General features: G+C 35.9%; 47 protein-coding genes. 27 read left to right on the top strand and 20 right to left on the bottom strand.

Going from position 1 to position 47,801, the window contains the following annotated elements; translation table 11 throughout:
- Positions 1-223: 223 nt before the first annotated feature.
- The gene (rho, locus tag DD829_RS09315; RefSeq protein WP_108410435.1) at positions 224-2,056 is read right to left on the bottom strand and encodes a transcription termination factor Rho; all 1,833 of its coding nucleotides are present in this window, start codon (positions 2,054-2,056) and stop codon (positions 224-226) included.
- Positions 2,057-2,202: 146 nt separating this feature from the next.
- Here rho and DD829_RS09310 point away from each other — a divergent pair, with 146 nt between their 5' ends.
- The 3 genes from DD829_RS09310 to DD829_RS09300 all read left to right on the top strand — a co-directional run bounded on the left by DD829_RS09310 (position 2,203) and on the right by DD829_RS09300 (position 5,682).
- Positions 2,203-2,592 carry a DUF4293 family protein gene (locus DD829_RS09310; RefSeq protein WP_108410436.1) on the top strand — a complete coding sequence of 130 codons (390 nt, stop codon included), beginning with the start codon at positions 2,203-2,205 and terminating at the stop codon, positions 2,590-2,592.
- Positions 2,593-2,766: 174 nt separating this feature from the next.
- Positions 2,767-3,687: a M28 family peptidase gene (locus DD829_RS09305; RefSeq protein ID WP_108410437.1), complete on the top strand. Its 921-nt coding sequence runs from the start codon at positions 2,767-2,769 to the stop codon at positions 3,685-3,687.
- 156 nt (positions 3,688-3,843) lie between these two features.
- Positions 3,844-5,682: an ABC transporter ATP-binding protein gene (locus tag DD829_RS09300; protein ID WP_108410438.1), complete on the top strand. Its 1,839-nt coding sequence runs from the start codon at positions 3,844-3,846 to the stop codon at positions 5,680-5,682.
- Between the two features lie 500 nt (positions 5,683-6,182).
- Here DD829_RS09300 and DD829_RS09295 read toward each other — a convergent pair whose 3' ends face one another.
- From DD829_RS09295 to DD829_RS23525, 3 genes are all read right to left on the bottom strand, one after another.
- Entirely contained in the window at positions 6,183-7,979 is a 1,797-nt protein-coding gene (locus DD829_RS09295) for a hypothetical protein (RefSeq protein WP_108409814.1), read from the bottom strand.
- A gap of 188 nt (positions 7,980-8,167) precedes the next feature.
- Complete coding sequence (locus tag DD829_RS09290; RefSeq protein WP_116547693.1) at positions 8,168-9,148, bottom strand: helix-turn-helix transcriptional regulator; 981 nt, start codon at positions 9,146-9,148, stop codon at positions 8,168-8,170.
- A 384-nt stretch (positions 9,149-9,532) separates the two neighbouring features.
- Positions 9,533-9,871 carry a helix-turn-helix domain-containing protein gene (locus DD829_RS23525; RefSeq protein ID WP_123912231.1) on the bottom strand — a complete coding sequence of 113 codons (339 nt, stop codon included), beginning with the start codon at positions 9,869-9,871 and terminating at the stop codon, positions 9,533-9,535.
- Between the two features lie 1,580 nt (positions 9,872-11,451).
- Here DD829_RS23525 and DD829_RS09280 point away from each other — a divergent pair.
- A complete protein-coding gene (locus DD829_RS09280) occupies positions 11,452-11,805 on the top strand; it encodes a winged helix-turn-helix transcriptional regulator (RefSeq protein WP_108409244.1) in 354 nt (117 codons plus the stop codon).
- A 100-nt stretch (positions 11,806-11,905) separates the two neighbouring features.
- Here the strand turns inward: DD829_RS09280 and DD829_RS09275 are convergent, their stop codons facing one another.
- From DD829_RS09275 to rsfS, 6 genes are all read right to left on the bottom strand, one after another.
- Positions 11,906-13,462, bottom strand: a complete 1,557-nt coding sequence (locus tag DD829_RS09275; protein ID WP_108409245.1) for a hypothetical protein — start codon at positions 13,460-13,462, stop codon at positions 11,906-11,908.
- Between the two features lie 331 nt (positions 13,463-13,793).
- Complete coding sequence (locus DD829_RS09270) at positions 13,794-14,450, bottom strand: phosphatidylserine decarboxylase family protein (protein WP_108409246.1); 657 nt, start codon at positions 14,448-14,450, stop codon at positions 13,794-13,796.
- A gap of 4 nt (positions 14,451-14,454) precedes the next feature.
- Positions 14,455-15,327 (bottom strand): phosphatidate cytidylyltransferase, encoded by an 873-nt coding sequence (locus DD829_RS09265; protein WP_108409247.1) that lies wholly within the window; start codon positions 15,325-15,327, stop codon positions 14,455-14,457.
- A gap of 25 nt (positions 15,328-15,352) precedes the next feature.
- Complete coding sequence (locus DD829_RS09260) at positions 15,353-15,934, bottom strand: LUD domain-containing protein (protein ID WP_185140313.1); 582 nt, start codon at positions 15,932-15,934, stop codon at positions 15,353-15,355.
- A 136-nt stretch (positions 15,935-16,070) separates the two neighbouring features.
- Positions 16,071-18,083, bottom strand: coding sequence for an ATP-dependent zinc metalloprotease FtsH (gene ftsH / locus DD829_RS09255; RefSeq protein WP_108409249.1), 2,013 nt, complete (start codon positions 18,081-18,083; stop codon positions 16,071-16,073).
- A 23-nt stretch (positions 18,084-18,106) separates the two neighbouring features.
- The gene (rsfS, locus tag DD829_RS09250) at positions 18,107-18,469 is read right to left on the bottom strand and encodes a ribosome silencing factor (RefSeq protein ID WP_076391563.1); all 363 of its coding nucleotides are present in this window, start codon (positions 18,467-18,469) and stop codon (positions 18,107-18,109) included.
- A gap of 86 nt (positions 18,470-18,555) precedes the next feature.
- Here rsfS and DD829_RS09245 point away from each other — a divergent pair, with 86 nt between their 5' ends.
- Positions 18,556-19,269, top strand: a complete 714-nt coding sequence (locus tag DD829_RS09245; RefSeq protein ID WP_108409250.1) for a biotin--[acetyl-CoA-carboxylase] ligase — start codon at positions 18,556-18,558, stop codon at positions 19,267-19,269.
- Here DD829_RS09245 and DD829_RS09240 read toward each other — a convergent pair.
- Genes DD829_RS09240 through DD829_RS09225 form a run of 4 tightly spaced genes read right to left on the bottom strand, consistent with a single transcriptional unit; the run spans position 19,263 to position 22,628 of the window.
- Entirely contained in the window at positions 19,263-20,375 is a 1,113-nt protein-coding gene (locus DD829_RS09240) for an LptF/LptG family permease (protein ID WP_108409251.1), read from the bottom strand. The two genes, DD829_RS09245 and DD829_RS09240, sit on opposite strands and share 7 nt — an antisense overlap.
- Before the next feature lie 22 nt (positions 20,376-20,397).
- Complete coding sequence (tgt, locus tag DD829_RS09235) at positions 20,398-21,531, bottom strand: tRNA guanosine(34) transglycosylase Tgt (protein ID WP_076391557.1); 1,134 nt, start codon at positions 21,529-21,531, stop codon at positions 20,398-20,400.
- A 6-nt stretch (positions 21,532-21,537) separates the two neighbouring features.
- Positions 21,538-21,915, bottom strand: coding sequence for a DUF4296 domain-containing protein (locus DD829_RS09230; protein WP_087708625.1), 378 nt, complete (start codon positions 21,913-21,915; stop codon positions 21,538-21,540).
- On the bottom strand, positions 21,912-22,628 hold the full coding sequence (locus DD829_RS09225; protein ID WP_087708623.1) for a polyprenol monophosphomannose synthase: 717 nt from the start codon (positions 22,626-22,628) through the stop codon (positions 21,912-21,914). The genes DD829_RS09230 and DD829_RS09225 overlap by 4 nt, the downstream gene beginning before the upstream one ends.
- A gap of 75 nt (positions 22,629-22,703) precedes the next feature.
- Here DD829_RS09225 and DD829_RS09220 point away from each other — a divergent pair, with 75 nt between their 5' ends.
- The 15 genes from DD829_RS09220 to fabF all read left to right on the top strand — a co-directional run bounded on the left by DD829_RS09220 (position 22,704) and on the right by fabF (position 37,496).
- A complete protein-coding gene (locus tag DD829_RS09220) occupies positions 22,704-23,372 on the top strand; it encodes a DUF4271 domain-containing protein (protein WP_084196384.1) in 669 nt (222 codons plus the stop codon).
- Positions 23,373-23,384: 12 nt separating this feature from the next.
- Entirely contained in the window at positions 23,385-24,125 is a 741-nt protein-coding gene (locus DD829_RS09215) for a uroporphyrinogen-III synthase (protein WP_108411599.1), read from the top strand.
- Positions 24,126-24,213: 88 nt separating this feature from the next.
- Positions 24,214-26,259 carry a S9 family peptidase gene (locus DD829_RS09210; protein WP_108411597.1) on the top strand — a complete coding sequence of 682 codons (2,046 nt, stop codon included), beginning with the start codon at positions 24,214-24,216 and terminating at the stop codon, positions 26,257-26,259.
- A gap of 9 nt (positions 26,260-26,268) precedes the next feature.
- Complete coding sequence (locus DD829_RS09205; protein WP_116547691.1) at positions 26,269-26,466, top strand: hypothetical protein; 198 nt, start codon at positions 26,269-26,271, stop codon at positions 26,464-26,466.
- Positions 26,467-26,476: 10 nt separating this feature from the next.
- On the top strand, positions 26,477-26,821 hold the full coding sequence (locus DD829_RS09200) for a hypothetical protein (protein ID WP_076391546.1): 345 nt from the start codon (positions 26,477-26,479) through the stop codon (positions 26,819-26,821).
- Between the two features lie 207 nt (positions 26,822-27,028).
- Positions 27,029-28,576 carry a sensor histidine kinase gene (locus DD829_RS09195; RefSeq protein ID WP_108410434.1) on the top strand — a complete coding sequence of 516 codons (1,548 nt, stop codon included), beginning with the start codon at positions 27,029-27,031 and terminating at the stop codon, positions 28,574-28,576.
- A gap of 85 nt (positions 28,577-28,661) precedes the next feature.
- Complete coding sequence (locus DD829_RS09190; RefSeq protein ID WP_027380477.1) at positions 28,662-29,348, top strand: response regulator transcription factor; 687 nt, start codon at positions 28,662-28,664, stop codon at positions 29,346-29,348.
- Between the two features lie 68 nt (positions 29,349-29,416).
- Positions 29,417-30,064 (top strand): hypothetical protein, encoded by a 648-nt coding sequence (locus tag DD829_RS09185; protein WP_108410433.1) that lies wholly within the window; start codon positions 29,417-29,419, stop codon positions 30,062-30,064.
- A 58-nt stretch (positions 30,065-30,122) separates the two neighbouring features.
- Positions 30,123-30,455 carry a hypothetical protein gene (locus tag DD829_RS09180; RefSeq protein ID WP_228408156.1) on the top strand — a complete coding sequence of 111 codons (333 nt, stop codon included), beginning with the start codon at positions 30,123-30,125 and terminating at the stop codon, positions 30,453-30,455.
- Between the two features lie 110 nt (positions 30,456-30,565).
- Entirely contained in the window at positions 30,566-33,253 is a 2,688-nt protein-coding gene (locus tag DD829_RS09175; RefSeq protein ID WP_108410431.1) for a TonB-dependent receptor domain-containing protein, read from the top strand.
- 309 nt (positions 33,254-33,562) lie between these two features.
- Positions 33,563-34,429, top strand: coding sequence for a helix-turn-helix domain-containing protein (locus DD829_RS09170; RefSeq protein WP_116547690.1), 867 nt, complete (start codon positions 33,563-33,565; stop codon positions 34,427-34,429).
- Positions 34,430-34,508: 79 nt separating this feature from the next.
- Positions 34,509-34,928 carry an OsmC family protein gene (locus tag DD829_RS09165; RefSeq protein WP_076391534.1) on the top strand — a complete coding sequence of 140 codons (420 nt, stop codon included), beginning with the start codon at positions 34,509-34,511 and terminating at the stop codon, positions 34,926-34,928.
- Between the two features lie 289 nt (positions 34,929-35,217).
- Positions 35,218-35,823, top strand: a complete 606-nt coding sequence (locus tag DD829_RS09160; RefSeq protein ID WP_108409114.1) for a TetR/AcrR family transcriptional regulator — start codon at positions 35,218-35,220, stop codon at positions 35,821-35,823.
- 5 nt (positions 35,824-35,828) lie between these two features.
- Positions 35,829-36,254 (top strand): PaaI family thioesterase, encoded by a 426-nt coding sequence (locus tag DD829_RS09155; protein WP_076391530.1) that lies wholly within the window; start codon positions 35,829-35,831, stop codon positions 36,252-36,254.
- Positions 36,255-37,496 (top strand): beta-ketoacyl-ACP synthase II, encoded by a 1,242-nt coding sequence (gene fabF / locus DD829_RS09150; protein ID WP_108409115.1) that lies wholly within the window; start codon positions 36,255-36,257, stop codon positions 37,494-37,496. It begins immediately after the preceding gene.
- Positions 37,497-37,671: 175 nt separating this feature from the next.
- On the opposite strand, the gene DD829_RS09145 is transcribed toward fabF, so the two are convergent.
- From DD829_RS09145 to msrB, 3 genes are all read right to left on the bottom strand, one after another.
- Positions 37,672-38,430: a murein L,D-transpeptidase catalytic domain family protein gene (locus DD829_RS09145; protein ID WP_108409116.1), complete on the bottom strand. Its 759-nt coding sequence runs from the start codon at positions 38,428-38,430 to the stop codon at positions 37,672-37,674.
- Between the two features lie 105 nt (positions 38,431-38,535).
- Positions 38,536-38,934, bottom strand: coding sequence for a hypothetical protein (locus tag DD829_RS09140; protein ID WP_108409117.1), 399 nt, complete (start codon positions 38,932-38,934; stop codon positions 38,536-38,538).
- A gap of 14 nt (positions 38,935-38,948) precedes the next feature.
- Positions 38,949-39,392 carry a peptide-methionine (R)-S-oxide reductase MsrB gene (gene msrB, locus DD829_RS09135; protein ID WP_108409118.1) on the bottom strand — a complete coding sequence of 148 codons (444 nt, stop codon included), beginning with the start codon at positions 39,390-39,392 and terminating at the stop codon, positions 38,949-38,951.
- 141 nt (positions 39,393-39,533) lie between these two features.
- Between msrB and DD829_RS09130 the strand changes: the two genes are divergently transcribed.
- From DD829_RS09130 to DD829_RS09120, 3 genes are all read left to right on the top strand, one after another.
- Positions 39,534-40,778 carry a DUF445 domain-containing protein gene (locus tag DD829_RS09130; protein ID WP_108409119.1) on the top strand — a complete coding sequence of 415 codons (1,245 nt, stop codon included), beginning with the start codon at positions 39,534-39,536 and terminating at the stop codon, positions 40,776-40,778.
- A gap of 28 nt (positions 40,779-40,806) precedes the next feature.
- On the top strand, positions 40,807-41,085 hold the full coding sequence (locus tag DD829_RS09125; protein ID WP_116547689.1) for a hypothetical protein: 279 nt from the start codon (positions 40,807-40,809) through the stop codon (positions 41,083-41,085).
- Positions 41,086-41,160: 75 nt separating this feature from the next.
- On the top strand, positions 41,161-41,535 hold the full coding sequence (locus DD829_RS09120; RefSeq protein ID WP_116547688.1) for a hypothetical protein: 375 nt from the start codon (positions 41,161-41,163) through the stop codon (positions 41,533-41,535).
- Positions 41,536-41,622: 87 nt separating this feature from the next.
- Here the strand turns inward: DD829_RS09120 and DD829_RS09115 are convergent, their stop codons facing one another.
- Together DD829_RS09115 and DD829_RS09110 are read right to left on the bottom strand one after the other, a co-directional pair.
- The gene (locus DD829_RS09115; protein WP_108411756.1) at positions 41,623-42,660 is read right to left on the bottom strand and encodes a quinone-dependent dihydroorotate dehydrogenase; all 1,038 of its coding nucleotides are present in this window, start codon (positions 42,658-42,660) and stop codon (positions 41,623-41,625) included.
- Between the two features lie 277 nt (positions 42,661-42,937).
- Positions 42,938-43,633, bottom strand: a complete 696-nt coding sequence (locus DD829_RS09110) for a pseudouridine synthase (RefSeq protein ID WP_108411757.1) — start codon at positions 43,631-43,633, stop codon at positions 42,938-42,940.
- 119 nt (positions 43,634-43,752) lie between these two features.
- Here DD829_RS09110 and DD829_RS09105 point away from each other — a divergent pair, with 119 nt between their 5' ends.
- The 3 genes from DD829_RS09105 (at position 43,753) to DD829_RS09095 (ending at position 46,635) form a co-directional block, all read left to right on the top strand.
- The gene (locus DD829_RS09105) at positions 43,753-44,250 is read left to right on the top strand and encodes an RNA polymerase sigma factor (protein ID WP_108411758.1); all 498 of its coding nucleotides are present in this window, start codon (positions 43,753-43,755) and stop codon (positions 44,248-44,250) included.
- The gene (locus tag DD829_RS09100) at positions 44,234-44,824 is read left to right on the top strand and encodes a hypothetical protein (RefSeq protein ID WP_116547687.1); all 591 of its coding nucleotides are present in this window, start codon (positions 44,234-44,236) and stop codon (positions 44,822-44,824) included. Before DD829_RS09105 ends, DD829_RS09100 begins: the two co-directional genes overlap by 17 nt.
- Positions 44,825-45,093: 269 nt before the next feature.
- Positions 45,094-46,635 (top strand): glycine--tRNA ligase, encoded by a 1,542-nt coding sequence (locus tag DD829_RS09095; protein ID WP_108410323.1) that lies wholly within the window; start codon positions 45,094-45,096, stop codon positions 46,633-46,635.
- A gap of 230 nt (positions 46,636-46,865) precedes the next feature.
- On the opposite strand, the gene DD829_RS09090 is transcribed toward DD829_RS09095, so the two are convergent.
- Complete coding sequence (locus tag DD829_RS09090; RefSeq protein WP_116547686.1) at positions 46,866-47,243, bottom strand: helix-turn-helix domain-containing protein; 378 nt, start codon at positions 47,241-47,243, stop codon at positions 46,866-46,868.
- 174 nt (positions 47,244-47,417) lie between these two features.
- Here DD829_RS09090 and DD829_RS09085 point away from each other — a divergent pair.
- The coding region (locus DD829_RS09085; RefSeq protein ID WP_194294693.1) for a hypothetical protein at positions 47,418-47,801 on the top strand (384 nt) is incomplete at its 3' end.

The raw sequence follows: 47,801 nt of genomic DNA, 5'->3' as shown, positions 1-47,801 counted from the left end.
GACAAAGTTTTCAAAACATAAAAGAGGTCGGATTTCTTCCGACCATGACTAGCAAAGCCGCCGCCGAAATCCTAAAATAGCGAGTGCGGAAAGCGAGATAAAGCTTCAAAAGAATAATTATTTTCAAAAAAACAGCCATTAAAAACGTCCCGCTTCTAACCAAAAACTAAAAAAGCACGAACATTAAACGTCCGTGCTTTCTATTTAACAAATTAAATTCAATTTATTTATTCATCGACATCAGGAATTCTTCGTTATTCAAAGTTCCTTTGATGTTTTTATCTACAAATTCCATTGCTTCGATTGGATTCATTTCAGAAAGATATTTTCTTAAGATCCACATTCTCTGGGAAGTTACCTCATCCAGAAGCAGGTCGTCTCTACGGGTACTTGAAGAAACGAGATCGATAGCAGGATAAATTCTTCTGTTGGCAATTTTTCTGTCCAGTTGAAGTTCCATGTTTCCTGTTCCTTTAAATTCTTCAAAGATCACCTCATCCATTTTAGAACCAGTGTCAATAAGAGCCGTTGCGATAATTGTTAAAGATCCTCCTCCTTCAATCTTTCTTGCAGCTCCGAAGAATCTTTTCGGTTTGTGAAGCGCATTGGCATCAACACCTCCCGATAAAACTTTTCCCGATGCAGGCGTTACGGTATTGTAAGCTCTTGCCAATCTTGTGATGGAGTCTAATAAAATCACAACATCATGACCACATTCTACCATTCTCTGCGCTTTCGCCAGAACAAGGTTAGCCACTTTTACGTGCTTTTCTGCTGCTTCATCAAAGGTAGATGCAATAACTTCTGCATTTACGCTTCTTTCCATATCGGTAACCTCTTCCGGACGTTCGTCGATCAGAAGAACCATCATATAAACTTCAGGATGATTGGCTGCGATAGAATTGGCAATATCTTTCAGCAACATGGTTTTACCGGTTTTCGGCTGTGCAACGATCATTGCTCTCTGTCCTTTCCCGATGGGTGCGAAAAGATCCACCACTCTTGTAGAAATAGTAGAGCCTTTTCCGGCAAGATTGAATTTTTCCTGTGGGAAAAGCGGCGTTAAATATTCAAAAGCCACACGATCTTTAATGAAAGCAAGATCACGCCCGTTAACTTCTGTGGGTCTTAATAAGGAAAAATACTTTTCTCCTTCTTTCGGTAATCTTACAATCCCTTTTACGGTATCTCCTGTTTTCAGACTGTAATTTCTGATCTGTGCCGTAGAAACGTATACGTCATCCGGTGAAGAGATATAACTGAAGTCTGAAGAACGTAAAAATCCGTAATTGTCCGGTAAAATTTCCAAAACCCCTTCAATGCTTACCATTCCGTCGAAACTGAACTCCTTTTTAGGCTGTTCGTGCTGTTCCTCCGTTTTCTCAGAATGCTGCTGTTGCTGCTTATTCTGATGCTGATTTTGGTTATGGTTTTGATTTCTATGCTGGTTTCCGTTGTTGTTCGGATTGTTGTTTTGTCCTTTTTGGGATCTAGCCTGATGTTGAGGGGTATTATTCGGCTTTTCTTCTGCTGGAGCAGATTCTTGGTATTCTGTGTTTTTGGGAGCTTCTGTTTTTTCCTGAGGCGCTTCTGCGTTGGTTGTATTGGCAGGAGAAACTCTTTTCCTCTTTTTCTTAGCCTGTCCTGTTGCCGTCTGTTCTTCTGTTGCTGGGGCAGGTTCTGCTTTGGTTTCTTCGGGTTTAGGTTCTTCAGAAACGGTTTCTTTTACTTCTGCTTCAGCTTTTTCCTCTGCTTTAGGATTTGTTTCTTCAGCCGGTTTTGCTTCAGCTTTTGTTTTAGCTGTTGTTTTTTTCGGAGCAGCTTTTCTGGCAGGAGCCTTCGCAGGTTTTTCTGCCGGTTTTTCCTCAGTATTCATACTGGTTTCAGTAGCGTTGAAATATTCTTTTGCTACTTTTGGATTGGAAGCCTGAAAGTCAAGAATTGCAAAGATTTTGTCATTTTCAGTGCTGTTTCTTGCAACTTTAACGCCTAAATCCTTTAAGATTTTAGTCAGTTCCGTTACGGATTTTGACCTTAACGTTTCAATGTTAAACATATTTAGTGTAAAAAATGTAATTAATTGTGAATAAGAAAAGTAAGTCAGGTGACTGTTGTTTTCAAGTACATTCGTATAATGCAAATCTACACTTATTTTTGAATTGTGCAAAATTTATATTACTTTTGCGTAGAATTTAATATTCAATGCTACAAAGAATACAGACTATATGGACTTTTTTAGCAGTGTTGGCTGCTGTGTTTCTGTTCATTACAGGAGAAGATGTTGTTATTTCAGACAGCTTTCCTGTGATTAATATCGGATGTATTATCCTTGTTTTGGTGGGAGTACTCAGTATTTTCAGCTTTAAAAACAGAAAAAGACAAATATTGCTGAACAACATCAGCATTATTATAAACGCTTTGTTGATTGGTGTATTGATGTACTGGTTACTAAAATTATCCGGAGGAATAGATTTTCCTGAGAAGGGTATTGAGCCGGTTTTCTCATTAATTGCGGTGATCTGTCTGCTTATTGCAAACATTTACATCAAAAAAGATGAGAGGCTCGTAAAATCTGTGGACAGACTTCGATAACCTTACAACGATTTTTTGAGTGAGAACAGCTTCTTTCAGGAGCTGTTTTTTATTTTGTGTATTTTCAGAATTATTCGTGTGTAAGAGATTTTTTTCCTATTATTTTTCAATTAAATATATTTGTATGCAACATTTCCGTTTATACTGCGACAGATTGTTTATAAATTATTAAAAATGAAAAAACTCACCTATCTTACCTTTACGCTGTTTTCAATATTTTCTTTTGCGCAGGAAGTCTCTTCAGAAAGAGTACGGAATGTACTTTCAACACTGGCTTCAGATGAAATGAAAGGCAGAGAAATCGGAACTGTGGAAAATGATAATGCCGCCAATTATATTGCAAAGCTTTTTAAAGAAAACAATTTAGATTTCTGCACCGGAAATTCTTATCTGGTTCCTTTTATATACAAAGAAAAAACCGTTTATAATGTTTGCGGAGTAAAAAAAGGAAAAACGGATAAATTCTTAGGCTTTTCCGGACATTTTGATCATATCGGAACCAGCAATAACCCCAAAGACAATATTTACAACGGAGCCGACGATGACGCAAGCGGAATTACCACTCTGGTAGGAATTGCAGATTATTTCAAAAATAAAAAACCTGAGTTTTCTCTGGTGTTCATGGCATTTAACGGAGAAGAAAAAGGAATGCTCGGTTCAAGAGCTATTTCAAAAGACAAAAATTTAAATCAAATTTATGATCATATGGCTGCTCTTTTCAATTTTGAAATGGTGGCTACAGAATCTGCCTTCGGAAAGAACGCTTTGTTTATGACGGGCGATGAATTTTCGGATCTTGATGAATTGTTTAATAAAAATGCAGCAAACGGCTTAAAAATAAATCCTGATCCTTATGCTTCGGAACAGCTTTTCTACCGATCAGACAACGTAAGCTTTGTAAAAAAGAAAATTATTGCCCATTCTTTTTCCACGGTAGACATGACGAAAGCGACGCATTATCATCATGAAAATGATGATGTAAATGTTGTGGATTTCGAGAATTTAACCACCATCATCAATAATTTCGGAAAAACTTTAGACAAACTTTCACCAAAGAATTTTGAACCGAAGTATAACGATAAAGTGAAATTTTAAAATTCGATATCTAAAGTTACCTTTCTTCGGGTGGCTTTGTTTTTTCTGAAAAGTGTAACAAAATAAAGGCTGCATCAACTTATTATAAAGTAAAAGGCGATTAAAAACGTCTTATCATTTAAATTACGTAATTTTGCTATCCAATTTTTTCATTGAATGAACGAATATAAAAAAATATTAAAATTCGCAAAACCACACCAGAAATACATTTTCGGAAGTTTATTTTTCAATCTCTTATATTCTGTATTTCAGATTGCTTCATTAGGAACGATTCTTCCTGTTTTGGGAATGCTTTTCGGAACTATTAAACGGGAAGATTTTGAATCTGCTCCTGTATATTCCGGAAATCTTACAGATTTATTTCCGTACCTGAAAAACTATTCCAATTACTATATCCAGACTTTAGTGGATGATTATGGTACGCTGAATGTTTTAGCATGGCTCTGCGTCATCACAGCATTTATGTTTTTATTGAGGAACCTTTTCAGATATTTAGGGTCTTTCCTGTTGATTAATTATCGTGTAGGCGTTACGAAAGATCTGCGCGGAGAAATGTACCGTAAGGTTTTAGCTTTGCCGGTTTCATTTTTTACAGAGAGCAGAAAAGGAGATATGATGTCGCGTATGTCTAATGACGTAGGCGAAGTGGAAGGCAGTATTTTAGGAAGTTTAGTGGAGCTGATTAACGCTCCGTTTATGCTTGTGAGTACCTTAATAAGTCTGTTCCTGCTAAGTTCTGAATTAACGCTTTTTTCTCTGTTGGTTTTACCGGTGATGGGAACTTTAATCGCATTAATAGGGAAGAGCCTTAAAAAAGATTCTCACGAAGCCCAGAACGAAATGGGAACCATCTTCTCTATTGTGGATGAAACTTTGAAATCTTCAAAAGTAATTAAGATTTTCAGTGCAGAAAAGATCATGGACAGCCGTTTTATGGGCTCTATGCAAAGATGGATCAACAGCTCAATACGATTGGGAAGAAAAAAAGAACTGGCATCGCCGATCAGTGAATTCCTTGGTTCTGTTACTTTCTTAATTATTGCATGGTATGGCGGAAAGCAGATTGTTGTGGAACACAGCATTGCGCCACAGGATTTTTTAGTTTTTTTAGGAATGTTCTTCCAGATTTTACCTCCGGTAAAAAGTTTATCGCAGTCGATTTCCAACGTACAGAAAGGAGAAGCTTCTTTGCACAGGGTTTTGGAAATTCTTGAAGCTGATGTGAAAATTGAGGAAGTTGCCAATCCGGTAAGTATTTCGACACTTAATAAAGCCATTGAATTTAAAAATATCGGTTTTTATTATGATAAAGAGCACGCTATTCTTAAAAATTTCTCTTTAAGCATTCCTAAAGGAAAAACGGTAGCTCTTGTCGGACAAAGCGGAAGCGGAAAAACAACGATTGCGAATCTTCTGGCAAGGTTTTACGATGTTTCCGAAGGTGAAATTCTGATTGATGGTGTAAATATTAAAAACTTAAGGTTAAAAGAATACCGTAAGCTTCTCGGAATGGTTACTCAGGAATCTGTATTATTTAATGATACGGTGTACAATAATATTCTGATGGGGAAACCTGAAGCCACCAGAGAAGAGGTAATTGCTGCTGCCAAAATTGCCAATGCAGACAACTTTATTACGAATCTTCCTGACGGATATGATTCTAACATCGGAGATGACGGAGGAAAGCTTTCCGGAGGTCAGAAACAGAGAGTTTCCATTGCAAGAGCTGTATTGAAAAATCCACCGATTATGATTCTGGATGAAGCAACTTCTGCTCTGGACACGGAGTCGGAAAGATTTGTTCAGGATGCACTGGAAAAAATGATGGAAAACAGAACGTCTTTGGTTATTGCCCACAGACTTTCCACCATTCAGAAAGCAGACTGGATTGTAGTGATGGAAAAAGGAGACATCGTGGAACAGGGAACCCATCACGATCTCATTGCGAAAAAAGGAGTTTACCATAAACTTGTAGAATTGCAGAATTTCGATTAGTTCTGTTTACAATAAAATTAAGAAAGAGTATTACGAAAGGATTTTAAAAACTTTAGGAATACTCTTTTTTTGTTAAACGGATTCAATTTCAATGCAAGATTTAAAAACTTTTAAATAAGTCTGTTTAAACTTCTTATTTAACCACAAAAGTCACAAAGATCAACTAAACTTTTATTTAAATTTGGTGATTATCAATGAAAAAGATCACAATAGTCTTAAAAATCTCTGATTTTTATTCTTTTGGGAACTTTGATTATTCTGGAAATTCACTTTATCATTATCTTTTTTGCCTTTTGTGGTTAATTCTAAGATTAGTTTAAACTAGTTTAATGTTAACTTTTAAAATTCAAAAGGGCTTTTTAATCAGTATTTTTCTGAATCAAATTTTCAAACTTTGATTTATGGCTGCATTTATTATTGTTACTGCTACATAACAAAAGCTCCCGCAACACGAATGATGCAGAAGCTATCTTTAAAAACTATGTAATTGTGATTATTTGTTACGGCGTATTAATACCATTGGTTTCTGCCTGTTTTATAGCCCAAGCTAACGCATTGGCAAAGATGATAGAATTCTGAACCTGCATACTTCCTGCCGCATATCCATTTCCTGCATATCCGTATGTCGATTTTTCTACCGGAAAATACCCTCCAGAACTTGGCGCCACAAAAGGCTCTATTGTATTACTTGTATATTGATTTCCGTTGGCATTTTCATTGCTTAAAAATCCTCCGTCTCCAAACCAGATAAAGTTCAGCGAGCTGTGTCTTAAACCTGTAATTCCGGTTCTGGAAGTGGTGCTGTTAATAGGCTGTGCATAACTGAACGGAATAAAGCCGCTGGTCAGTCCCGTTACATTAATAGTTCCTGATGCATCTTCTCCCCAATTCTTTCCTCTTACATCTCCAAATGGTCCGTTAAGAATTGGATCATTTGTATTGGTAAGGGCATATACAGAACCGGCTCCGGCTCCGGCGTTTGCAGAAATTGTAGGATCCGAGAAAATTGCTCTCATCATATTCTGCGAAGATGATGCCTCGTCCTGAAAAGCAATTACCACTCCTTTTTTGTTTAAATAATTTGCAATGTAAGATGCCTCTAAAGCAGTGGGTGTATAGCTGTATCCTATGATTACCAGATCGGGCTTATTATTCAAAGCGGCTAATAGCGCTGCACTTGTAGGAGACGCTCCCAAAGAAGTGTGTGTGTATCCTCCTGACTTTACTACACTTGAAGCAGTAGTCCCAAAGTTTGTCTGCGAATCCATTAAACTTCTGGATGGTCCTGTAAAAGCGCTGTATCCATATACCGTTTCATTCCCGATATGTAAAACTTTTTTTACCGGTATTGTCATTACAACGGTAACGTTGCAGGTAGAAGCTCCGTCTGCACTGTTGGAAGTAATTGTCATTACTTTATCAGCCGTTGAAGTTGGTATTCCTGTTCCGGATAGGGTTACGTTCTGATTTCCTGTAGAAGTGAAGGTTCCTGAACCACTGAAAGAGATTCCGTCTACTGTATTTGTTGTTATGGAATAACTTCCCAAAGCAGTTACTGTAACAGGCAATGTTATTGTATTGCCTGCTCCAAGAGCGACGCCTTTTGTATAAACACCATTTACAGTTGCGCTTCCACAAGAAATTGAGTAGTTTCCCGCAGCGCTCAGTACATTAACGGTTACAGCAGGAGTACAAGATACACTTACTCCATTAGCAAACAACTGTACGGTATCAGACTGAACCACAGAGGGAGTTCCCTGTCCCTGAACCTGCACGGTTTGTACCCCTGTGCTTAAAAATACGCCTGTCCCATAAAAATTGTATCCGTTAGAGGTTGTCCCTGTAATGGTATAATTTCCCTTTTTGGTCACATTTACGGTAACGGTAAGATAATGCGAAGTGTTCAAAGTCTTTCCCTCAACATAAGTCCCGTTCGCTTTTGTATTGGCACAGTCTATTGTAAATACAGATTTCCCTATCTGTCCGCAGACGCTTTTCCATTCATTGTCTGCGAGGCTCCAGTAGTTCAGGCAGTCTTCCGTGGTATTGTAAACCGTAAGACCATCATCGGTTGCCGAGTTTATGACTATGGCATTTCTCTGGTTTTCCGTAAGGCGCGGAATAAGGATTCCTTTATTTTTATTTCCTGAAACAATATCCAGAACAGAATTGGAATTGGGCGAAGAAGTATTAATCCCTACTGCCCCATTGTATTGCGAAAAAAAATTTTCAAAAGCAAAGAAGAGAGCAATCAATAATAATCTTGCTATACATTTGGTCGATTTTGTATTCATCATTTTCTATTTTTTTGGATTAAAATTTTAAGTAAAAGATTATAATCTCTGCAAAATTAGCCTCTGTAAAAATGATATTGCAAAATTTTAATACGCAATACTACTCACGCGTAGTAAAACTCACAGGTTGTTAATGCTTTAACTGAAATTCACTGCACAGGCTGATAAAAATCTGAAATTACATTGTGGCTCTATATCCTTAGAAGAAAGCTGTTGATGTTGGTATCAGAAGGAATATTCAGTTTTTTCCGTATTCTGTATTTTTTACTCTCTACCGCTCTTATGCTGTTATTGGTACACTGTGCAATTTTTTTCGTATCGAAATCCAGCTTCATTAATGCACAAAAATAGAGTTCAGAATGAATCAGATTAGGATTAATCTTCAAAATAGCAGGGATGAAACCCGGAAAGAAGATTTGAAATTTCTCAAAAAACAAAGATGAATTTTTTTCTGCCAATCTGAAGATTTCATCAATGTTTTCATCCGTAAGATGATTTACCAACATCTGGTTTTTCATGAGCTGAGTGTTGGTTTTCATAAGATCTTCAATAGTTGAGTCTTTAATTTTTGTATTTTTTATTAATCCGTTTATCAGTTCATCTTTCTTGCTTATGAATACCATATCAATTAAGAAAGAAACAATGGAAAATATAATATTGAACAGCTTTATGGTAATATAATCCTTTGTTTCTAAAAATTTACTTCTCGGTAAAAAGTTAAAATCATAGTAGAGACAGGCTATAAAATTAAAGCTTATGAAAAAAGCCAAAAAATAGATTTCAGTTTTGTCTTTGCGATAATTGAAGAAAAAAGGAATTGCGAAAAGAATACTGAAATAAAAATACTCCATCCCTACCATTTTTGAAGTGTAGATATTAAAAAAGCTTACGATGAGAGTAAGCATCACAAGAATACTTACCACGCTTATTTTGAGATTTTTATGAAACTTTTTCACCTTATCTTCTATTGAAATCATCAATATCCAGAATAAGGTAATTAGTGTAAGAAAAACAGAAGCAATAATATCTCTGTAAAAAGTAATAATAAATATGGAATAGAATAAGAATATAAAAAAGAGAAAAAGCAAATAACGATTAAGTAAATGATTGTAATCATTTTCAAAATTATTATTACCTCTTTCCTTTTTATCGAAGAAAAGTTTGTAAATCATTGCGTGTGTGTTTTTTTTAGAATCGAATTTAACTGATTAATCTCTTTAAATTCGACATTGCAAATATACTTAAAATATGATTAAAGCATTTTTATCTTAACTTATACATCTTAAACCCCTGAATTTCGATTGGAAGAATAAATTTTAAGACAAGCAAAATGAAGATGATTTCAAATGCTGTTATGCATAATGTATCATCATCTGGAAAAATAGTATTTAACCAAATTTAGCTAAAACTATACGGTACAAATTTCAGGTAAAATTAGCAAATGAGGATTCTTCTCACACATACTCATCCCCTTAATTATACGCATGAGTAGTAAAACGCACTATTTTGGAACTTTTCTAAGGGTTTCTAGGATTAAAATTTATGTTACTGATATTTCAGCTGTTTATATCTTTCAGATATTCTCTGGGAGATTTGCCCATAATTTTTTTGAAAGCTCTGTTGAACTGGGATTGATGTACGAAACCCGCACTTGTGTAGATGACCTTTAAGGTATACTTTTTATGAATGTCCTTTTGAAATTCCTGTATTACAAAATTTATTCTGTAGGAATTTATAAAATCATTAAAATTGGTTTTCCCTTTTTGGTTTAAAGCTGCTGAAATATAGGTTCTGTTTGTATTTAAAGATTGGGTTAAATCATAAATACTGGCATTAGAATTAAGATAAAATTTATTCTTTTCGGTATACTCGATGATTCGTCTGTATAAAATCATCAATTTATCTTCTTTTATTTCGGTGTCGGATAGCAATGAGGGTTCTGGCTCTACGGTTTCATTTTTCTGTTCAAAGTTGTTCTGTATTCTTACGCTTTTAAATTCTATGGCATAATATATATGAAACGTTAACAAAAAAAGGAAAAAGAAGAAGTGAAAGTATAGGGAAAATAAATTGTAGATCCACAGGAAAAAGACGGTATTAACATCTTTACTTTTCCAGCTGGGAAAACTGTTCCACTCGAAACCGCTGTAAACGAATAAAAATATAACGAAAAAAAATGCGGAATAAAGAAAAGTTTGTTTAAAATTATTTACATAAGAAAAAGATATAGGGAATAATATTAAATAAATTAGAGTAATCGGGAAATCCGGAAATTTAGATACCGAATTGTACACAATTAATAATAACTGAACACAATTATTAAAATTTACGAGATGCTTAAATTTAAAATTATCTAAAAAATCTATTTTCCACAATAAAATTAAAGATGATAAAAAACTTACCACGGCAAGTATCGTATTGTATCTGGTAATAATGCCGTAGAAATAATAATCTAATATTTTTATCAATATAATTACTAAATCTAAGAACAATTTAATCCACAAATACTGTCTGATGAATACCTTACGTTTTTTATACAGCATTTCATTATTATAATTCATAATTATAAGTGTCTCTATACCTTATTAAATAAACAGAAAACTTAATCATAAATATCGTGAAATGGAGTTCTTAAAAATATCTATCAGTATGACTGATGAAAGTATTTATTCTGCTGTTTTGAATCAATAACTTATCTGCAATCCTCTTTGGTTTACAAATGATTTTCTACAGATCATTACGAGTAAATTTATCGGCTCCCGATGCAAGTTCTGCCCATCTACCAACTGCTGTTGTCTGTGATATTTCGATCAGAATCCTTTTTAAAACTGACATCGTTTTTGTTTTTCGAATTAAAAGTATTAATACTTACTTGGGCAACAATATATATTAATGATATAACAATAAGGAGAATCACCTTTCTTTTCATTACAGTTTTTCGAGTAAAGTTTCAATAAGCTTTAAAAATTATATCTAAAAAAATAATTAAAGCAAAAATAACAGTTTTAAAATTATCTCAAAAAATTGAACTTTTTTCAGCCGGATAAAATAAGCTAATTAGTAAAAAATGCAGAATTAAAATGCTGTTATAACAAAAAACATACACTTAAAAAACACTACTAATCAATACATTAAACAATAAAATAAACTTATACATCAATACGATATTTATTTTTACTTTTTAGTTTCTATTTGTATTTACTTTTACAAAAAAATTTAGAAAACAAGATTAACGCTGATATATTTATAATGTTAATGTAAAATATTACCATTGAATAATCATCACAACTTACATCCATATATTGTTAAAACTACAATCGTATTTTAACATACTCATTGAGTCTTTAATGTAAGAATATCAATTTTACAGAACAGAATACAAACAGGATTTTAGATTAATTTGTCAGTATTCTTCATAATTTTTTCTTCGGAATACGTTTGAAGCATTTACCTGACTTTATACTGACCGCGAATAATGAGCAAAAGCATTGAAATAAATGGTAAAGTCTATCCTTCCACGATAAGTCTAGCAATGGATCTGGTGGGAGGTAAATGGAAGGCTATGATTTTATACCATTTAAAAGATGGTGAAAAACGCTATACTGAACTAAAAAATGAGATGTCTTTTATTACCGATATGTCATTAAGCTTATATTTAAAACAGTTACGAGACGATAATCTTATTTCCAGAAAATCTTACGGACGAAAACCTCCGTTAAAAGTTATTTACAGTTTAACGGATCTGGGTAAAACCCTTATTCCGATATTAGAAGCTGTGGATCATTGGGGAAGTTTTATATTAGAGCAACAAAACGAAAATACCAGATAAACTTTTACATTTTATTAAGCATAAAAATAAAAAAGCTCTTAAAACAATCTTTAAGAGCTCATTTTTTTTCAAAATTTATGTTTTTATTTTAAAATAATCTCTAAGGAGAACTAATCTGTTCTATTTTTAGATATCCTTTTGTACTAAGACAAGTACCATTTGGGCAACTTGTGGGATTTAAATAATTTACATTATTATCATTGGTAAAGAAACAGGTTAACACATAAACGATTTTGGCGTTATCTAGTGTAGACCAAACATATGTTCTATATTCAGGTAAACTGCTATCATAAAAGTTTGCAAGCCCCCAAGCGGCAGTTGCATCAGCCGTAAAAGGTCCTGAAAAACTTTGCCCATTCCCTCCGTTCCATATTCCTTGGGCAGTAAATACATTATCATTGTAAGCAACTGATGCTGGTCCGCTGTAGCGCTGGGTTGAACCATTCCATACTATATGCGGAGTTCCAACATTACTTCTTATTTGTAATCTTATACTAGGTATAAAAACATCAGGCTCTACAAACATTCTAACCGAAAATTTTCCATCGGGTGAAGTAATGTATTTGTGATATCCTGCAATCGGATCATTTGTTGAAAACAAAGGTCCCAAAGTGATCGACTGACTGGATTCAGCGGCAACCTGATCGCCTACTGAAGCACTACAATTTTGACCATTGGTAAGAAACGACACTAAACCATTACCGGAACTTCCCTGTACAGGAAAAGTAATTACTGTAGGAGAGCTAACCGTAGGCGTTCCCCAGACTGAAAAAGAAAGCTGCCCACTGCCTGTTGCAAGCTCTCCCGGAAGCAGTTTTATATTTAATCCATTTACGGTAACCGTAGTTCCTTCCTGATAAAGACCGCCATTCCCATCTGTATACGGGATTTTTAAAATCCCGCTATAAGCAGTACCACTTGTATAATTTCCCGGAGATATCGTGGCAGAATTACAGATTAAAGAAGTAACAGTGGGTGCTTTTGTAGATTGATTATTAATTGTTCTCCATTCGGTTCCATTCCAAAAAACAAATCCTTTATAAGTCAAAGCTGCTGATCCGTTATTATAGACTAACATACTGGTTAATGGATTAGGGATGGTAACAATATCTGTGCTACTTGTAAGAGCAACTCTGGGAATTAAAATACCTTTATCTGAGGCTGTTAAATCTAATAATGCTGATGTATTCGGAGTCTCAGTTCCAATCCCCAGATTTCCGTTATCTTTTATAACAAATGCTTTATTGGCAGGTCTTGCAGTCGATCCATCAGATTGGGTTGCAAGTTTCACCATCTGGTTGGTATTGTCGTTGATGAATGCATCGTTTGTTAAATCTCCTGCAGTCCCGCTTCCACCCAAACCGACCCATGAAGAAATTCCATCCCAATAGTAAAATCCTTTATTATAAGAGCCGGAATTGGCTATTAAATATACTAACTGCCCATTCACAGTTCCGTTTACATTTAGTGCTGTAACTCTTGGAACAAGAATCCCGTCTGCAGCATCTACAACTCCGGGAACTGCGACTCCTAAAGTCCCTGTATCATTCTTTCCTCTAATATCAAGGCTTGCCTGAGGAGAGGAGGTATGTATTCCAACCTGAGCAAAAGATGAGCAACTTAGCCCGATTAGGTAAAAAATATAAATATTTCTCATTTCGTAGTGTTTTAAGTTAGGGTTATTAAATTATCAGAAATATTTACAGCCGATTGTATAAATATAACTTGTGATGGAATTAAAAACTGGGCACGCAAAACATACCAAATCCATTATCCCATTGATTGTCTTACTCTTACTACGAAGCAAAATTATAGCATATTTAAATCTCTAACAATACCTATCATTTTTGATAGGTTAAAATAATTGAAACTTTTTTTAATTTTAAACTTCAAAAAAATTTAGAAATCCCTTTAGATGTTGATTTTTGAAAAACAAAAAGAGAGGCTAAAAAACCTCTCTCTGTATCTTTATAATTTTGTATTAATTTTTATTCTTCCTTCATTCTCGCGATCACATCCAAACCTCCTTTGGTAATGTCCCCGATCTTACAGACAATTTCCGTATCTAAAGGTAGAAAAACGTCCATTCTGGAGCCGAACTTAATAAATCCGAACTCATGTCCCGCTTTTGCAGTATCGCCTTCATTACAGTAGAAAACGATTCTTCTCGCAACATATCCCGCAATCTGTCTGAAAACCACTTTATGATTCGTTAAACTTTCCACTGCAACGGTTGTTCTTTCGTTTTCCGTAGAAGACTTTTCGTGCCAAGCTACAAGATATTTTCCCGGATGGTATTTTTTATAAATTACATTTCCTGAAACCGGATATCGGCAGATATGAACATTCAGCGGAGACATAAAAATAGAAACCTGAATCGCTTTCCCTTTGATAAATTCATCCTCTTCAACTTCTTTAATCATTACCACTTTTCCGTCTACCGGAGCAATCACATTTTCTTTGTGATCGAGAATTTCACGATTCGGAACTCTGAAGAACCAAAATACTAAACTGTAGATTACCAGTAATGGCAGAATGATCACCAACGACCACATTTCAAGAAAATAAATCGCCAATGCGCCCAAAATGATGAACAGAATGGTGGCAACGGTAATGGTTCCTTTTGATTCTCTGTGTAATTTCATGAGATTAAATAAATTTTTCTAAAATAAAGTACAAATATACGACAGGAACACAAATAATGAAACTATCCAGCCTGTCTAATACACCTCCATGTCCCGGAATGATGTTTCCGCTGTCTTTCACGGCGAAATTTCTTTTCAGTTGGCTTTCCACCAAATCCCCGATCGGCGCGAAGGCAGCAACCAGAAAACCTACCACCATCCAGTTTCCGCGAAGATCCGGATGATAATGTTCTACAAAGTAAGAAAGGATTAAAGTAAGAACAACACCGCCAATATAACCTTCCCATGTTTTTTTAGGAGAAATTTTAGGCGCCATTTTATGTTTTCCGAAGAATTTTCCGGTTAAATAAGCAAAGGTATCGCTGCTCCAGATCAGGATGAACAGAAACAGAACTTCTAAAGAAAAACTGTCGTCATAGCTTGTAAATTTAGGAAGTCCCAAAGCAAAGCTGAAAGGCAGTGCGACATAAATTACGGTGAAAATAAGCTTTCCGCTGTCAAAATATAATTCGTTCGGGAATTTAAATAACGTAACGGCAGCAATCACAATAAGAACCATTGCAAGGATTTCACTCAGTCTGAAATCGAAAAAGAAATCAAAATTGAAATACCTTTTCGAGAAGACATAAAAAATAAAAATCACCAAAGGAAAAACAACAAACTGTTCATAGCCTTTCCCGAATTTCATGATTTTAAAACATTCCCAAGAACCGACTCCCATTAAAAGAGTGATTAATCCGTAATACAGATACTGCTGCTTCACAAGATCCGGCGAAATACTGTTGATTAAATGAGCTCCAAGCGGAGTGGTACAAAGAATAATAACTGCTACGTAAACAATTCCTGATAAGGTTCTTTGAATGAGATTTTTGTCCAAGATGTTAAAATTTTAAATCTGATGCTTAATCTTCAAGCAACAATAAAAACAGTTTTGTGTTGGTATGGGAAGAAGTATCCATTTTCGACTGTCCGCCGCTGATGGAAGTAAGATTTTTAATATTCCCGTTTCTCTTGATTTTTCCCATGGCATCATTCAGGTTGTTCACAATCTGTGAAATATTCGCCATAATGATAATTTTATCCGGCAGTCTGGAAGAATGATAATGAAGGATATTATTGTGAGAAAGCATAATTCTTCCGTCGTACGCAATAAGATATTCGCAGGTAATGAAACTTGCATCATTATTGCTCTGAAGTTCAGAAGTATACGGCGTTTTCACCACATTAAGGAAATTCTGAAGGTCTTTATCCCAACAGAATATATTGTGAATTCCTTCAATTTTAATAATCTGGTTCAAAGTCTGTAACGCCTCCGCTTCATCAGCACAGTAGTTAAAAAAACCTCCGGAATGCGTAAACAGTTGGGCAAACTTATAGTCGAGATCCGCATTTTTCAGGGAATCTCCTAACTTTTCCAGACTCTGCTTTTCTTCCTGCTCAGACTGGTTGGTAAGTTTGCTTACAATCTTCTTAAATAAATTCAATTTGATCTATTTTTAGTCAACTTTATACAAAAATATAAATTAATCATATAGAAATCCAAAAACATACCGAGAAATATAAAAAAACCCGACAATTTTGGAACTGTCAGGTTTTGTGCTATTTAAATTCTACGAAATTTTAAAGCTGTGTAGGGCTTTCAGGAGCCTGAATTTCGCTGTCTCCTTCTTTTTCTTTGATAAGAATCTCTTCTTGCGGTTCTTTGTCATCCGGAATCGTATTGGTAACAGGTTTCTCTGTTAATTCGGGATCCCATGCTCTTTTTCCGAAAATTTCTTCAAGATCTTCACGGAAGATTACTTCTTTTTCTAACAGCTTACTTGCCAAAGCATCAAGCTTGTCTTTATTTTCAGTTAAAATCTGAACTGCTCTGTCATACTGATTTTCGATAATTCCTTTGATCTCAATATCAATTTTCTTCGCTGTTTCTTCAGAATAAGGTTTCCCGAAAGAATATTCAGACTGCCCTGAACTGTCATAGTAAGAGATATTCCCGATATTCGGACTCAAACCGTAGATGGTTACCATTGCCTGAGCTCTTTTGGTTACACTTTCAAGATCAGAAAGCGCTCCTGTGGAAATATTATTGAATATTACCTGCTCTGCTGCTCTACCTCCCAATGTTGCACACATTTCGTCCAGCATTTGCTCTGTAGTCGTCAACTGTCTTTCTTCCGGAAGATACCAAGCTGCACCCAAAGAACGTCCTCTCGGAACAATCGTTACTTTCAATAGCGGTGAAGCGTGTTCTACCAACCATGAAATCGTAGCGTGTCCCGCTTCGTGATAAGCAACTCTTCTTTTTTCAGAAGGTTTAATGGCTTTGTTTTTCTTTTCAAGACCACCGATGATTCTATCTACTGCATCAAGGAAATCCTGTTTCGTTACCGAAGTATGGTTATTTCTTGCGGCAATTAACGCTGCTTCATTACAAACATTCGCAATATCTGCTCCACTGAATCCCGGCGTTTGTTTTGCCAAAAATTCTCTGTCTACATTATCATCAAGTTTGATTTTCTTTAAATGAACATCAAATATCTGTCTTCTTTCGTGCAATTCCGGAAGGTCTACATAAATGGAACGGTCAAAACGTCCGGCTCTCATTAAAGCTTTATCCAGAATATCTGCTCTGTTGGTTGCAGCCATTACGATAACGTTCGTATCGGTTCCGAAACCATCCATTTCAGTTAGCAGCTGGTTCAGTGTGTTTTCTCTTTCGTCATTTCCGCCTGAGAAATTATTTTTTCCTCTTGCACGTCCAATTGCGTCGATCTCATCAATAAAGATAATCGCAGGAGATTTTGCTTTAGCCTGAGCAAAAAGGTCTCTTACTCTTGAAGCTCCTACCCCAACAAACATTTCCACAAAATCTGAACCTGAAAGCGAGAAGAAAGGAACTTTCGCCTCTCCGGCTACTGCTTTTGCCAATAATGTTTTACCGGTTCCCGGAGGACCTACCAAAAGAACTCCTTTCGGAATTTTACCTCCCAGTTTGGTATATTTTTCTGAGTTTTTAAGGAAATCCACCACTTCCTGAACCTCTTCTTTAGCACCTTCAAGACCTGCAACATCTTTAAATGTTACCTGAATTCTTTCTTTTTCGTCAAAAAGTTTTGCTTTAGACTTTCCGATGGAGAAAATTTGTCCGCCGGGTCCGCCTCCGCTTCCCATTTTTCTGAAAAGAAGGAAATAGAAAATTCCTAAAATCGCAATCCAGATTAATGCCTGAATTAAAAAGCTCGTTAACGGACTTTCGCCTTCCGCATAATCTTTAGACGTTTTTATTGCCGGATTTTGCATTCTGATGGCATCAAATTTTTCAAGAAAAAGTCTAAGATCTCCATATTTAAGCGAGTAATCTGCCTTTGGAGCCATCATAAGCCCCGAAAAAGGATTAGATTTATCGTCTTTTTTTACGGTAGCTGTTTTGGCAGCCTGCGTTAAAAATACATCAGCTTTCTGAGCCTGTTTGTCAATTAAAACTCTCTGGATTTTTCCTGCCTGCATTTCTCTGAAGAAACCGTCTTCATCGATTGTCTTACCACTGCTGTCGCCCATAGAATTGGCTACAAAGAACAGCACAAGTGCTACAATCATGATAGGAAAAAACCAGTTAAATCCTTTATTGTTCATTTATACTTTTTAAAATTTAATAATTAATTTTCGATTTTCGTAATCACAGCATCTCCCCAAAGTTCTTCAATATCATAATATTCTCTTACTTCTTTCTGGAAAATGTGGACTACTACGGAAACGTAATCTACCAAAACCCACATAGAGTTTTCGGTACCTTCTACGTGCCACGGTCTGTCTTTAAGGTCGTTTCTTACTTTTTTCTCTACACTTCCCGCTAACGCCGAAACCTGTGTATTTGAGTTTCCGCTGCAAATGATGAACGTTTCTGCTACTGAATTTTCGATATTGGAAAGATCAAAGATCATGATATCTTCACCTTTTACATCCTGGATAGCCTCTACAATTTTATCTATTAGCGCTTGTTTTTCTACTGTTTTATTCATTAAAAAATACTATAATCTGCAAATTTATTGTTTTTCTTTTACTTTAGCCTTATTTTTAGCCTTTTAAAGTCTTAAAGTTTTCTTAAATGAGTGCACTGTTTTATCTGAAAGAATGTTCTTCTACTAATGACGAAATATCTAAGTTTTTACTTTACGGAGATTCAGATTTTATTGCAGTTCATACATTCAATCAGACGAAAGGTCGCGGACAGTACGGAAATACATGGTCTTCAACGGCTGAAAAAAATTTGGCGTATACTCTTGCTGTAAAGGCTGAAAACTTTACAGTCTCGGATTTTATGTTCAATTATTATACCGCAATTGCAATACGGGATTTCCTTGCCAATTTGACTGACTGTGACGTGAAGATAAAATGGCCGAATGATATGATTCTTAAAAATAAAAAAATCGTCGGAATTCTTATTGAAAAGAAAAAAAACAACCAGAATAATTATTTCCTCATCGGAGCCGGATTCAATATTTTGCAGGAAAAATTTGAAATTTCCAATGCAGGATCGCTTTTAACGCAGACCGGAAGAAATTTTAACCTGAATGATTTTACGTTGGAACTTCATGATTTTTTAACCGAAAAACTGAAAAATATTCCTTCGGAAGAGGAAATCCTCAAGCTTTTCAATGCAAACCTGTTCCGCAAAGACGAAATATCTGTTTTCGAAATTGAAAAAACACGCCAAAATGGCATCATCAAAAAGGCTGACGAAAAAGGTGAACTCTGGATTGATCTTGAAAATGACGGACTACAGTCTTTCTATCACAAAGAGGTAAAATTACTTTACTGATTGGCTCTTTTAATGTAAAGAAAAGCAGCAAGCGGTAAAAAGATCATATTGGGAAGCCACATCGCCAAAGCCGGCGAAATACTTTTATTTTCCGAAACCACTTTTAAAGCTTCAAAGGAAAATACGAAAACAAAGGCTAAAGAAATCCCTAAAGCTAAGTTAATCCCCAATCCGCCTCGTTTTTTCTGTGAAGAAAGCGACAGTGCTAAAAAGGTAAGAATAACAATAGAAAAAGGCATTGAGGTTCTCTGATGAAGCTCATTTAAGTGCGCATTTAAGTTGCTGTTTCCCTTTTCGATTTCTCTTTTAATAAATTTTATCAGTTCCGGTGTTGTTTTATTCTGCCCTAAAAGTTCATTCGGGAAAAGTTCTTCCGGATCATGACCGTATTTTTTCTTCAGATCGAAACCGCTGGATAATTTCTCTGTATCGTCTTTATTGATGGTTTTTTCCGTATAGGAATTCAGGACAAATTCTTTTTTATCTTTATCCCACGAAACATCAGAAGCCTTTAATTCGTACGTCATTCTTCTGTCCTTATCAAACTTCTGATAGACGAATCCTGAACCTCTTTTGTCTCTTTTGTTCCAGGAATTGATAAAGATATATTCGGTTTTGCTTAATTGCGCAGAAACCGGAGCCGTTCCTAAAACTTTCTCTTTATTGGTTGCATTATAAGTATAGGCTTCAAGCTGGTTTTTCTGAATATTCGCCCACGGAAGCAGAAAGTGATTGATTCCCAACGATAAAACAGCAATAAACAACGACGTAAGCAAATAAGGTCTTGCAAACCTGTGAAAGCTCGCTCCACTACTGATAACGGCAACAATCTCGGTATTGTTTGCCATTCTTGAGGTAAAATAAATTACCGAAATAAAGACGAGAATAGAAAGAAACGTCATCACCAGATTCACGATCCAGAAAGGATAAAAGTGAATCAGGAAATAGGTAACGTTAAGTTTTGGGTCTAATGCCGTTGCATTTTCGATTCTTGGAATTTTCTGCTGAACATCGATCACCAAAACAACAATAGACAGCAATATCAGCATGAAACTGAATGTTCCAAGGTATTTTCTAACGATATATCGGTCTATTATTTTAAGCATTTTACTGCGTTTTTATTTTTAATTATAATCTCTGACGAAGAATTGGAACCACCGAATTTTTCCACTGATAGAAATCTCCTGCCATAATATGTTCTCTTGCCACTTTTACCAGATCCAGATAAAAGGCTAAATTATGAATGGAAGCAATCTGTTTTGCCAGATATTCTTTAGAAACAAACAAATGTCTTACATACGCTTTAGAATATTCTCTGTCTACGAAACTTGTTCCAAATTCGTCCAGAGGCGAAAAATCTTTCTTCCACTTTTCGTTTTTCATATTCATTACCCCTTTCCATGTGAAAAGCATTGCGTTTCTGGCATTTCTTGTCGGCATCACACAGTCCATCATATCGATTCCCAAACCGATGGATTCCAGGATATTCCACGGAGTTCCCACTCCCATTAAATATCTCGGTTTTTCTTTTGGCAGAATATCGGTAACCTCATCCGTAATTCTGTACATTTCCTCTTCAGGTTCGCCTACGGAAAGACCGCCGATTGCGTTTCCTTCAGCTCCGGCTTCCGCAATGACTTCTGCGGAAATTTTTCTTAAATCTGAAAAAGTAGATCCCTGAACAATGGGGAAAAGTCTTTGCTTGTGGCCGTACAACTCAGGATTGTTTTCCGTCCATTCAATACATCTTTTTAACCAACGGTGTGTAAGTTCCATTGAAGTTTTTGCCTGATTGTATTCGCATGGATACGCCACACATTCATCAAAAGCCATAAAAATATCGGCTCCGATCTGTCTCTGGATCTCCATGGATTTTTCCGGAGAAAACATATGGTAACTTCCGTCGATATGAGATTTGAATCGGGCTCCTTCTTCAGACATTTTTCTGCTGCTTGCCAGTGAAAATACCTGAAAGCCTCCCGAATCCGTAAGAATCGGCAGATCCCAGTTCATGAATTTATGCAAACCTCCTGCTTCCTGCATGACTTCCATTCCCGGACGAAGGTATAAATGATAGGTATTCCCCAGAATAATCTGGGCTTTGATATCTTCTTTTAATTCTCTCTGATGAACTGTTTTTACACTTGCAACGGTTCCTACAGGCATAAAAATAGGCGTCTGAATTGTCCCGTGATCTGTGGTAAGTTCTCCGGCTCTCGCCTTCCCCTCAGAGGTTTTTTCTATATTAAAAAACTTTTGCATCTTAAATTATCTCGATAAAGCAGGAGGATTCTGAAGATTTCCTGTTTTATTTTTTTTATCCTTTACATACTGATCCGCTTTCGGATCTTTCTCTAATATTATTTTCTGGGCATCATCTGCGATACCGCTCATCTGTTCCTTTACTACATAATATTTGAAGCTTTCCACAAAATCCTGAGATTTTACATTGTGCGTTTTCAGAATATATCTTGTTCCTGCCTCCAGATTCGTGTTTGGATACATGAAAGTTGCCTGATCGTTAATGGAAAGATCAGCCATAATTTCTGCCATCTGATCTTTCGGGATCAGATTTTTAGGCTTATCGATGTAGTCTCCGCATGAAAACAGACACATCAGAACGAAAATGAAGATCAGCTTTTTCATAATCTGTTGATGATTGATTTCCATTTTAAATTTAAAACTCCAAAAACCGCTTCATGAATGATGCCGCCATTCATTTTGCTTTCTCCTAGAATTCTGTTTGTAAAAATAATAGGAACTTCTACAATTCTGAATCCTTTTTTAAAAGCTCTGAATTTCATTTCGATCTGAAATCCATATCCTTTTAATTTTACGTTATCCAAACCAATTTCTTCCAGAACCTTTCTTGAAAAGCAGACAAAACCTGCCGTGGTATCATGAATCGGAAGTCCTAAAACAAACCGCACATATTTTGAAGCGAAATAAGACAGCAAAACACGTCCCATTGGCCAGTTTACCACATTTACTCCTTTGGAATACCTGGAACCGATTGCCATATCTGCGTTTAAACAAGCTTCATACAGTTTAGGAAGATCATTCGGGTTGTGCGAAAAATCGGCATCCATTTCGAAAATATAGTCATACTTGTTTTCGATTGCCCATTTAAAACCGTGAATGTATGCTTTTCCCAAACCATCTTTTACCTTTCGTACCGAAAGATGAAGATAGTGCGGGAATTTTTTCTGTAAATCCTTCACCAGATCCGCCGTTCCATCAGGAGACGAGTCATCCACTACCAAAATATGAAAGTCATCTTCCAATGCAAAAACTGCGGAAATAATATTTTCAATATTTTCCTTTTCGTTGTAAGTCGGAATTATGACCAGTTTTTTCATTTCAGTTTGCAAAGATAGTTTATTTAACCTTTTTATTTTATACAAAATAATCTATAATTTTGCAAAAAAATTCCGTTGCCGTTATCACAAACATTTATAAATCATGTAAGAATACCTGAAAATAACGATTGGGTAATCTTTATATTGCTGGGCTGTATCTTTTTATACCTTTTTATGATGAACGTCGTAGAAAGAGAAGCCAACCTGAAAGACTTTCTGCTTCAAAAATATTTTGATGCCAGTAACAACCTTCCGAGCTGGGTAATCACCTCCTGCGTTATTACACTTACGCTTTCGGTTTTAATCTCGCAGTATATTCCTGTTGTTCCCAAATATGTTGCCGATCTTCAGGTTTTGGGATATCAGCTTAATAAATTCGGGTTTTGCTTAATTGCGGTCATTCTTTTTTATGCAGTAAAATCAACTTTAGGATTTTTATTTTTCCAAAGCATTGGTGACGGAAAAAAATGGACTGTTTTTTATTTTACCTCTACAAAATTTTATTTTATCCTGTCTTTTTTGTTAATAATTTTATGTGTAACCCACTATTATTTCCCGATCGACAGAAATAAAATGTTTTTATATTACATTTTCTTTTTCTCTTTTGTATTCATTTTCAAGGTGTTTTTCTATTTATTTCATAAGAACAACATTTTACCCGAGAAATGGTATTATAAATTTTTGTATATTTGCACGCTCCAAATTGCACCCGTTTTGTTGCTTTGGAAACTATTGTTTTTTTAATAACTGTCAATGATGAGAATAAAGTCTATATTGGTTTCTCAACCAGCGCCAAGTGAGTCGTCTCCGTACCTGGAAATTGCAAAGAAGGAAAAGATAAAGATTGATTTCCGCCCTTTCATCCACGTCGAAGGAGTTGACAATAAAGAGCTTAGAACACAAAAGATCGATCTTACGCAATATACCGGAATTATTTTCACGAGTAAAAACGCGATCGACCATTATTTCAGATTAGCTGAAGAGCTTCGTTTTTCGGTTCCTGATACGATGAGATACATCTGTCAGTCGGAAGCCATTGCGAACTATCTTCAAAAGCATATTGTATACAGAAAAAGAAAGATCAGCTTCGGGGAAAAGAATTTCTCGGATCTTCTTCCACTGTTTAAAAAATTCCCGAGCGAAAAATATCTTTTGCCTTCATCAGATGTTTTAAGCCCGGATATTACCAAAACAATGGAGGCTTCTAATGTAGACTGGAAAAGAGCCATCATGTACAGAACGGTTTGCAGCGATCTTACAGACATTAATGTAAAAGATTATGATATGCTGATCTTCTTCAGTCCGCAGGGAATAAAGTCTTTACAGCAGAATTTTCCGGATTTCAAGCAGGAAGAAACAAAAATCGGCGTTTTTGGCGCAACTACTTCAGCAGCAGCAGAAGAAGCAGGACTAACAGTAGATTTAATGGCTCCTACAAAGGAAACTCCGTCCATGACCATGGCATTGGAAAAGTATATTAAAGCACTACATAAATAAGTTTTTAATATAAAATATAAAGCAACCGTCTTTTCTTACCGGAAAGATGGTTTTTTTTTAACTAAATTTGAACAAGAATTAACATTAAATGAAAGCTCCAAAGGCAAAAAAAATAGAAAAAATACTTGAAACACACGGTGATAAAAGGTTAGACCCCTACTTCTGGCTCAACGAAAGAGAAAATCCGGAAGTAATAAAATATCTCGAAGAAGAAAATGCGTATGCAGATTTCATCATGAAAGATACAGAACCTTTTCAGGAGGAACTTTTTGAGGAAATGAAAGCCCGTTATAAAAAAGATGACGAATCTTTACCTTATTTCTTTAATGAATACTGGTATATCGTTCGTTATGAAGAGGGAAAAGAATATCCTATTTTCTGCAGAAAATACCAAAGTCTCGAAAACGAAGAAGAAATTATTCTGGACGTTAATATTTTGGCAGAAGGTGAAAGTTATTTTGAAGTCGGAAGCGTTGCTGTTTCTCCGGATAACCAATTGGCTTCATTTTCAACGGATAATGTGAGCCGAAGAATCTACACCATTAAATTCAAAAATTTACAGACAGGAGACACTCTTGCTGATGAAATTGAAAACACCACAGGAAAAGCAGTCTGGGCAAATGATAACGAACATATTTTCTACATCAGAAAAGATGAAAGCTTAAGAGCTTTTCAGGTGTACAGACATAAACTGGGAACAGATTCTTCGAATGATGTGCTGATTTTCCACGAAAAAGATGATACATTCGACGTTAATGTTTTCAAAACCAAATCTCTGGAATATATTTTCATTGCCAGTTCGAGTACCATTTCGGATGAGCACAGATTTATTCCTTCGGATGATGTTTTCACAGACTGGACGATTATTCAGCCCAGAATAGATGATCTGGAATATTCGGTTGAACATTACGAAGATGAATTCTACATCATTACCAACGCAGACGATACTTTTAATTTTAAAATTGTAAAGACAAAGATTAATAACTGCGGAATGGAAAACTGGGTGGATGTCATTCCGCATCGTCCGGAAGTTCTGCTGGAGGGTTTTGAGATCTTTAAAAACTATCTGGTTCTTGAGGAAAGAGAACAAGGTCTGTTACAGATTAAGATCATTGACGAAAAAACGCAGGAATCGCATTATCTGCCTTTTTCAGATCCTACATATACCGCTTACATCGGAGTAAATCTGGAATTTGATACGGAAGTTCTTCGTTACGGCTACACTTCTCTTACACAGCCAAGTTCCACCTACGAATATAATATGAAGGAAAAAACCACAAAGCTTCTGAAACAGCAGGAAGTTTTGGGCGGAAAATTCTTTGCCGAAAATTATATTTCCGAAAGAATCTGGGCAGATTCCAGAGACGGAGAAGCGAAAGTTCCTATTTCTCTGGTTTACCATAAAGACACCCCAAAATCTGCGGATACGCCTTTACTTTTATATGGTTATGGAAGTTACGGACATACCGTTGATGCAAGTTTTTCGAACGTGAGACTTTCTATATTAGACAGAGGTTTTATTTATGCGATTGCCCACATCCGAGGCGGAGAATATCTGGGAAGAGAATGGTATGAAGACGGAAAAATGCTGTTCAAGAAAAATACATTCTTCGATTTTATTGATGCCGGAAAATTTTTAATTAAAGAAAATTATACTTCTTCAAAGCACTTGTACGCCATGGGCGGAAGCGCAGGAGGACTATTGGTGGGAGCAGTAATGAATTATGAACCTTCCCTGTTTAACGGAATTGTAGCACAGGTTCCTTTTGTGGACGTTGTAACGACCATGCTGGACGAAACCATCCCTTTAACAACAGGAGAATACGACGAATGGGGAAATCCGAATGATGAAGAATATTATCATTATATGAAAGAATATTCGCCGTATGATAATGTAGAAGCTAAAGATTACCCAAATCTTTTGATTACCACCGGATTGCACGATTCGCAGGTACAATATTGGGAGCCTGCAAAATGGACGGCAAAACTGAGAGAGCTGAAAACGGATGACAATATCCTGATTTTCAAAACAGACATGAGCGCAGGACACGGCGGAGCGAGCGGAAGATTTGAATCTCTGAAAGAAGATGCTTTGGAATATGCTTTCCTGATGAAATTAGAAAATAAATATTAAACCGATTTTATGACACTCCTGATTATTTTCTTTGGTCTTGCAGTGGTGTATTACCTTTTTCAGAAAAACAGAATCAACAGAATTGAAAAACAGGAATACCTCCGCGAAAGGAAGAATGAAAAATTCGAACAGCTTCTGGATCTCGCAAGAAAAAAGGATGCGGCAAGATCTGAAGAGCAGGACAAAAATAATAACACGGAGAATTGATTGATACATTATGATGAACGAAGCGGAACTATGGCAAAAAGTAGAGCAATTTTTCATTGAAAATTTCGATACGGAAAAAAATGCTCCGATAGAAACCTACCTTTTTCTGATCGGACTTCAGGAACTGGGAAGCGGACAGCAAAAATATACAAAAGATGATAAGGTGAATTTAATCCACATTGCAGTGTGCAGATTACTGGAGCCTTTCGGATATTATAAATTTTCGCATTACGACGACGATGGATATCCTCACTTCGATAAGCTGGAAGATCTTCCGGAACTGAAACCGAATGAGCAGCAGCTTTTGATGAAGAAAGCAATTATTCAGTATTTTCAGGACGAGGAAATACTTTAGCAATAAAAAAAATGGAGAGTAAATTTTTACTTTCCATTTTTTTTGCAATGACTTTTGTTGTACAACTAAGTTAAAATTTATAAAAAAATGTTAAATAACACCTTTTTAAGAAAAATTACACAATTTTATGGCGCGTTTTTTGTTTATCAAGTCATAAAATAATTAATTTTAACACTCATTATTTCAAAAACGATTAAAATAAAGTAAATGAATAATAAGTTCATCCCAATAATTTCGGTGTTTATGACGATTTCACTGATTGTCTTTGTTACGCTCCAGTTTTATTGGCTGAAAAATTATTACGGTGCACTGGAACAGGAGTTTTCCAATAAAGTGTATTCCGCATTGGAAAGTACTTCCAAAAACATGGAAGAAATTGAAGTAGATAAATATTTAAATATTGACAATAAGGATTTCAGAAACAATATTTTAGCAAACAGCGATCAGCCTACGTTAACGACGATTCAGCAGGTAGAAGATTCCGGAACGCAGAGACAGATCATTTACTCTAAAAATATTATTGAAAAAAGTCAGCTTCCGATTTCCAAACAGGGAGACTCCATCAAGCTTACAAAATTATATTCTGACGAAGCGGCATATAAAATAAAAAGAGATACGACCAATCGTGAAATTCTTACCGCAGACATTAATCAGGATCTGGAGAATGGAGATTACGCGATGAAAGAATATGCGAAGATTATAGGAAATAATTTACCGATCAGCAAAAGAGTTGATGCAAAAATTCTAGACTCTGTTATTACTAAAGAATTAAAAATCAGAGGGATCAGCGCGAAATTTGGTTACGGAATTATTGATAAGAATAATAATCTCACCAAAGTTTTCAATAAAGATTATAAGGAGAAAAAAGATAACAATACATATAGTTATCCGCTTTTTACGGATCAGAAAGAAAGAACACTTTACAGTCTCGCTCTGGTATTTCCAAAGAAAGATTATTCTTTAGCCATGAACAACTGGCCGATGCTTTTGGGAACTTTTCTTTCGCTTCTTACCATTTTGGGAATTTATATTATTTCCATTAATTATATGATGAGGCAGAAAAAACTGGCGGAAGTGAAAACGGATTTCATCAACAATATGTCTCATGAGTTTAAAACTCCTCTGGCAACAATTTCTGTGGCAACAGATTCTTTGGCAAATGATAAGATTGCAACCAATCCGGAAAAGGTAAAATACTATTCGGAACTGATTAAGCAGGAAAATCTGAGGATGAAAAAGCAGGTGGAAAACGTTCTTAATATGTCTAAACTTGAGCGTAATGAGGTAAAATTATTCCTGAAAGAAACCAATGTAAGAGAACTCATCAGAAGAACGGCAGAATCTTTCAGCCTTATTGTAAAGCAGAGAAACGGTACGCTGAGAGAGGAATTTAATGCAACGAATTATAATTTTAAAATTGATGAATTCCACATCTCGAATATGCTGGTAAACCTTTTGGACAATGCCAATAAATATTCGCCGGAAACGCCTGAAATCTCTATTAAAACAATAAATGAAGGGCATTTTTATGTAATTGAAGTTTCAGATAAAGGAATGGGAATGGAAACCCAGAATAAAACGAAAATTTTCGAAAAATTCTTCAGGGAAGAAACAGGAAATATTCATAATGTGAAAGGACAGGGTTTAGGACTTTCCTATGTTAAAAAGATTGTGGAACTCCATAAAGGACAGATTATTGTAGATTCACAAAAAGGAAAAGGAAGTACATTTACGATTAAGCTTCCAATGGCATAGATAAAAATTTAACCAATAAACAAATATTAGAAAAGAGGAGAATGACTTGTTCATTCAAAATTATTAACGATTAATAGTTAAAACTATGAGCAACAGAATATTATTAGTAGAAGACGACCAGAGTTTTGGGGCAGTGCTGAAGGATTATTTAACGATAAATAACTTCGAAGTTACTCTTGCTACAGACGGAGAACAGGGGTTGAAAGAATTTACGGAAAACGAATTCGATATCTGTATTTTCGACGTGATGATGCCTAAAAAAGACGGTTTTTCATTAGCAGAAGACGTAAAAAAAATAGATAAAAATACACCGATCATTTTCTTAACTGCAAGAAATATGAGAGAAGATATCTTAAAAGGATATCAGTTGGGAGCAGATGATTACATCACAAAACCATTTGATACCGAACTTCTTTTATATAAAATTAAAGCAATTCTTCAGAGAAGTTCCACGTTGGAAAATGAAGAGCAGGAACAGTTCAAGATCAGCAATATTTTCTTTGATTCTATGCTGAGACAACTGAGAGTCGGCGACAACGAATACAAGCTTTCTCCAAAAGAAAACGAACTGTTGAAGCTTCTTTGCATCCACAGGAACGATTTCATGCCGAGAGACCTAGCGTTGAGAAAGATCTGGAAAAAAGAAAACTATTTTACGGCAAGAAGTATGGACGTTTATATTGCTAAGCTTCGTAAACTTCTGAAAGACGACGAAGGACTGGAAATCATCAACGTACACGGAGAAGGATTCAGACTTTTGGTTAAGAATTAATTCTAAAATATCACTATTATTATAAAATTGGCAAAGCATTTAAAAATGTTTTGCTAATTTTGTTTTATATGAAAAATACATTGTTAGGCATACTTGCCATTTCTATCTTTACTGTATCGTGTAAGAAGGATGAGAGAGCTACTTATCTTAAAGAAGAAACCGGAGTTCAGCAGGCTCCTGTAGCGGTTAATCAGGCTCCTAAAGCTTCTATTCTGGATCAGGCGGGAATTAAAACAACAACAGGGTCGGGAACTTCAACCGTTACTTCTCCCGGAATGAATCCGCCACACGGTCAACCCGGCCACAGATGCGATATCCCAGTCGGACAGCCATTAAATTCGGCTCCTGCACAACCTCAACAGGGAACTCAGAATGTTGCGGTAAATGCTCCGCAGGGACAGACCATTCAGATTGATCCGAATTCTTTACAACCCGGAAAATTTTCCGTAGACCAAAGCGGAAAAGCAAAAACCGTAAAAACTCCGAAAGGGATGAATCCGCCTCACGGAGAACCGGGACACCGATGCGATATTCCGGTAGGACAACCTTTGAACAGTAAACCGGCTCCGGTTCAGCAGCCTGTACAGCAGAATATGGCACAAAACGCTCCGGCTCCGGCTCCGACACCCGCTCCAACAGGTCCGAAACCGGCGGTAAATCCTCCGCATGGAGAGCCTTGGCATGACTGTGCGAAGAAAGTTGGAGAGCCATTGTAAGAAATTTTGTACTTTTGTAGTAATGAAATTTTTTCAGATCATCTTAATTATTTTCTGCTTGGGAATTTTTTTAGTTCCTAAAGACAGTTTCTATGCACAGAATATGCAGGAAAACTGTTGCAAAAAAGATTCTGAAATGAGCTGCTGTAAAAAAGATCATTCTCAAAATTCCGAAAACAATCATCACAAAAAAGAACAGAAATCAAATTGTAACGACGATTGCTGCTCAACGTGTTTAGCCTGTTATACTTTTATAGAAACTCCTTTTTCTAAGAGTTTACAATTAGAATATTCGTATTACAAATCGAATAAAAATTTACAGTTCGAATATTCTGATCCATACCTTTCAAGCCGTTTAAAAGAAATCTGGCAGCCGCCGAAAATAGCTTAATTAAAAATAATGTTACTAAACATCGGTTTACCAGCATCAGAATGACTGGTTATCGAACTGATGTTTACATTGCAGCATTAAAGCTTTAATTAATCTAAATTTTAAACAAAATGAAATTATATATTTCCAGGATTATTCTTGGTGTATTCTTATTATCCGTACAATGTATTTTTGCCCAGAATCTTTCTAAAAACCAATTCAAAGTAAAAGGAAACTGTGAGATGTGCAAAGAAAGAATCGAAAACACTGCTAAGAAAGCAGGTGCAAAAACAGCAACCTATTCAATTGATTCACAGACATTAATTATTGAAACAGACAACAATGCTTCTTCTGAAGAAATATTAAAAAAAATCGCCGAAGCAGGTCATGACAACGAAAAATTCAAAGCCTCTGCCGAAACGTACGAAGCTCTTCCGGGATGTTGTCATTACAACCGAGACTTACAGCCACAACCTATTGATAATCATGAAAATCATGCTAAAAAAGAGAATGAGTTTTATGTAAAAGGCAATTGCGAATCCTGCAAAGTACGAATTGAAAAAGCCGCCAAAGATGCAGGAGCAAAATTCGCAGAATGGGATGCCGAGAGGCAAATCGTGACTTTAAATTTTGATCCGGATACAACTTCATCAGACAAAATTTTAAAGAAAATTGCGGAAGTTGGGCATGATAACGAGAAGTATAAATCCAGCGACAACACATATAAAAATCTGCCTTCATGCTGTCTGTATGACAGAGAAATTCCTTTTGGAGAAGCAAATCCTAAAGTTCATACGGAAGAAGGAAATCCTTCAGAACACACCGACCACAGTGATCATAACACAGCGGGTGAAAATCACGGCAGTCATGAAAAAAATATTGAAGGCGTTACGGTAAACGGATCAAAAGCAGCAACGTCTTTAAACAAAAAAGAAGCAGGACTTATTTTTAATATTGATAAAAAAGAGCTCCTGAAAGCAGCCTGCTGTAACCTTTCTGAGAGTTTTGAAACTAACGCAACGGTTGATGTTTCTTTCAGCAATGCGGTTACAGGAACAAAACAACTGAAAATGTTAGGTCTAGATCAGAAATACACGAGCCTGACAAAAGAATTACTGCCCGAAATCCGCGGCTTGGCTTCTGCTTACGGACTGAATTTCATTCCCGGACGATGGATTGAAAGCATTCAGCTTACCAAAGGCGGAAGTACCGTAACGAACGGTTACGAAAGCATTACAGGACAAATTAATACAGAATTGCTGAAAAATGCAGAAAAGCCGGAGACTTCATTGAATTTATTTTCAGATTTTAACGGAAGAGCAGAAGCCAATATCACCAGTGTTTCACCCATCAACAAAAAATGGTCGCAAACATTTTTACTGCACGGAAACGGAACTTTCGGAGATACGGATATGAATGATGATGGATTTCTGGACAGACCGAAAGGAACACAGTTAAACGCAGCTTATTTATTGAATTACAATGATTTGGAAAACTCAGGATTGGGTTCGCATTTTGGAATTAATTTCATCAAAGACGAAAGAACTTCGGGACAGATCGGGTTTGACAAAAAAATGCCACAGGAAAAGCAGTCGCTGTACGGAGTTGGAATTGACATCTCCAGATTTCAGGTTTGGAATAAAACAGGATATGTTTTTAAAGGAAAACCCTACCAGAGTCTGGGCTGGATGAACCAGTACACTTTTCATCAGCAGGACAGCTTTTTCGGACTGAGAAATTATTCCGGAAAGCAGCAGACGTATTATTCCAATTTAATTTTTGAAAGTATTTTGGGAAATACCAATCATAAATACAAAGCCGGAGCGAGTTTCATGTATGATGGATATGACGAAACATACTTAACCTCAACGATTAAAAGAAACGAAATTGTTCCGGGAGCTTTTGCGGAATATACTTTAACGGGTTTAAAATACACCTTAGTTGCCGGAGCGAGAGTAGACTTTCATAATCTTGCCGGAACGCAGTTCACGCCGAGACTGAATTTTAAATATGATTTTACCCCGCAGACGATTTTGAGACTTTCCGCAGGAAGAGGGTTCAGAACGGCAAACATTTTTGCCGAAAGTCAGCAGTATTTCGCATCCAACCGATCGATTCAGATTTTGCAGAACGGAGGGAATATTTACGGTTTAAGACCTGAAATTGCCTGGAATTACGGAGCCAGTTTACAGCAGGAATTCAAACTTTTCGGAAGAAAATCTACCGTGGTAGCCGATTTTTTCAGAACAGATTTTCAGAATCAGGTGATGGTGGATCTGGACCGGTCTCCTCAACAATTAACTTTCTATAATCTTAACGGAAAATCTTTTGCCAATTCTTTCCAGACTCAGTGGGATTTTATCCCTTTCAAAAATTTTGAAGTGAGACTGGCTTACAAATATTACGATGTTCAGGCAGATTATCTGGATGGAAGACGTGAAGTTCCTTTCATGGCAAAACACAGAGGTTTTGTGAATTTTGCCTATTCTACCAACAAAAACAGCAAAGGTGGATTCTGGAGTTTCGACACCACACTGAATGCAGTCGGAAAACAGAGGCTTCCCAATACTTCATCGAATCCTGCGGAATTTCAGCTTCCTTCCTATTCCGAATCCTATGCGGTTTTAAATGCACAGATTTCAAGGAATTTCAATAAGAAAATCAGGGCGTATCTTGGAGGAGAAAATTTAACTTCCTATTATCAGAAAAATGCCATTGTTGATGTTAAAAATCCTTTCGGAAATTATTTTGACGGCGGAATGGTGTATGCTCCGATCATGAAAGCTAATTTTTATGTGGGACTGGATGTTACTTTTTAAGTTTTAGAGTTTGAGGGTTCTAGCGTTAGTGAGTTGGAGTCGTAAGCTAAAAACCAGAATTAATATTATTTGCAATTAGTTTAAACCATTAAGATTTCTGTTAAGGAGTTTAGAATATTAAGATGAGCTTCGCTTTTTTAGTTTTATCATTATTAAAATCAATTTGATTTTCTAAACTAAACTTAACCACTTAAATCCTCATAATGGTTCAGAAAATTCAGCAATTAAATTTATATTATTAAGCATGGTTTCAATAATTTAATAGTGTTGGAATCATGCTTTTTTGTACATTTATAGGAAAGCAAAAGGATGTCGCAAACACTTATCTTTGAAGACCAGTACAAGAAACTGGGATTCGAAACTTTTTCCGAAAACAATCTGCACGATTTTAAAGACAACAAATACAAATCTGAAATTAAAATTTTCTATATTCCTGCAGGATACGACTTGTATGTGGATTTCAGGAATTATAAAACAGAAAATCCTGCCATATTTTTTCTGACGAATCAGCATCTGCAAATTGAAAAAGGAAGCGGCGAATCGCATCTGATCTATTATAACCGCGATTTTTACTGTATTCAGATTCATGATAAAGAAGTCGCCTGCGACGGACTGCTTTTTCATAATGTGTTTGAAATTCCTCTTGTTGAACTGGATGCCGAAGAAAATTCTGCAATTCAACATTTATTTCAAAGCATCAGAAACGAACTGGAATGGAAAGATTCTTCCGCAGAGGAAATGATCCGAACCTACGTTAAACAAATTATCATCCGCGCCACCAGAAAATGGAAAAAGCAGAATCTGAATAATGATGAAATAAAAATTCCGGCACACGAACTGGATATCTTTCGGGATTTCAGCCGTTTGCTTGAACTTCATTTCCGGGAAAAACATAATGTGGCTGATTATGCAGAACTGCTTCATATTTCTCCAAAGACACTCACGCATAAATTCAAGAATTTAAATCTGGAATCTCCTAACCAGTTTATCATCAGCAGAATTTTACTGGAAGCCAAAAGACTTTTATTTTATACCGATAAACCGGTGAAAGAAATCGCTTACGATCTGGGCTATGAAGATCCTGCTTATTTCAACCGTCTTTTCACACAAAAAATCGGAAGTACCCCTGCAAATTTCAAAAAAAATTACAATTCGGGAAAAAAGTACAATAGTTAGTTCTTTTTGTGTATTTATCTGGAACGAAATCTGCAATACCTTTGTCACATCAAAATAACAATATTAAAACAAAAACATTATGAGACGTAACGCAACAGCCGTTTGGAACGGAACTATTAAAGAAGGAAAAGGACATCTTACCACACAAAGCACCACTTTAAACCAGACTCAGTATTCTTTTAACAGCCGATTTGAAGACGGAGTGGGAACAAATCCTGAAGAATTACTGGCAGCGGCTCACGCAGGTTGTTTCACCATGAAATTAAGTGCAGAACTTTCTCAGGCAGGCTATACTCCGGAAGAATTAACGACAAAATCTGTTATTACTTTGGATCCGAGCGCAGGAAAAATTACAAAATCTGAATTAACGTTAACGGCTAAAGTTCCCGGAATTTCAGAAGAAGAATTCCAGAAATATGCAAAAATTGCGGAAGAAGGTTGTCCTGTAAGTGCAGCTTTCAATTTCGAAATTACTTTGGAAGCTACTTTGGCGAACTAAGAATTTGAGCCATTAAGATTTCTTGTAAGAAGTTTAGATTAATTAAGCTCTTCACGTAAATTATTTAAAATCTTAATATCAACATGAATAGGAACGGGCTGAAGCCCGTTTTTTCATTCAAAAAATAAACCATAAGGCTTTAGCCAAAATTTAAAAAATAAAATATTCAACTTAATTAATCTAAACTTCTTACAAGAAATCTTAATGTTTAATAACGGATACATTTAATCTTATTATAAAATATACCGATTGGTATATTTTTGTATCTTTGCAGGAATTCAGCAGAAAAATGTCAAAAGCAGAAAAGACAAAACAATTCATCATTGAGCAAACCGCCTCTTTGTTTAATACCAAAGGCTATACCTCTACATCCCTTTCGGACATTACAAAAGCGACGGGTTTAACCAAAGGAAGTATTTACGGAAACTTTGAAAACAGAGATAAAGTAGCTCTTGAAGTATATCAGTTCAATGCAGGAATTCTTAAGAAAAATATGCAGAGATCTTTTGGTGAAGAATATCCTACGATGTCTGCCAAACTGTATGCTTTTATTGCATTTTACAGAAAAAACTGGAAAATAGTCTTCCAAAACGGCGGCTGTCCGCTAATGAATGCAGCGACAGAATGTAATGACTCCTTTCCGGAACTTAGAAAGAAAGTACGGCATTCTTTTGAGGACTGGATAAAAACCATCTCAAACATTATCATTGAAGGGCAAAAAAGCGGAGAATTCAAGCCTGAAATTAACGCGGAGGAATTTGCCTCATTATTGGTAATGATGATTGAAGGCGGAATTCTTTTATCCAAAACCACAGAAGACGAAAAATATCTCAATCTCGCTTTAGACAGGATTTTAGAGGTTATCGACAAAGAAATTAAACAAAATATCTCATAATTCATATGGATAAATTACAAATCATAAAATCATTCATCGGAAAAGAGTTTACAGCATCTCCTTCCCCATTTATGAAATGGTTGAATCCCGTTGTTCTTTCGGCAGAAGAAGGACAATTGGAGTTCCAATATAAAGTAAGGCAGGAATGGCTGAACCCGATGGGAAATCTTCACGGCGGGGTTACCGCAGCCATTTTTGATGATGTTATCGGAGCCACCATGTTCTCGTTAAACGAAAAAAACTTTATCGTAACCATAAATAACAGCATCGATTATTTTTCAACAGCAAAAGAAAATGATAATATTGTAGCTGAAACGAAAATCATCAAAAGAGGAAAGCAATTTGTAAACGCAGAGTGCGAAATCTGGAATGCAGATAAAACGCGCTTAATTGCAAGAGGAACCTCTAATTTATTCAAAATCAGCAATTAAATGAAAAGAGTTGTCATTACAGGACTTGGCGCAGTAACGCCTTTAGGAAATAATGTTGAAGAATTCTGGAACAACAGCATCAACGGCATAAGCGGAGCCAACAAAATCACCCACTTCGATACAGAAAAATTTAAAGTTCATTTTGCCTGTGAAGTTAAAAATTTTGATCCGAAAGTTCATTTAACACATAACGAAATCAAAAGAAGTGATCTTTTTTCCCAATACGCGATGTATTCCACAGCGGAAGCTTTAAAAGATTCCGGATTAGAGCTTGAAAAAATGGATCCGTTCGACACCGGAGTAATCTGGGGAACCGGACAGGGCGGAATGTGGACGTTCGAAAGTGAAGTGATGGAATTTACCAAAGGAGACGGAACACCAAGATTCAATCCTTTCTTTGTACCTAAATTTATTGCCAACATGGCTTCAGGAATGATTTCAATGAAATTCGGACTTCAGGGAATCAATTATACAACGATTTCTGCATGTGCTACAGGAAATACCGCATTGATGGATGCTTTTAACTACATCAGATTAGGAAAAGCCAAAGTAATCGTGAGCGGCGGTTCTGAAGCTGCGATCACTCCCGCTTCCATTGGAGGTTTCTCGATTATGAAAGCCATGTCTACAAGAAATGATGATTTTGCCACCGCAAGCCGCCCTTATGATGCAGAACGAGACGGCTTTGTGATGGGAGAAGGCGCAGGAGCCTTAATTCTTGAGGAATACGAACACGCTAAAGCAAGAGGCGCAAAAATTTACGCAGAATTGGTGGGAGCTGCGATGACAGCCGATGCGTATCACATGACAGCACCTCATCCCGATGGAGTTGGAGCCATTAAAGCGATGCAACTGGCTTTACAGGAAGCAGGAATCAACACCGAAGATATTGATTATGTGAATCCTCATGCCACTTCTACCCCAATGGGAGATTTGGTAGAATTAAACGGAATCAATAAATTATTTAAAGGAAGTAAAAATCTTGACATCAGTGCTACAAAATCCATGACGGGACATTTGCTGGGAGCTGCCGGAGCTGCGGAAGCCATTCTTTCAATCAAAGCAATAGAAAACGGAATTATTCCGCCAACCATTAATCTTCACAGGATTGATGAAAACATCCCGAAAGATCTGAATATTGTTTTTGGAGAAGCGAAAGAAAAGAATATCAATTATGCGCTAAGCAATGCTTTTGGTTTCGGAGGACACAATGCCACGTTGATTTTTAAGAAGTTTTCTTAAGCTTTTTGAATAAATCTCTAGCACATCTTACTGATTGAGCTGATATTGCCGTATAAAAAGGCTGTGTTAACTGAGAGAAAATACTATTTTGTAGATTCTTTCTTCGTCAGAATGACAACTATAATGGGAAAATTTAATACAATAAAAAAAGCAGTCAAATCCGACTGCTTTTCTGTTATGCTTTCAACCACTCCGATTTGGAAAGGTAATTCTGATCCGGATAATAAATAAAAAGAAGATTTCTTCCTTTTATGGTATTAATGATCGGTTTTGTTAAATCTCTCGGAACAGCGGGACAACCCCAACTTCTGCCGATTCTTTTATGCATGGCGGCAAATTCTTCGCTTACATAATCTGCGCCGTGCATAACGATGGCTCTTCTGTAGGCTGCATCATTAAATCCTTTGTCCATTCCAAGTAATCTAAGAGAATAGCCGTTGTCGCCGTCATACGTTGCATCGGTAATATAAAATCCTAAGCTGCTCTGCAACGAACTTTCCGTGTTAGAAAAATTCGTAGCAAATTCTTCGCCTGTATTTTTTCCGTGTGCCACCAATGAATTAAACAATACTTTTTTCTCATTCATGTCAATTACCCAAAGTCTTTTTGTGTTCGAAGACATAGAAAAATCGCATACCGTAAGTAAATGCGAATCCCCGTTAAGCAAACCTGCTTTCTTCATATTTTCAAAACCTGTTACTGCTTTGAAAAAAACCTCCTCATTAAGTTCGTGTCCCTGCTCGAAAACAATAGATCTGTATAATTCTTCTGAAGAACTTACTGCTGTTGCCGCAGATTTCTCAGATTTCGTGTCGGCTAATCTTACAATTTTTTTTGTACTGATTTCATTCTTTTCGATTGCCTTTTTTGGAGACAAATAGAATGAAGTAGTAACGATGTAAGCTGCACCTAATAAGCTATACAATGCTTTCATTCACTATTTCACTATTATGTTAAATCCAATTGAGTCAGCAAATGTATAAAACATAATTAGGGTAAGCGCAATAACTCCACAAAGTTTAACGCAATTTAAGAAATTTTAACTACCAGATAATGAGCTACTTCTTATTTTATTATATAGATATTCAATTTCATCCCAATATTCTTCATTGATGTCTTTATATACCATATAAACCCATTCAACAGCCAGTAAATCTAAAGGTTTTTTTGATTCTATCCACTCTATAATACCATTTATAATTATCCTTTCATCAAACGCAAACCATTCACCTGCAGGATGCAGCAAATTTGAAAAAAGTACAGGAAAAACTTCATACTTATTAATTTTTTTCACCTCATCAAAAGTATACGAGCTTTGGGATATTGTGGTAGCTATATATTTTAAATGAAAATCCTGTTTTAATTCCGTATCCAAATACAGATCAGATAATGCAATCCAAATAGGTTTCCGTTCATCAAAATTAATAACTTCTTTCATAGCTCATCATAATATTATTTTTCAGAATCTGCAACAAATTCCAGACTTATGGAATTCATACAGTAGCGCAATCCCGTTGGTTGAGGACCATCATCGAAAACGTGTCCCAAATGCGAATCGCATCTTTTGCAGAGTACTTCTACCCTTTCCATTCCGTAGGTCGTATCTCTTTTGTAATACACTCCTTCTTTATCTGCTTCAAAAAAACTTGGCCAGCCACAACTGCTCGAAAATTTTGAAGTGGATCGGAATAAATGGTTTCCGCACACCGCACAGTAATATTCTCCCAATTCATCAAATTCATTGTATTTTCCGGTGAATGGTCTTTCCGTTGAGGCTTCTCTGGCAATGGCATATAAATCCGGAGACAGGATTTTTCTCCATTCTTCATTGGAAATATCGAGTTTTGAAGTATCTGTTCTGGAGTAGTATGGATTGTTTTTTGCTTGGTTTTCCATAGAATTTTAAATATTTTTTATCAAAGACAAAATGTAAGCATCAAAACCGATGCCTTTGAGAAATGAAAATAACGAATTAAAAATTTTTACAACAATATTAACAGGTGAAATTTCACAACCAAATTTACTAAATTTGAGGATATGAATGATGAAGCCAAAAGAAAACAGCTCAGAAAATACAAAGCATTTGCCACAGGATTATTTGTGTTGATGGCAGTTCTGTTTATCGGGACTACCCTATTGCAAAAAACCATAGACTCGCACTGGATAGGTTACGTTCGTGCCTTTTCCGAGGCGGCAATGGTGGGAGCTTTGGCAGACTGGTTTGCCGTAACAGCCCTTTTCCGCCATCCGCTTGGTTTACCGATTCCGCACACCAATCTTATTGAAAACAGCAAACAGAAACTGGGAGACAATCTGGGAAATTTTGTCGTAACTAATTTTCTTTCTCCGGAAAACATCAGACCTTATATCCAGAAATTAAAAATCTCGAATTTTGTGGGAGAATGGCTCGGAAAAGAAAAAAATCGGGATGTTTTGCTTAAAAACCTTTCGGATATTGTTCTGGATATTTTAAATAAGCTCGACGATTCGGAAGTAAGCCGTTTTATCAGCAAAAAAGTGTCTGAAATGACCGATAACATCAAACTGAACGCCATTTTAGGCAACGGAATCAACTATCTTTTAGACAAAAACGATCATCAAAGGATTATTACCAATCTTTCTTCTCAGATTAAAAATTACATCGCTGAAAATGATGAAATGATTAAAGACCGCGTGAAAAAAGGAAGCTATACTTTTATTCCGGCTTTTGTGGATAATAAAATTGCTGATAAAATTACCACCGGACTTTCAGATTTTTTCAAAGAGATTGAACAAGATCCGAACCACGAAATACGAAATCTGATCACCCAGAAAATCTATGATTTCTCCAATGAACTCAAACAGGATCCCAAATGGGAAGAGGAATTCAAAAACATTAAAAATGATCTCCTCAAAAACGACAAGCTGAATGAATATTCCAACGACATCTGGATTTCCATTAAAAATACGTTAACGAAAGAACTTCAGGACGATGAATCTTCATTAAAGAAATATTTATCTAAAAATCTGAATGAATTTTCACAGAATTTAAAAAACGACGAAAATTTTCAGAAAAAAATCGACGACTGGGTTCGTGTTACCGCTTACAAATATATTCTAAAAAATACCCATCAATTCAGAAACCTCATCAGTTCTACCGTCGGAAATTGGCAGGGAAAAGAATTAAGCGAAAAGCTGGAACTGGAAGTAGGGAAAGATCTTCAGTTCATCCGTGTGAACGGAACGATCGTCGGTGGTTTGGTAGGGCTGATTATTTATACGATTGCGCATTTTTTCTTGTGAACATTTTAAATTAAGTTACAATCAAACCATGAAAAAAATACTCTCACTGTTATTTTCTTTAAGCCTAACATTTTTACTTTGCCAGAAAATTGAATTAAAAAAAGTAATAGATTCTTCTCAAATTTTCAAAGGAAAGATTGCCGGAAATCCTGTCACAATGCAGTTGAGCTATGATGGAATTATCGATTGTCATCAGTATCAGCATTTTGTGAAAGGTTGGTATTATTATGATAAATACAAAAAGAAAATTCCCTTGACGGGAGTTTATGATTTGGCTAATTTACATCTTTATAATTTTGGAAGATAAAAAATTCAAAAATTTTGAAATTCAACATTAAAAAAACATCGGGCTCATTTTACAATTTGACTGTAGATGTGAAAAATGCTTCAATTACAAAGTCAAGATAAAAAATTAACATATTTTATATTTTTTTTGTTTTTCCTATTGAAAGAAAAGAGTATTTTCGAGATTGATAAATATCTCATTAATATGAAAAAATTATTAAATGGAGCAACTCCATTATCAAGAAAAGCTCTAAAAGAAATAACAGGTGGATTAACAAATTTAGTAGTATATGATCCTGACAACAATTATTGTCAAAGTGCACTTGAAATTGTTCCTGTAGGATGTCCTTGTAATTCTAAAAGTATTTGCCCACAAAGATTCGGACCAGGTGCTGTAGGAAATAATTCAGGACCAGTTACATTAGCGGGCGCATGCATTAATGGTGTTTGTGCAGGTTCTGTGAATCCTTAAGTAAAACTTTCAACTACTAAACAGTAGTTTTTGAATTACTGTTTAGTAAAAAAGTTTATTATACTTCTATATTTTTATCGTTTCAACTTATCTTGGTAAACGACCCGCTCTCGTCAAAATTTCCTTATTAATATCTTGAATCAATTCCGGACCTTCGTAGATGAAACCTGTGTACAACTGAACCAACGTTGCTCCTGCATCCAGCTTTTCAAGCGCATCTTTTGCTGAATGAATTCCGCCTACTCCGATGATCGGGAATGCTCTGTTGCTTTTATCAGAAAGATATTTGATCATTTTTGTGCTTCTCTCACGAATAGGTTTTCCGCTCAATCCGCCGTTTCCGATTTCCGCTAAAACTTCAGGTGACGTTTTCAGACCTTCCCGGTTCACTGATGTATTGGAAACTACAATTCCGTCGATTTTTGTTTCTGCAATCAGTTCAATGATTTCATCTAATTGATTGGTATTCAGATCCGGAGCAATTTTCAGCAGAATTGGTTTCTGTACAGATTTCGACTGGTTGATTTTTTTCACTTCCGTAATCAGTTCACGAAGGTATTCTACATCTTCCAGTTTGGCGTGGCTTCCTACATTCGGACAGCTTACATTCAGCACAAAATAATCTACGTAAGGATGAAGCCCTTCAAAACATTCCAGATAATCCTGCGTGTAATTTTCGGGAGAAGTATTCGTATTTTTTCCGATGTTTCCACCGATGATGATTTTTCCTTTATTGCCTTTCAGTTTTTCAATCGCTGCTTCCAGACCGTCGTTGTTGAAGCCCATTCGGTTGATAATTCCGCCATCTTCAATTAAACGGAACAGTCTTTTCTTAGGATTTCCCGCCTGAGCTTTCGGCGTTACGGTTCCAATTTCCACAAATCCAAAACCAAGATCTCCCAATTCATTGAACAAAACTGCATTTTTATCGAAACCGGCTGCCAAACCAACAGGATTTTTAAATTTCAAGCCAAAAACTTCTCTTTCCAGACGCTTGTCTTCAATAGGTTTTGGAAAAAATAATTTGGTAAGAAATCCGAAATTTTTTAAGATTGAAAAAGTAAAATGGTGCACTTCTTCAGGATCGAATTTGAAAAGAATCGGACGAATGAGCGATTTGTACATTGAAAAAAAGTTTTACAAAAATACTCATTTTAAAATTAATGTCTGGTTAACGTATGATATTTTATAGAAAATCTATTATAAACGGTATCTATAAAACATAAGATCTGTGTAATGTGCTAAATCTACGATCGTTTGTTAAATTGCTTTCAGGAGCTATTTCCCGCTTTCCATTACAATCTTTTTTTGCAAAAAAGGATTTTCATTACAATCGGGGCTAAACCTCGGTCATTAATTTAAATGTGAGAAGTCTTCACAAAGTTGATGGAAGTTTAAGAAATTAAGAATATGCGCTCAAATCCAGTTTCAAAATATCCCCTACTTTTTTGAAATCCTCATCAATAGTCGCATTTACCGTAATTCTTTCGTTGGAAAAAGGATGATTAAATGTCAGTTGATGAGCGTGAAGCGTCATTTTATTAATGTCAAATGTCTGAAGCCATAATTTATTCTGTTTATTACAGCCATGTTTCCTACAGCCTAAAATGGGATGTAAAATGTGTTTAAAATGTTTTCTCAACTGATGAAATCGTCCTGTTTCGGGGATGGCTTCTACCAGACAATATCGTGAAGTCTGATGTTTTAAAAAAGGTAAATCGATCTCTGAAGTCTGCAGACGGCGATAGTATGTTATTGCATTTTGCGTAATTTCGTTTTCGTTAATCAGATCATAATCAATTTTTTCCTCTTCCTTTGTCCAGCCTCGTAAAATGGCAATGTATTTTTTTTCAACCCTTTTTTCCTCAAATTGGGTACTCATGATTCTCAGCGTTTCTTTATCTAAAGTGAACAGCAAAACACCCGAAGTTTTCCGGTCTAAACGATGGACAGGATACACTTTTTGCCCGATCTGCTTTCTCAGTTCCTGAATCGCATACGTATCGGCTTCTCCCGAATAAAAAGATTTATGAACCAACAATCCGCTGGGTTTGTTGATGGCGATAAGATGTTCGTCGCGATAAAGAATTTCTAACATCCGGCAAAAGTAGAGATTTTCAAGATAAACGATTCCTTAGGAATAATAAAAAGGTTTTATCTTCACTTAAATGATGTAACATTTTCGGTTGGATGTTCTCTAAATTCTAAAAACGATACATGCACAACTTAAACTTCGAAGAAATTTATCATACCTACTGGAAAAAGATTTTTCGACTCTGCATGGGGTATGTAAATGATGACGATATGGCTAAGGATCTTTGTCAGGAAACTTTTGTAGCCGTTTTTCAGCAATTGCCAAAATTCCGGCAGGAAGCGAATGTCGGAACCTGGATCTACAGAATTGCAACCAATATTTGTCTGAGACAGGTAAATGTGGAAAAGAGAATGCCTAAAAATGAACTTCCTTATCAGATAAAAGATATTTCAGATAAGGAACATAAGCAGGAACAGGAAAAAATGACTGACTTTCTCTATCAGTGTATTTCCGAATTACCTGAACTGGAAAGAATTATCATTTCCCTGGAACTAGAAGAAATGAAGCAGAAAGACATTGCCGAAGTTGTGGGAATTTCACCTGCCAATGTGAGAGTTAAAATACACAGAATCAAAGAAAAATTAACCGAAAAATTTGCAAAATATGCCAACCAATTATAATTTTCAGGAAATCTGGAATCAAAAAAACATTGAAGTTCCGGATATCAAAGAAATAAAAGCAAAAGCTGAGAAATACAGAAAAAGACAATTATTAAAAGATATCGGACTTATTGCCCTATTATTATTTATAACAATTATAGTAATTACCATCTGGATATTTGTAAAATTTACTTTCTTCACAACAAAATGGGGAATTGTGTTTATGCTTATCGGTCTCGTTTCTTATACTTATCTGGTATATCAAAACGTTACTATCTTAAAGAAAGTGAATACTTCTGCAAGTAATCAGGAATATTTGCTTACTATGAAAAAAACAGAGCAACAACAGATCTACATGCAGACGAGAGGATTGAGTTTTTACTACCTCTCCCTTTCTTTAGGTTTTGCCATTTATTTTTATGAACTTACTTTAAAAATGTCGTGGCTCGGCGTTGCCGCTGTGTATGGATTAACTTTTTTATGGTGTGCCATCAGTTGGTTTATTATCAGACCGAGACAGATCAGAAAACAGAAAGAAAAAATATCTTTGGTCATCAATTCTTTGGAAAAACTTGAAGAAAGCCTTGATGAATAATTCATTACCTCCTTAAAATGATTTATATCCCTTAAACCTAACGGGTTTTAAAAACCCGCTAGGTTTTGAAACCGTATAATACTCAATAGCCTTGATGGAAATGGCATCCTTTTCTGTGGCAGGCAGAACGAAGTGGAGACCGCCACAGAAAAGATACAGTGGACAGCAGGTTCCCGGCTCCTAAACTACACGAATATAAAAACTTCCGTCTTCCCGCTTCCAACTTCCCGCTTTTTCACTATTTTTGTACTTTCAGACGTTAAAAAATTATGGCAAAGCAAGAAGATGTTTTCAAGAAAGTGATTTCTCACGCTAAAGAATATGGTTTTATTTTCCCTTCGAGTGAGATCTACGATGGTTTATCCGCTGTTTATGATTATGGACAGAACGGAGCCGAGTTAAAAAATAATATCAAGCAATACTGGTGGAAAGCGATGGTACAGCTTAACGAAAATATTGTGGGTATTGATTCGGCAATCCTGATGCACCCGACTACATGGAAGGCTTCGGGGCACGTAGACGCTTTCAACGATCCATTGATTGATAATAAGGATTCTAAGAAACGTTTCAGAGCAGATGTTTTGGTGGAAGATTACTGTGCTAAAATTGAAGATAAGGAGAACAAGGAGATTGAAAAAGCAGCGAAAAGATTCGGTGAGGCTTTTGATAAAGAACAGTTTGTGGCAACAAATCCAAAAGTTTTGGAATACAGAGCCAAAAGGGAAGCAATCCTTTCCAGACTGGCAAAATCTTTAGAAAATGAAGATCTTGCTGATGTAAAAGCGTTAATTGAAGAGCTGGAAATTGCTGATCCGGATACGGGTTCTAAAAACTGGACGGAGGTAAGACAGTTCAACCTGATGTTCGGAACTAAGTTAGGGGCTTCCGCAGATTCTGCAATGGATCTTTATTTAAGACCGGAAACTGCGCAGGGAATTTTCGTTAATTTCCTGAATGTACAGAAAACCTCCCGTCATAAACTTCCTTTCGGTATTGCACAGATTGGAAAAGCGTTCAGAAACGAGATTGTTGCGAGACAGTTTATCTTCAGAATGCGTGAATTCGAACAGATGGAAATGCAGTTTTTCGTAGCTCCGGGAACAGAACTTGAATTCTACGAGCAATGGAAGCAAAAGCGTCTGAACTGGCATTTGGCTTTAGGTTTGGGTGGCGAAAATTACAGATTTCACGATCATGAAAAACTGGCTCACTACGCGAATGCAGCAGCAGATATTGAATTTAATTTCCCTTTCGGTTTCAAAGAACTGGAAGGTATTCACTCAAGAACGGATTTCGATTTAAAAGCGCATGAAGAATTTTCAGGCAGAAAACTTCAGTTCTTCGATCCGGAAAGAAACGAAAACTATGTTCCGTATGTGGTGGAAACTTCGGTTGGTTTAGACCGATTGTTCTTGGCTTTATTCTCTCATTGTTTAAGAGACGAAGTATTGGAAGACGGTTCGGAAAGAACGGTTTTATCTTTACCTCCGGCTTTAGCACCCATTAAGGCTGCAATTCTTCCATTGATGAAGAAAGACGGCTTAGCTGAATACGCAGAACAGATTTTCAACGATCTGAAATACGATTTCAACTTATTCTACGAAGAAAAAGATGCGATCGGAAAACGTTACAGAAGACAGGATGCAATCGGAACACCATATTGTATCACCATCGACCACGATTCTTTAACAGATCATACCGTGACGATAAGGGACAGGGACACAATGGAACAGGAAAGAGTTCCGGTTTCTGAACTGAGAAGAATTATTGATGAGAAAACGAGTTTCAGAAATTTACTTTCTAAAATATAGATGAAAAGCCTTGAGAAATCAGGGCTTTTTAATTTTTTATCAATTGTTGTTTTCTGTTTTAGGTTTGAAAGTTTCTCTATATGAGACAAGTAGAACGTGTTTCGATTAAAGGTGTCTCACTGCGAGAAGGCAACCCTCCTTTTAGGTTTAGACTTTCTCAACTTGAGACGGCGAAAACTTATTGGAGATAAGAACATCTTAACCTGAGATGATGCTATCCTAAACAGGTTCTATTTATTTTTTAAAACTTTTATTTCTTCTTTAAGTTCCTGTACTTGTTCTTTTAATTCTTTGATACGTTCTTCGTATAATTCAACTAATTTTTCAGATAAACCACCTACAGTAAATGTATTATTATTACCAAAGCCTATCGCAACTTTATCATTGTTATCATAAACATTATTAATGGTTCGTTCATCATCAAATAGCTCATTCATATTTATATCCAATTCCTTTGCAATATTACTTAATAATAAAGAATTGGGAATATTTTTATCAGATTCTATACTGGAAATGGTGCTCTGCGCAACGTCCAGACGTAACGCCAAATCGTCTTGGGAAAGCCCTTTTGCTTCTCTGAATCTTTTTACTTTAGTCCCTATGCTCATAATATCGATATTTAGATCAAAAATAACAAAATATCGATGATGCTGAAAGATTTTTTATTTTAGTTTTGCTTTTACTGAAATTTATATGAAAGTTTAATACAATTTTTTAACCAAAACAAAAAAATACATCTTATTATAAAAAAATTATATTTAACCCACAAAAAACAAATGACTATGACAAAAAAAATGATTTCGTGGCTGTCTTTCATGGCAGTATTTCTTTTTCTCCTGCACTCCTGTGTGCACGATGAGATTTATTCTTCTTCCGATCCTGCATCCGAATCCTATCATTCTAAAAGTTTATGGAAAGAAGATGAAATCTACATCAAAAATATTATTAAAATCTACGGTGAGCATGAAAATGAGATCAGGAAAGAGCATGGAATTCCATTATGGGATTATGCAATGACGTTGGATAAATTTAATGAAAGCTATCTTGTAGTTCCCATACGCAAAAACGGAAAAATCTCGGAAGTTCTGGAAGTTCCCAGATTTGGAAGGAAAGTATATTTCAGATATTCTAATGATGTAGAAAAGGTCGGGCTTTTTAATCAGCTT

The sequence above is a fragment of the Chryseobacterium sp. HMWF035 genome (assembly GCF_003094695.1).
Lineage (GTDB): Bacteria > Bacteroidota > Bacteroidia > Flavobacteriales > Weeksellaceae > Chryseobacterium > Chryseobacterium gambrini.
The sequence above is the reverse complement of the archived record's forward strand: the minus strand, read 5'-3'. Positions and strand labels throughout refer to the sequence as shown.

Coding starts and splice junctions, on each gene's coding strand:
- DD829_RS09165 (WP_076391534.1), top strand. CDS start 34,509: ATGAGACGTAACGCAACAGCCGTTTGGAACGGAACTATTAAAGAAGGA.
- DD829_RS09275 (WP_108409245.1), bottom strand. CDS start 13,462: ATGAGAAATATTTATATTTTTTACCTAATCGGGCTAAGTTGCTCATCT.
- DD829_RS09160 (WP_108409114.1), top strand. CDS start 35,218: ATGTCAAAAGCAGAAAAGACAAAACAATTCATCATTGAGCAAACCGCC.
- DD829_RS09280 (WP_108409244.1), top strand. CDS start 11,452: ATGAGCAAAAGCATTGAAATAAATGGTAAAGTCTATCCTTCCACGATA.
- DD829_RS09295 (WP_108409814.1), bottom strand. CDS start 7,979: ATGATGAATACAAAATCGACCAAATGTATAGCAAGATTATTATTGATT.
- DD829_RS09215 (WP_108411599.1), top strand. CDS start 23,385: ATGAGAATAAAGTCTATATTGGTTTCTCAACCAGCGCCAAGTGAGTCG.
- DD829_RS09105 (WP_108411758.1), top strand. CDS start 43,753: ATGCACAACTTAAACTTCGAAGAAATTTATCATACCTACTGGAAAAAG.
- ftsH (WP_108409249.1), bottom strand. CDS start 18,083: ATGAACAATAAAGGATTTAACTGGTTTTTTCCTATCATGATTGTAGCA.
- DD829_RS09125 (WP_116547689.1), top strand. CDS start 40,807: ATGAAAAAAATACTCTCACTGTTATTTTCTTTAAGCCTAACATTTTTA.
- DD829_RS09175 (WP_108410431.1), top strand. CDS start 30,566: ATGAAATTATATATTTCCAGGATTATTCTTGGTGTATTCTTATTATCC.
- DD829_RS09100 (WP_116547687.1), top strand. CDS start 44,234: ATGCCAACCAATTATAATTTTCAGGAAATCTGGAATCAAAAAAACATT.
- DD829_RS09205 (WP_116547691.1), top strand. CDS start 26,269: ATGACACTCCTGATTATTTTCTTTGGTCTTGCAGTGGTGTATTACCTT.
- DD829_RS09300 (WP_108410438.1), top strand. CDS start 3,844: ATGAACGAATATAAAAAAATATTAAAATTCGCAAAACCACACCAGAAA.
- DD829_RS09200 (WP_076391546.1), top strand. CDS start 26,477: ATGATGAACGAAGCGGAACTATGGCAAAAAGTAGAGCAATTTTTCATT.
- DD829_RS09090 (WP_116547686.1), bottom strand. CDS start 47,243: ATGAGCATAGGGACTAAAGTAAAAAGATTCAGAGAAGCAAAAGGGCTT.
- DD829_RS09190 (WP_027380477.1), top strand. CDS start 28,662: ATGAGCAACAGAATATTATTAGTAGAAGACGACCAGAGTTTTGGGGCA.
- DD829_RS09110 (WP_108411757.1), bottom strand. CDS start 43,633: ATGTTAGAAATTCTTTATCGCGACGAACATCTTATCGCCATCAACAAA.
- DD829_RS09095 (WP_108410323.1), top strand. CDS start 45,094: ATGGCAAAGCAAGAAGATGTTTTCAAGAAAGTGATTTCTCACGCTAAA.
- DD829_RS23525 (WP_123912231.1), bottom strand. CDS start 9,871: ATGATTTTATACAGACGAATCATCGAGTATACCGAAAAGAATAAATTT.
- DD829_RS09140 (WP_108409117.1), bottom strand. CDS start 38,934: ATGAAAGAAGTTATTAATTTTGATGAACGGAAACCTATTTGGATTGCA.
- DD829_RS09290 (WP_116547693.1), bottom strand. CDS start 9,148: ATGATTTACAAACTTTTCTTCGATAAAAAGGAAAGAGGTAATAATAAT.
- DD829_RS09240 (WP_108409251.1), bottom strand. CDS start 20,375: ATGCTTAAAATAATAGACCGATATATCGTTAGAAAATACCTTGGAACA.
- fabF (WP_108409115.1), top strand. CDS start 36,255: ATGAAAAGAGTTGTCATTACAGGACTTGGCGCAGTAACGCCTTTAGGA.
- tgt (WP_076391557.1), bottom strand. CDS start 21,531: ATGCAAAAGTTTTTTAATATAGAAAAAACCTCTGAGGGGAAGGCGAGA.
- DD829_RS09210 (WP_108411597.1), top strand. CDS start 24,214: ATGAAAGCTCCAAAGGCAAAAAAAATAGAAAAAATACTTGAAACACAC.
- DD829_RS09185 (WP_108410433.1), top strand. CDS start 29,417: ATGAAAAATACATTGTTAGGCATACTTGCCATTTCTATCTTTACTGTA.
- DD829_RS09115 (WP_108411756.1), bottom strand. CDS start 42,660: ATGTACAAATCGCTCATTCGTCCGATTCTTTTCAAATTCGATCCTGAA.
- rho (WP_108410435.1), bottom strand. CDS start 2,056: ATGTTTAACATTGAAACGTTAAGGTCAAAATCCGTAACGGAACTGACT.
- DD829_RS09155 (WP_076391530.1), top strand. CDS start 35,829: ATGGATAAATTACAAATCATAAAATCATTCATCGGAAAAGAGTTTACA.
- DD829_RS09270 (WP_108409246.1), bottom strand. CDS start 14,450: ATGAAATTACACAGAGAATCAAAAGGAACCATTACCGTTGCCACCATT.
- DD829_RS09145 (WP_108409116.1), bottom strand. CDS start 38,430: ATGAAAGCATTGTATAGCTTATTAGGTGCAGCTTACATCGTTACTACT.
- DD829_RS09120 (WP_116547688.1), top strand. CDS start 41,161: ATGCTTCAATTACAAAGTCAAGATAAAAAATTAACATATTTTATATTT.
- DD829_RS09130 (WP_108409119.1), top strand. CDS start 39,534: ATGAATGATGAAGCCAAAAGAAAACAGCTCAGAAAATACAAAGCATTT.
- DD829_RS09230 (WP_087708625.1), bottom strand. CDS start 21,915: ATGAAAAAGCTGATCTTCATTTTCGTTCTGATGTGTCTGTTTTCATGC.
- DD829_RS09225 (WP_087708623.1), bottom strand. CDS start 22,628: ATGAAAAAACTGGTCATAATTCCGACTTACAACGAAAAGGAAAATATT.
- msrB (WP_108409118.1), bottom strand. CDS start 39,392: ATGGAAAACCAAGCAAAAAACAATCCATACTACTCCAGAACAGATACT.
- DD829_RS09195 (WP_108410434.1), top strand. CDS start 27,029: ATGAATAATAAGTTCATCCCAATAATTTCGGTGTTTATGACGATTTCA.
- DD829_RS09245 (WP_108409250.1), top strand. CDS start 18,556: ATGAGTGCACTGTTTTATCTGAAAGAATGTTCTTCTACTAATGACGAA.
- rsfS (WP_076391563.1), bottom strand. CDS start 18,469: ATGAATAAAACAGTAGAAAAACAAGCGCTAATAGATAAAATTGTAGAG.
- DD829_RS09170 (WP_116547690.1), top strand. CDS start 33,563: ATGTCGCAAACACTTATCTTTGAAGACCAGTACAAGAAACTGGGATTC.
- DD829_RS09305 (WP_108410437.1), top strand. CDS start 2,767: ATGAAAAAACTCACCTATCTTACCTTTACGCTGTTTTCAATATTTTCT.
- DD829_RS09310 (WP_108410436.1), top strand. CDS start 2,203: ATGCTACAAAGAATACAGACTATATGGACTTTTTTAGCAGTGTTGGCT.